Raw genomic sequence first — 57,479 nt, forward strand, 5'->3', positions numbered from 1 at the left:
GCACGCCCCGGGCCGGATGCAGGGCCACGCGGGGGCCGGCGCATGACCGCTGTCGACCACCAGTTGGTCAAGCGGTTCCGTCAGGACGCCGGCGACCGCATAGCCGAGCAGCGCCGACAGGACCAGGTCGCGGGCGTCACCCCGATGTCCCCGGAGGACGAACGGCAGTACGCCCGTGCCGTCATAGCCCAGATTCTGGAGGAGTACGCCCGCGCCGAGATCAACGCGGGCCGTACGCCGCTGGACGCCGAGACCGAGGAGCAGTACGCGGCCGCCGTGCACGCCGCGCTGTTCGGCGTCGGCCGGCTCCAGCCGCTGCTGGACAACCCCGAAGTCGAGAACATCGACATCAACGGCTGTGACCAGGTGTTCGTCGGGTATGCCGACGGGCGCGAGGAGAAGGTCGACCCCGTAGCCGAGACCGACGAGGAGCTCATCGAGCTCATCCAGGTGCTGGGCGCGTACTCGGGTCTGTCCTCGCGGCCCTTCGACTCGGCCAACCCCCAGCTCGACCTGCGGCTCCCCGACGGTTCGCGTCTGTCGGCCGTCATGGACGTCACCCGGCGCCCCGCGCTGTCCATCCGCCGCGCGCGCATGGGCAAGGTGTTCATCTCCGACCTCGTCGGCAACGGCACCCTGTCGCCCGAGGTCGCCCACTTCATGGCCTGCGCGGTCCGCGCCCGCAAGAACATCATGATCGCCGGCGCGACCAACGCCGGCAAGACCACGCTCCTTCGGGCCCTCGCCAACGAGATCCCGCCGCACGAGCGCCTCATCACCGTCGAACGGGCCCTGGAGCTCGGCCTCGACACCTTCCCCGACCTGCACCCCAACGTCGTCGCCTTCGAGGAGCGCCTGCCCAACTCCGAGGGCCAGGGCACCATCTCGATGGCGGAACTGGTGCGACGCTCGCTGCGTATGAACCCCTCCCGCGTCATCGTCGGTGAGGTCCTCGGCGACGAGATCGTCACCATGCTCAACGCGATGTCCCAGGGCAACGACGGCTCACTGTCCACGATCCACGCCAACAGCTCCCACGAGGTCTTCAACCGTATTTCCACCTACGCGTTGCAGGCCACGGAACGGCTGCCCATCGAGGCCAGCCAGATGCTGATCGCGGGCGCGGTCAACTTCGTCGTCTTCATCCAGCGGCGCAACAACTACGGCAACGGCGGCCGCCTCCAGCGCATGGTCACCTCCGTCCGCGAGGTCAACGGCGTCGACGGACGGGTGCTGTCCAGCGAGGTGTTCGCGGAGGCTCCCGACGGCCGGATCGTGCCGCACGCCCCCATAGCCTGCCTGGAGGAACTGATGGCACACGGCTACCGGCCGACCGGGACCTGGGGGTGAGCCGCGGATGAACACGACATACGCGGCACTCGGCTCGCTCGGCTCCATGGGCGGCCTGTTCTCCACCACCGTCCTGTACTCGATAGGGAGCGGCGTCGCCGTCGGCGGCGGCCTCGCCCTCCTCCTCATCGCCGTACGCGGGCTGCCCGCCAAGCCCGACCACGAGAAGCAGAAAGCCGCCGAGCGGGCGAGCGAACTCATCCGCTTCGCCGGCCGGCGCGGCTCCCTCGCCGCCATCGTCGGCCTGGTCGTCCTCGTCCTCACCCGCTGGGCCGTCGCGGGCATCGCGGCCGGCGTCCTCGTCTTCTTCTGGGACCGTCTGTTCGGCGGAGCCGGCGAGGAACGGGCCGCCATGCGCCGTGTGGAGGCCCTGGCCTCCTGGACGGAGTCCCTGCGCGACACCATCGCCGGCGCCGTCGGCCTGGAGCAGGCCATCCCGGCCTCCGCCCGCGCCGCGGCTCCCGTCCTGCGGCCCCACCTCGACGCCCTCGTCGACCGGCTGCGCGCCCGCACCCCGCTGCCCGAGGCGCTCCAGCAGCTCGCCGACGAGATCGACGACGCCTCCGCCGACATCATCGTCGCGGCCCTCATCCTCAACGCCCGCCTGCGCGGCCCGGGTCTGCGCCAAGTCCTCGGCGCCCTGGCCAAGTCGGCCCGCGAGGAGGTCGACATGCGCCAGCGGGTCATGGCCCAGCGCGCGTCGACCCGCCGCTCGGTGCAGATCGTCGTCGCGGTCTCCGTCGCCTTCGTCCTCGGCCTGTCCGTCTTCAACCGCGACTTCGTGGAGCCGTACGGAACGGCCGTCGGCCAGCTCGTCCTGGCGTGCGTCTGCGGCCTGTTCGCGCTCGGCTTCTGGTGGCTGCGCAAGCTGTCCACCATCGAGACACCCGAGCGCTTCCTGGTCCGCGACGAGGCCTCCGTCCAGTTCGTCCGTCCGAGGACGCCGTCGCAGCCCTCCCAGCAGCGGCTGCCGCAGGAAGAGGGGGCTCGCTGATGGACCTCACGATGCCGCTCGTCGTCGGTGCCGTCATCGGCCTGGGCCTCTACGCCCTCGTCCGCGCCCTCATGCCCAGCAAGCGCAGCGCGATCTCACAGGTCGCGCGGATCGACGCGATGCGGGCCCGCGGCTCGGCCTACGAGTCGGCCCGCGTCGAGCGGGAGAAGGGACGCCTGGGCGCGCTGCGGGCTGAAGTCGGCCTGCGCGTCTCGGAGTTCTACCTCCAGCAGGGCTGGGAGCAGCGCTCGCTGCGCGCGGACCTGGCGGTGCTGGACCGCAGCTGGGAGAAGTTCCTGGCGACGAAGGTGCTGCTCGGCGTGGCCGGCCTGTTCTTCGGCCCGTTCCTCTTCGCCATCGTCTACACGCTGGGCTTCGGCAGGAGCCCGATCATCCCGGTCTGGCTGGCCCTGCTCTTCGCGGCGATCTTCTTCTTCCTGCCCGACCTGGAGGTACGGCGGGACGCGGCCGACAAGCGGCGTGACCTGCGGCGCGTGATCGGCGCGTACCTCGACCTGGTGTCGATGAGCCTCGCCGGCGGACGCGGTCTGCCCGAGGCCCTGATGGCGGCCGCCGAGATCTCCGACGGCTGGGCCAACCAGCGCATCCGCAACGCCCTGTCCGACGCCCGCATCACCGGCGTCAGCCAGTGGCAGGCGCTCGGCGCGCTCGGCGAGGAGATCGGCGTCGAGGAACTCAAGGACCTCTCCGCCTCCCTGGCCCTGGTCGCCGACGACGGTGCCAAGGTCCGCGAGTCCCTCGCCTCCCGCGCCGAGACCATGCGGCACCGCGAGCTCGCCGAGATCGAGGGCAGCGCGGGCGAGAAGTCCCAGTCGATGCTCGTGGCGCAGCTGCTGCTGTGCGCAGGGTTCCTGGTGTTCCTGATCTTTCCGGCGGCGATGCGGGTGTTCCAGGTGCAGTGAGCCGTGCATGAGCCTTGCAGCGACCTTCACAACTCCAGAACTTCCGTGAACCGATTTCGAAAGGACAAGACGTCATGAACGGACGCAACTTCCACACCGGTATCCCCGCCGTGGACTTCCTCGTCACCTTCCTCCAGGCCCGCACCGAGCGTGCCCGCTCCGGCGAGCTGGACCGCGGTGCCTCCGCGGTCGAGTGGGTCATCATCAGCGCGGTCGTCGTGGCGATCGTCGGTGTCGTGGCCGCCATCATCAACGCCGCACTGAGCGAGGGCGCCAACAAGGTCGGCGACTGCATCAAGGGCGCGGACGCGGGCAAGACCTGCTGATCGTCTCAGGAGCGACGGGGTTCACGGGGATGCCGGCAGACGTGGGCAGACGGGTACGCCGCTGGGTGCGGGCCGTACGGAAACGGGCGGCCACCCGCGGCGACTCAGGCATGACCGCGATCGAGTTCGTGCTGCTCACCCCGGTCCTCTTCTTCATGATCTTCGCGACCGTGCAGTTCGCCCTGTACTTCTTCGCGGACCACGTGGCCCAGGCGGCGGCCCAGGCCGGAGCCCGCAAGGCCCGCGCCACGGCCGACGAACAGCCGGGCGCGTGGCGGGGCGATGCGCGGGACGTGGTGGACAGCTACATCCGGCAGCTCGGCCCCCAACTGGTCCTGTCCCCGGACGTGACGATGGTGCAGCCGGAGCAGAACACGGTGGGCGTGGAGATCACGGCGAAGGTGCCGACGGTGTTTCCCGGGCTGGATCTGACGGTGCACGCGCAGTCGGCCGGGCCGGTGGAACGGTTCGTACAGGACGACGGGAAATGAATGTCTGTCCCTTCCCTTCCGAAGGGCCGCCGGTCGCAGGACGACCGAGGCCTGTCCACCGTCGAGGTCGTGATCCTCGCACCGGTGATGATCCTGTTCATCCTGGTCCTGGTGGCCTTCGGCCAGCTCGTGGACGGCCGCGGAGCGCTCGACGGCGCGGCCCGGGACGCGGCCCGCGCGGGTTCGATCCAGAAGGACCACGCGACGGCCATGGCCGAGGCGAGGAAGGCCGCGGAGGCGAACCTGACGGACGTCTGCTCGGGCCCGGTGTCCGTCGTGCAGACGAGCCAGGGCTTCGAGCCGGACACCATCTTCACGGTCGAGGTGAGCTGTCAGGTGCGGGGTCTCGCCATGCTCGGCCTCGACGTCCCGACGACGCTGACGGCGAGCTTCAGCTCCCCGCTCGACCCGTTCAGGAGGTCGGCATGAGTCGGCTCCGGCTGTACCTGCGGTCGTGCCGGGCGGCCCGTCGCGCCCATCTGGACGACCGGGGCTCCGGCGCCGGCGCGGTCATCATCTTCACGCTCGTCTTCCTCTCCCTCTCCGCGTTCGTCATCGACGGCGGCCTGTCCATCTCCAAGCGGGAACGCGCCGCCGACATCGCCGAACAGGCGGCCCGTTACGCCGCCCAGGACATCGACCGCGACGCCCTCTACGAGAACGAGGGCGGCCCCGCCCCGATCAACTTCGAGAACTGCGACGCCCGCGTGAAGGCCTTCGCCCGCGAGATGGACATGACGGGCGCGGACATCGGAGCGACCCACTGCGTGGCGGCGAACGCCGAGCAGGTCGAGGTCGAGGTGCAGCTCACCTACTCCCCGGTCTTCACCGGGATGTTCTACGGCGGCGACGTGGTGGTGCACGGGCAGGCGGTGGCGCAGAACGAGGTCGGCTGAGCCGATCCGGAACCTTCGGCGAATCTGCACACCGTTCACTGTGAGGATGGGACGGGATGGGGCAGGTCCTGAGCCCGGGCCATTTCCCGCGCTGTGGACCATATTCCCGTACCGCGAAGTGGCTGAAGGTGTGAAGGCCACGAGGTTTCCGGTGACCGAATGGTCACAGTCATGAATTCGCCCTCCGAAATCCGGCTCCCGTCCGTAATCACTGACTGGCCGTGCCTTCTTCCGACGTGCTTTGATCGGTCGCACTCGAGCACTTCGAATTCTTGAACGAAGGGAACCGCCCTCCATGGCCTTCACCCCGCAGATCCAGACCGCCCAGATGTCCGACGCCGAGCTGGACACGATCGCAGGCGGTCAGGCGGGTGGCGCCACCGCGGGTGCCGGCGCCGCGGCCGGTCTCTACGTCGAGACCACGGCCGCGGGCCTCACCGCCGGCGTCGGCGGCGGCGTGGGCCTCGCCCTCTCGCCGCAGGGCATCGCGGCGGACCTGCACCTCAACGCCGCTGTCGCCTCCTGACAGAACGCGCGCGAAAAGGCCCCGGATCCTCGGATCCGGGGCCTTTTCGCGTCTCTCGGGCAGCGGTCTGCCCGCCCTCGCAATTCGTTGACCGTCAGGTGCCGCCTCAGCGGTTGATCGACTGGATCTCCTGGACGTTCATGTCCTGCGTGGTCTCGAACGTGCCGTCCGGAAGGTCGCCGCCGGAGCCGTCGGAGCCCTCCCAGGTGATCTGCCAGGTGACGCTGGCCGAGAGCTGGTACGGGGCACCGTCGGTCGCGCGGAGGTAACGGATGCCGCACGGCGGGATCTTGTCGGCGGCACCCTTGGTGTACGGCGTCCCGATGGAACCGTCGTCGTTGATCTCGCAGTCGCCGGAGGCCGGGAAGACCTCGGCGTCCTTGGTGCCAGGGTTCAGGTGCAGGGCGACCGGCTTGGCGGTGGTCTCCGCCCACAGGCCCGTACCGGGGAGCTCCGCGCGCACCTTGACGTCCTGGAAGGTGCCCTTGTCCAGCCAGACCCAGGTCGGCAGGTTCACCGTCGACCTGGCCGCCGGCTTCAGCTCCACCTCCGTCTCGGGGACCTTCACCTTGTCGTAGGCGTAGTCGGCGAGGGTCTCGGCCGTGGGAGCGTTGGGGTCGTCGGGGATCTGGCCCGCGTCCTGCCAGAACATGAGCCGACTGCACAGCGAGGTGTCGTCGATCTCGGTGACGTCCGGAGCCACTCCGCGCCAGAAGTAGCCCTTCTTGCCGAGGTTGTAGTTCTTGTACCCCTTCACGGTGGCCGGCTTGGTGAAGATGGTGTTGGCGTCCTTCTCGTCCCGGAAGTGGTCGGTCCAGAGTTCCGAGCCGTACCAGCCGTCACGCAGACCGACATCGCCACTGCCGTCGTTCTCCGAGAAGTTCTTCAGCTGCTCGGGGGTGAACACGGGCTCGTACCAGCACGGCGGCGGCTTCCAGTTCACGTCCGTCGACGCGACGGTGCCCTGCTTGCCGCCGGTGGGTCCGCTGGTCTGCGTGACCTTGATCCGGGACTGTGAGGCGGAGGCGGAGAGTTCACCGCTGTCGTTGGTGCCACCTCGCACATCGCTGCCGGGACCTCCGAAGGCGCCGGCCGGTGACGAGCTCAGCAGTGTCACGACCAGGGACGTCGTGATCAGGGGTATCGCTCGGTGCGGCGCCTTCACCGGGAGCACTTCCCTCGTTCACCGCGCACCGACGAGTTCTGCCACACGCCCTGCTCGTTCTTCGTCAGGGAGAGCGAGTACAGGACGTAGGGGTTCGTGCCCTCCGGGTTCCCCTCGACCTTGCCGGTCTTGCGGTTCCTGGTCTTCGCCTCGGTCTCGTCCGTACAGTAAGTCAGCGCCGCTCCCTTGCCGTTCTCCGCCAGGGTGACCTTGGGGTTGAAGACGGGCAGCTTGCCGATGACGGTGAAACCCTTGTCCGTATAGGACTTGATCCACTGCTTGGTCTGTCCGCGGACGCCTTCGGTGTCGTAGAAGGTGACGGCTTCACTGTCGGGGTCGTTCGCGATGACCGCCGCGTATCCGGCCCGGAGCTCCTCCTTGCCGTCGTTCAACACCGCCTGCTCGACCGGATCGCTGCTCGTCCAGTTCTCGAAGGTCAGCTGGAAGCTGCTGGGGAGCTTGATCACCGGGCGCTTGACGCCGGGCGCCGAGGACGACGGCGAGGCCGACGGGCTGCCCGAGCTGTTGCCCGCGCCCTTGATGTCGTCCGACGGCGAATCGTCACCCCCGCCGCAGGCGGTCAGAAGCAGCGCTGCCGCCGTGGCAAACGCGGCGGCAGTCGTGGGCAGTGCGCGGCGGGCCACAGTTGATCTCCCCCGTAGTTTCGGTGTACGCGACAGGAAACGAAGCTATCAGGGGTGGATCACGACGCCATGAGAGGCCGTGGGGGATTGTGTGGGGAAGGTGAGGAGTGTGACGTGGCGGTTGCGAACGGTGCTGCTCATGCCCTTCCCTCACCGCCACTCCGCTTGCGTCGCTCAGCGGTTGATCGACTGGATCCCCTGGACGTTCATGTCCCGGGTCGTCTCGAGCTGCCGTTCGTGACGTCCGGGCGGTCGGTGCCGGCGGGGCCGGACGCGGACGACGATGGGTGCCGGGCCACGGCTTCTCCCCCGAGGTTCGACATGTGCAACTGAGAACGAAGCCGCCAGGGGCGGGAGTTGGGTGCCTGGTCGGCCATGGGTGATTGTGTGGGGAGTGTGAGGGGTGTACGTAGCGCTCGCGAAGGAGCGTGATCGTCAAGTCCGGCCGCAGGGGCCGGGGCCCGTAGCCACAAGGGCAAAACGGACGGCGGTGAGGTTCCTTGCCTCGGCCCTTCGACGACCCCACTAAAGGTCAATAAGATCTCTGTAGGCTCAGCACACCCCTTACCCCACAGCTCGGCCTCATCTCACTCCGCACACGACCCCAGGACACCCGCCATGCCGCGACGCCGCACCTCAAGCTCGTCAAGCTCGACGGGAAGTACGACGGGAGCGACGGGAACCACGGCCGCCCCCAGGAACCGGACGCCGCAGCCGGTGCGGATGCGGCGCAGGTCGTTCGGGGACTTCGTCAAGGCGTTCCTCGCCTTCGCCGCCCTGGCCGTTCTGCTCGTCGGCGTGCCGGGCGCGCTGGCCACGCAGATCGGGTGGCCGCTGCCGAACGGGGTGCCGAGTTTCGACTGGCTGCAGCAAGAGATCACCGTTCACACGTTCCTGAACATCCTCACCGTCATCGTGTGGCTGGCCTGGGCGCAGTTCACGGCGTGCGTGCTCGTGGAGATGAAGGCCGCGCTGTCGGGTGTGGGCGTGCCGGGGCGGGTGCCCGGCGCCGGGCCGAGTCAGCTGCTCGCGCGCCAGCTCGTCGCCGCGCTGCTGCTCGTCGGCGCCACCGCCGCCAGCCTCACGCCCGGCCTGTCGCAGCTCGGGCACAGCTACGACGGCAACCAGAAGCCGACCGTCGCGGCCGCCCAGGCGACCCCGGGGCTCTTCGCCCAGCAGCAGGACCAGGCCGCCGGCGCCGCGGCCGCCCTCGCCGAGCAGGCCTCGCACGCCGCCGCCCACGCCGACGCCGGTGGCAGCACCGCCCAGCAGGGCGACACGAAGTACTACCGGATCCAGCCGCCCGAGGGGCGTCACCACGACTCCCTCTGGGAGATAGCCCAGCGGCACCTCGGCGACGGGCGCCGCTACAAGGAGATCTTCGAGCTCAACAAGGACCGCGTGCAGCCGGACGGGTCCAAGCTCTCCGAGGCCAGTCTCATCCGGCCCGGCTGGATCATGGAGATGCCGGGCGACGCCCGCGGCGGCGAGCTCGTCGAGTTGCCCGACGAGGCGCCCAACGTGTCGTCCGACGTGCAGCAGCAGATCGGCGACTACGCGCAGACCGGGGACCACGCCCAGGGCGGAGGGGGCTCCGGCGCCCAGGGCGGTGGGCACGAGCACGCCGGTGGCGGCGCCACCCAGGTGTCCGTCCCCGAGCAGCAGCGGCCCGCCCACGACACCGGGCACCAGCAGGCCACGGGCGTCGGCGCCGAGTCCGACAGTGCCTTCGGCCTTCCCGAAGCCCTCCTCACCGCGCCCCTCCTCGCCGCCGGTCTCCTCGGCGCCCTGGGGCGGCGGCGCCGGCAGGCGCTGTGGCAGTCGGCGTTCGGGGCCGTCGGCGGGCGGCGCGGCATGGAGCCGCCCACGCCGAGCGGTGACGCGCAGGACGTCCATGACGCGCTGCTCGTCGGCGCCGACCCCGAGGGCGTGCGGCTGCTCGACCTGAGCCTGCGCGGTCTCGCCGCCTCCCTCGCCGAGGAGTCGCGCGCGCTGCCGGTCGTGTACGCGGCCTGGCTCAGCAACGGCGACCTGCACCTCCAGCTCGCCCAGCCCGCCGGGAAGCCCCCGGCTCCCTGGCAGCAGGGGCAGGACCAGACCTTCTGGATGCTGGCCCGGACCGACGCCGAGCGCTACGAGGACATCGACACGGCCGCGCCCTACCCGGGGCTCGTCAGCCTCGGCACCATGGACGACTCGCGACTGCTGCTCAACCTGGAGGCCGTGCCCGGCATCGTCTCGCTGAGCGGCCGGGAGGCCGACCGGGCCGCCGTCTTCGCGTCCGTCGCCGCCGAGTTGGCGACCAACGGGTGGTCCGACCGCATGACCATCACGCTCGTCGGCTTCGGGGAGGACCTCACCCCCCTCGCCCCGAACCGGATCCGGCACCTCGAGGACATCGAGGCCCTCGTGGAGACCATGGAGGCCGAGACGCGGCAGCGGCGCGGAGCGCTGGGCGCCGCCGGGCACGACTCGGTCCTCACCGGGCGCACCGGGCCCGCCCAGCACACCCGCTGGGCCCCGCACCTCGTCCTGCTCGCCGCCCAGCCGTCCGCCGACGACGCCGTCAAGCTCGCCGAACTCGCCGCTGACGCGAGCCGGCTCGGCATCGGCTACCTCGTCGGCACCGAGACCGGCCATCTGCCGGGCGCCGCCTGGGAGATGGAGATCACCGGCCAGGGCAAGCTGCTCGCGCCGCTCCTCGGGCTCGAACTCGACGCGCAGTTGCTGCCGGCGGCCCAGCAGCGGGCCGTGGTCGAGCTGTTCGTCGAGGCCGACCCGGATGGCGACACGGACGGGCCCGCGACCACCCCGCCGTTCCTCGTCGACATCAGCGAGCAGGGCCGGCCGTCCGTCTACGCCCGGCTCGTCGGGCCGTACGAGATCATCGGCCTGGACAACCCGGACGGGGAGCGCAGCGCGCTGCTGCACGAGGCGCTCGCCCTGCTGCTCCTGCACCGCGAGGGGGTGCACCCGCGGGTGCTGTCCTCCGCGCTGTGGCCGCGCGGCGTCACCGACGACGTACGCAACGCGCTGCTGGACCGGCTGCGCGAGTGGCTCGGCACCGAGCCCGACGGCTCACCTCGCCTCGCCACCGACGGCTCCGGCCGGCTCACGCTCGCCAAGACGGTCGTCTCGGACCTGGACGTGCTGCGCTCCCTCTACCACGAGGCCACGCAGGGCAAGGGTGCCGACAGCCGGGCCGTGCGCGGGCGGCTGCTCACCGACGCGCTGGTGCTGGTGCGCGGGCCGCTGCTCGCCGACCGGCCCGAGGGGCGCTACCGGTGGCTCACCCACGAGATCGTGGACGCCCAGCTGCCGCTGCTCGTCGCGGACACGGGCCTCGCGCTGTGCGAGTTCCACATGGAGAAGAACCGCGCGGAGAAGGCCATCGAGGCGCTGAACGCGGCCCTGCGCACCGCTCCGGCCGACGAGCGCCTGTGGCACGAGCTGCTGCGCGCCACCCACGCCACCGGCGACACGGACCGGCTGACCGCCCTCGCCACCGACCTCATCGGCCGCAGCGGGGCCCGTGGGCTGCCGCCGCGCACCGAGGCACTGCTCGACGAGCTGCTGCCGGCATGGCGTGACGCGATCGCCGCGGTGGGATGAGCACCGGGCTGCTGGTCCTCGCCGCCGCGCTGTGGGGCGCGGTGGCGGGAGCGCTGCTGCCGCGGGCGGCCTACCGGTTCTCGGCGCCCTCGGGGGAGGCGTGGCGGGAGGAGTGCCCCGGCGGGCACGCCGTCAAGGGCTGGCTGGGGCGGGCGGCGTGCCCGGAGTGCGCGGAGCCCCGGTACGGGCCGCGCAGGATCCCGCCGGCGATCGCCACCGCCTTGGTCTGCGCCGTCCTGGCCGCCGCGACCGGAACCCGTCCCGAGCTCGGGGTCTGGCTGCTGCTCGCCCCGGTCGGCGTCCTGCTCACGGTCGTCGACTTCCGCGTACGGCGGCTGCCCGACCCGCTCACCCTCCCCTTCGCCGGTGCCGCCCTGGCCCTGCTCGGCCTCACCGCTGTCGTCCCCGAGCACGCGGGGGAGTGGACGACCGCCCTGCTCGGCTCCCTCGCCCTGGGCGGCGGCTACTTCGTCCTGTTCCTCATCAACCCCGCGGGAATGGGCTTCGGCGACGTCAAACTCGCCCTGGGCGCCGGCGCCGCCCTCGGCTGGTACGGCTGGCCGACGGTCATGCTCGGCACCTTCGCCGGCTTCCTCCTGGGAGCGCTCTACGGCACCGCCCTGGTCATCACCCGCCGAGCCGACCGCAAAACGGCCATCCCCTTCGGACCGTTCCTGATCGCGGGGGCCTTCCTGGGGCTTTTGGTGGGTTCCTACACGGCGTGAGACAGGGCCCCGGCATCCTTGTGATCATGACAACAGCCTCCCCGTACCCGACCGGCCCGTCCCCGTACCCGACCGGCCCGTCCCCCCGCGCCACCGGCCACCCCTACCACCGCCTGGACCACGGCACAGGGCGTCACCGCTGGTGGCGGGCGTGGGTCGGGACTTCGCTGCTGGCCGTCGCCTACGTCGTGATCCTCCTCGTGCTGTTCGGCGTCACCTACGGTCTCGGAACGGCGCTCGGGGCGCCGGAACTGCCCGACGGCGGTGTCGACTTAGGGCCGCTCGGGAACACGGCGATGGATCTCGTGTCCATCGTGATAGCCCTGCCCCTGGTGCTGCTGGCCACGCTGTGGCCGGCGAGACGGCCCGCAGGCACCGTCTCGTCGGTGACCGGACGGCTGCGGATCAGCTGGCTGGGGTGGTGTCTGCTGGCCGGGCTGCCGCCCCTGCTCCTGCTCACGGTGACGGCCTTCCTCCTGCCGGGCGAGCCGGGCGAGTCCGACACCTGGGTGGGCTGGCGCTCCTTCCTCGCGGCCCTGGCCGTGCTGGCCGTCCTCGTCCCGTTGCAGGCCGCGGCCGAGGAGTACGTCTTCCGCGGCTGGCTGACCCAGGCGGTCGGGGCGTTCGTGCGTTCTCCGTGGTTCGCGGTGATCCCGCAGGCCGTGCTGTTCGCCGCGGCCCACGGCTGGGGCACCCGGTGGGGCTTCCTCGGTCTGCTGGTGAACGGTCTGGTGGCGGGGCTCCTCACGATCCGCACCGGCGGCCTGGAAGCGGCCATCGCCCTGCACGTCCTGAACAACCTGCTGGCCTTCGGCGCCTCCGCGGCGGTCGTCGGCGGACTGTCGTCGGACGAGACCGCGGCCGACGCGCCCTGGTCGCTGGCCCTCGCCGCCATGGTCACCGACCTGCTCTACGCGGCGATCGTGCTGTGGCTCGCCCGGCGGCGCAGGCCACAGCGCCTCTCGGTCCCGGCGGCGCCGCCCGCCCCGTACCCCGACTCCGCCCGCACGGCCTGACGTCCAGCCCACCGAACCCCTGGCGTACGCTGGGCTGGTCCGTCCACAACCCTTACGAAAGGGACGCCCGGTGACCGAGAAGGCCGACCTTCAGCCCATCCTCGACCGTGCAGCCGCCGGTGGGCGGATCACCCCGGACGAGGCGCTCGTGCTGTACCGGGACGCCCCGCTGCACGCGCTGGGAGCCGCCGCCGACGCCGTGCGCCGACGCCGGTACGCCGGGACCGAGCACATCGCGACGTACATCATCGAGCGCAACATCAACTACACGAACGTCTGCGTGACGGCGTGCCGGTTCTGCGCGTTCTACGCCGCTCCCAAGGACACCGCCAAGGGCTGGACGCGTGACCTGGACGACATCCTGCGCAGGTGCGCGGAGACCGTCGAGCTCGGCGGTACGCAGATCATGTTCCAGGGCGGGCACCACCCGGACTACGGCGTCGAGTACTACGAGAAGCACTTCGCCGCGATCAAGAAGGAATTTCCGCAGCTGGTCATCCACAGCCTGGGGGCGTCCGAGGTCGAGCACATGGCCCGGATCTCCAAGGTGAGCGTCGAGGAGGCGATCCAGCGCATCCACGCCGCCGGGCTCGACTCCTTCGCCGGCGCCGGTGCCGAGCTGCTCCCCGAGCGGCCCCGCAAGGCCATCGCCCCGCTGAAGGAGTCGGGCGAGCGCTGGCTGGAGATCATGGAGATCGCGCACAACCTGGGCGTGGAGTCCACCTCCACCATGCTCATGGGCACCGGCGAGACCAACGCCGAGCGCATCGAGCACCTGCGGATGATCCGGGAGGTCCAGGACCGTACGGGCGGCTTCCGCGCCTTCATCCCGTACACCTACCAGCCCGAGAACAACCACCTGAAGGGCCGTACGCAGGCGACCCTCTTCGAGTACCTGCGGATGATCGCCATCGCGCGGCTGTTCATGGACAACATCGCCCACATCCAGGGCTCCTGGCTGACCACGGGCAAGGAGGTCGGGCAGCTCTCCCTGCACTACGGCGCCGACGACCTCGGCTCGATCATGCTGGAGGAGAACGTGGTGTCGTCGGCCGGTGCCAAGCACCGGTCCAACCGGATGGAGATCATCGATCTGATCCGGAAGGCGGGCCGGGTGCCCGCCCAGCGAGCGACCACGTACGAGCATCTCGTCGTCCACGACGACCCGGCGAACGACCCGGTCGACGACCGCGTGGTCTCGCACATCTCCTCGACGGCGATCGAGGGTGGCACGGCTCACCCCGAGCTGAAGCTGCTGGCGCCCAACTGACCCGACCGTGCTGACGATCCATGCCGCACCGCTGGTCCTGCCGGCGGGCGCGGCCCCCGGTACGGACGGAGCCGTCGTGGACGGGGCCGTCGTGGTCGACGGCGACCGGATCACGGCCGTCGGGCCGTACGAGGACGCCGTCGACGGTGCGCCGGGCGCGCGGGTGCGGCGCTGGCCGGGCGTGCTCACCCCGGGTCTGCGCCAGTGGCACCCGCTGTGGCTGCTGCGTCACTGCTACCACCCCGACCCGCGCGAAGCCGACGAACTGGGCGAACAGCCCCTGTGGGGCGAGCGGCTGGCCGCCCTGGGTGACCTCACCGAGACCCGCTGGTCGGGCAGCGTACGCCGCGGCGTGCAGCGGATGCTGCGGTACGGCACGACGGCGGTCGCCTCGCCCGGCGCCCGCTTCCGCGACCCGCTGGTGGCCATGGCCGTCGCCCGGTCCGGTCTGATGGTCGTGGGGACCACACAGGCGCCCGGCTCGCTGCTCGGCGAGCGGCCCGACCTCGACCCGTTCGCGGAGGGGTACGACCTCCGGGGCACGGTCCACGCCCCGCTGACCATCGGCGGCCGGGCCGACCTGGCCGTGTTCGACGTACCCGACGAGACGGCCCTGCGGGAGCGCGGCGCGGCCACCTGTGTGGCGACCGTGCTGGCCGGCCGGCTGGTGTACCGGGCCCGCTGACCCCGGTTTCAGCCCGCGAACGCCTTCCCGAAGGCCCCCGGCCCCTGCGTCACCCCGCTGCAATCGGTCGCCGCCTCGGCCGAGTCGGAGCCGTCCGCGCAACTCCGGTCCCGGGCCGTCGACCACATCGACACCCAGGCGATGCCCTTCTCCTCGGCGAACGCGCGGACCTCGGCGGCGTCCGCGAGCGTGAACGTCTCGCCGGCGACGTCGTTGACGCCGATCATCGAGGTGAGCGCCATGCCCTGCCAGGCGGTCGCGTCCGAGGTGCCGAAGGTCTTCTTCAGCTGGGTGTGCGCGGCCTCGGCGGCCGCGAGGGCGTAGCCGCCCATGTCACCGTCGTACGACGAGCCGTAGTTCATCGTCATGAGGTTGACGGTGGAGACCTGTACGCCGTTGTCGTTGGCGGAGGCGAGCAGGGCGAGACCGTCCTTGTCCAGGCCCTCGGGCATGACCGGCAGGGTGAACGAGACCTCCAGGTCCGTCCGTTCCTCCTGCAACCGGGCGATCGCCTTCGAACGCAGGGCGACGGAAGCGGAGTCGGAGAGTTCGTCGCCCTCGATGTCGAAGTCGGCCAGGGTGGCGCCGGCCGCGTCGAGGGCCTTGCCGTACGCCGCCGCCAGCTCCGAGGCGCTGTCGCAGTTCACCGCGAGTTCCTTGCCGGAGGCGCCGCCGAAGGAGACCCGGACCCGGACGCCGTCCTTCTTGAGCTCGGCGATACGGGATGCGACGCCCGAGTCGCCGATGGCGTGCGTGCCGTTCCAGCGCGGAGTGCAGTCGTCGCCGTCGGCTATCACGAACGCCAGGTTGTACGTCGTGGGGGAGCCGGCCGAGTCGGTGCCGGCGGCCTCGGTGGCGCTGACGTACGGGGCGTACGACGTGCCGGTCGCGGCGGGGGACGACGTGCCGGCCCCGGCCGTCGCCGTGGGGGACGCGGGGGACGTGTCGCCCTGCCCGGAGCATCCCGCGGTGGCGAGGGCGAACAGACAGCCCAGCCCGGCCGCCACCGGTGTGCGGTAACTCCTCATGACGTGCGCTCCCGTTCTCGTGAGGTCTGGGCGTCGGACAGGAAGTACGTTTCCCGGCGGCAAACGTCTCACGAGGCCGGCTGCGCGCGGCACGTTCCGCGGGCATTCCCGGGAACTCTCAGAGAAAGGACAGATTCCGTCGTCTCTCACGGGTCTCTCACAAGAAAACCCGAGTTTATCGCACATAAAGGCGCCCTACTGGCCGGGGATTGCATTCCGAGCCCGCCATCGAAAATCGCGCCCCTCGCGGTCGCCGCCGCAAACGCGGCAACGAATCCGCGGAAGGCCCCGTGTTCGTCGCGCGGGCGGTGACGATCTACCTCTGCACGAGATCGTGGTGTTCGTGCTGCTGTGCGCCTGAGTGGAGGACGTGGCGGCACGGAAGCAGCCGCGGCTCCTGCCCGGAGGTGGTGCTGCAAGAATGGGCCCGTGACCCGCGCATCCCTGGACAAGCAGCCGCACGAAGTCGCCTCGATGTTCGACGACGTGGCGGAACGGTACGACCTGACCAACGACGTGCTGTCCCTCGGCCAGGACCGGCGATGGCGCAAGGAGGTCGCCAAGGCGGTCGACGCGCGCCCCGCGCAGAAGATCCTCGACCTTGCGGCGGGCACGGGCACCTCCTCGCTGCCCTTCGCCCGCACCGGTGCCTACGTCGTCCCGTGCGACTTCTCCCAGGGCATGCTCCAGGTCGGCAAGCAGCGGCAGCCCTGGCTGCCGTACACCGCCGGTGACGCGACGCGGCTCCCCTTCAAGGACGACACCTTCGACGCCGTCACCATCTCCTTCGGGCTGCGCAACGTGCAGGACACGGACGCCGCCCTGCGCGAGATGCACCGGGTGACCCGGCCCGGCGGGCGGATCGTGATCTGCGAGTTCTCACACCCGACATGGGCGCCGTTCCGCACCGTCTACACCGAGTACCTGATGCGCGCCCTGCCGCCGGTCGCCCGGGCGGTGTCCTCCAGCCCCGACGCCTACGTCTACCTCGCCGAGTCCATCCGCGCCTGGCCCGATCAGCCCGCGCTGGCCGGGCGGCTGGGCGAGGCCGGCTGGTCCCGGGTGGCCTGGCGGAACCTGAGCGGCGGGATCGTCGCCCTGCACCGCGGGTTCAAGGCGAGCTGACCCCGGACCCCAGGGCGGGCCGAGGGCCATGCAAGGGTCGCCCGGCTCGTCCAGCTCGCGCTGGAGACCGCCCCGGGGCGGGCGCGGGATCCGCGGTTCGTGCACGCCCCCGCCGCCCTCACCGGGGCCGAAGTCGAACCACACGCAGACCATCGAGTCCCGCGGCACCTCGGCACCGGCCTGCGGGTACTGGCGTACGACGTAGTCGACGACGGCCAGGTGCACATCGGGCCGGTCCGGCGCGTTCAGGAGGAGACCCCGCACCCGGGCGGTCTCCCGCGCGTCCACGGCCATCAGGCCGACGAGGTGCGGTACGCGCACTTCGGGTGTCTTGCGGGATATGTGCTCAGTTGTCACCCCCAGCGGTACGGGAAGGGTAACTCCCGCCTCGCACCGGCCGGAAGCGACAGGTGTCTTTCTGTGACAGTCGGCTACTCTCCGTCAGAAGCATCGAGGTCGAGCCGGTAGCAGTGCCCCGCCCGCTGCGAGGCCGGTGTCGTGAACGTCTCGGCGAGGCGCATCCCCAGGCGCTGTGTCACCGCGATGGAGCGGCTGTTGCGGGCGTCGACCATCGCGACGACGCCCGGTACGCCGTTCGCCCGCATCCGCTCCAGCGTCTGCTGCGCCGCCGCGGTGACGTAGCCCCTGCCCCAGTGCGCCCGGGCCAGCCGCCAGCCGATCTCGATCTCGCCCGCCGGTCCCCAGTTCCGCTCCCACGGCTGGGCGCCGGTGAAGCCGATGACCTGCCCCGACTCGTCGAGCACACTCCACAGGCAGAAGCCGAGTTCGGCGTCGTGCCGGCGCTGGCGGGCGGTGAGCTCCTCGTAGACCGAGAGCTCCGCGGCCCTGCCGCCCTGGAACTCCATGACGTCCGGGTCGTCGAAGATCCGGTGCCAGACGACCGCGTCCTCGTGGGTGGGGACGCGAAGCCGCACAGCGGGGAGAGCTCGGTTCACGGAGGCAGCCCTTCAGCCGGGTGATGAATGCTGCTGCATAGACTGCCCATGTCCAGTGCCGGTCGGCACGCAAGATTCCGAACTTGGGGAGATCCCGCCGTGACCGTCGTGACCGAGCCCCTCTCCGAGAACACCGCCGATGTGATCGTCGTGGGCGCGGGGCCGGCCGGCTCCACCACCGCCTACCACCTCGCCAAGGCCGGACTCGACGTCCTCCTGCTGGAGAAGACCGAGTTCCCGCGCGAGAAGGTGTGCGGCGACGGCCTCACCCCGCGTGCCGTCAAGCAGCTGGTGGCGATGGGCATCGACATCTCCGAAGAGGCCGGCTGGCTGCGCAACAAGGGCCTGCGCATCATCGGCGGCGGGGTGCGGCTCCAGCTCGACTGGCCGGATCTCGCCTCCTTCCCCGACTACGGACTCGTCCGCAAGCGGGACGACTTCGACGAGCAGCTCGCCCGGCAGGCCCAGAAGGCCGGCGCCCGGCTGTTCGAGCGGTGCAACGTGGGCGCGCCGATCCTGGACGAGCGCACGGGCCGCATCACCGGTGTGCACGCCAAGCTCGGTGAGGAGAAGCGCGAGGTCACCTTCCGCGCGCCGCTCGTCGTGGCCGCCGACGGCAACTCCACCCGGCTGTCCCTGGCGATGGGCCTGCACCGCCGCGAGGACCGCCCGATGGGCGTCGCGGTGCGCACGTACTTCACCAGCCCGCGCCACGAGGACGACTACCTGGAGTCCTGGCTGGAACTGTGGGACCGCCGCGGCGCCGAGGACCGCCTCCTGCCCGGCTACGGCTGGATCTTCGGCATGGGCGACGGCACGTCCAACGTCGGTCTGGGCGTCCTCAACACCTCCGACTCCTTCAAGGAACTGGACTGGCGCGAGGTCCTGAAGGCCTGGTGCGCGTCGATGCCGGAGGACTGGGGCTACACCCCCGGCAACATGACCGGCCCCATCCGCGGTGCCGCCCTGCCGATGGCCTTCAACCGCCAGCCGCACTACACCAAGGGCCTGCTGCTCGTCGGCGACGCCGGCGGCCTGGTGAACCCCTTCAACGGCGAGGGCATCGCCTACGCCATGGAGTCCGGCCAGATCGCCGCCGACGTCATCGTCCAGGCCCACGCCCGGCCGACCCCCGCGAGCCGCGAACTGGCCCTCCAGCGCTACCCGCGCGTCCTGAAGGACACCTACGGCGGCTACTACACGCTCGGCCGCGCCTTCGTGAAGCTCATCGGCAACCCGAAGGTCATGCAGATCGCGGCCCAGCGCGGCCTCACGCACCCGCTGCTGATGAAGTTCACCCTGAAGCTCCTCGCGAACCTCACCGACCCGACGGGCGGCGACGCGATGGACCGCATCATCAACGGGCTCAGCAGGGTGGCACCGAAGGCCTGACCGGGTTGCCGGCCCGGGGCGGCCGGGCGGCCGGTGGCTTGAGCGGTGAGTCGCCCCGGGTTGCCGGCCTGCGGGCCCGGCGGGCCGCTCAGGCCTCCAGCGCCGCGACGTTGGCGGCCCGGCGCGCGTACACCGCCTCCCGCCGGTCCGCCATCTGCCGCAGCGCGTCCTTCCGCTCCCGCGCGGAGAGCCGGTCCAGATAGAGCTGCCCGTCGCAGTGATCGGCCTCGTGCGCGAGGCACCGGGCGAAGTAGCCGGTGCCCTCGATCACGAGCGGCTCGCCGTCCCGGTCGAACCCGCGCACCACGGCCCGGTCCGGACGTGGCACATCCTTCGTGGCGCCCGGCACCGAGAGGCAGCCCTCCGCTTCGTCGAGGAGCCTCCTGCGCGAGGCGTCGAGCGGTTCCAGGACCGGATTGACGATGTGCCCGACGTGCCGCACTCCGTCGTCGTCGGGGCAGTCGTACACGAACACCCGCAAACCGACCCCCACCTGGTTCGCCGCGAGTCCGGCCCCGTCCGCGATGTACATGGTCAGGAACATGTCGTCGATGAGCGCGGCGAGGTCCGGACCGAACTCGGTGACGTCCCGGCACGGCTTGTGCAGGACCTCCTCGCCGGCCTCGGTGATCCGCCGGACCCTCCCCTGACGTGCCCCGGGCGCGAGCCGCGGGTACGAGTCGACGGGCCGTCCCTGCACGAAGACGCTCGGCATCTGTTGTCTCCCTGTCGATGGTGGCGGGAGAGCGGGCTTCCGGCAGCGGGAGCCTCCCCGCCCTTCGGGACTCATCACAACAGAACACCCGGGCCGGTCCCAGGAGCAGTCCGGCCACGCGGGGCCGTCGACGTCAACGCCCGGCCAGGCCGGGACAATTCGGGCACAAGATGCCGGAGTGACGGGAGCGCACGGTCGGGCCGCGGTGCGAGTGGCCCCCAGAAAGGCCCTGACGGCCCCTGGAGCGGCCCGGAGCCGGGCCGACGGGCGGCGGGGCCCGAACGGCCCCGGACAGGCCGGGAGGGCCGATGCCTCACAGCGGCAACGACCCTCGAGCCCGAACGTACGGATGCGTCAGACGACGCGTGGCGTCACAGGACGCGCAGGACGCGTGGCGTCAGAGGACGCGCACCGCGCCCGACGCCGGGTAGCCCGACAGGTCCTGGATGACGACGCCCTTGGACGGGTTGGCCGCGTCCAGGTACTGACCGTCCCCGATGTAGACACCCACGTGGTACGCGGAGCCCTTGCCGCCCCAGTACAGGATGTCGCCGACCTGGACGCTGGACAGCGGCACGTCGGTGCCGGCCATCGACTGGTCCTGCGAGACGCGCGGCAGGTCCACACCCACCTGCTTGTACGCGGCCTGCACGAGGGAGGAGCAGTCCCAGGCGTTGGGACCGGTGGCGCCCATGACGTAGGCGTCGCCCACCTGGGCCTTGAGGAACGCGATGACCGTCGCGACGCTGCCGCTGGCAGGGGCCGACACGGACGTCGAGGCGGAAGCGGACGCGGAGGCGGAGAGGGTGGCGCGCTCGGCGCTGCGCGTGGCCCGCTCGGCGGCGGCCTTGCGGGCGGCCTCGGCGGCCTTCTTCTTGGCCTCCGCCTTCTTCTTCGCCTCGGCGAGGTCCTTCTTGGCCTCCGCGGCGGCCTTGGCGGCGGCGGCGTCACGCTCGGCGCGCAGCTCGTAGTTCGCGGCGGCCTGCTGGGTGGCGGCCGCGGACTGGGCGACCTGAGCGGACATATCGGCCGTCAGGGTGGGCAGTTCGATGGTCTGCGTCACCGGCTCGGCGGCGTTCGCCGAAGCCGACGCACCCGCCGCTGCCATGCTGAGGACGCCACCGGCAACTCCGGCACGCATGGCGATCGAGGAGGTCGCGCTGCGGCGGGGTTTCCGGTGGCTGCGTATGTGAGCGGTGTGGGACATGGGAATAACCGGTACCAGGGGCTCCTTCATATCTTCAAGAAACGTGTGCTGCGCCACAGTTACTCAATCGGGCCCTCAAAACCCCCGAACGAGGCCCTTTATTGACGCCCTAACGGACATTGCGGGCGCCTCGTGACCGGCCTGTGATCACGGTCTTTGATCAATACGCCCGAATTGCCCCGCGCCTACCACCGGTTGGGTTGATTGGCCAAGCCCCGTTCTCATGGACCTCTCATCCATGTGACGGAGGTCACGCAACGGTTGCCTCGCCGGTCGCGTCCCGGCGCGTAGATCACGGCCGGATCACGAGCTCGCGAAGATCGTGAACGCATGCACGCGTCCACACCTCGCCCCACACGCCCTCTGACGTGTGAACGCGCCTCTATCAAGAGATCAAGTCCATCACCAATTTGCATGCAAGAGAACCCTCTTGATATTGAGACGACCCATCCCACCTGCGGTGACGAGCCAAAATGTCACCTCTCGTGATCACTCGGACGCTTCGCGTGTGAAGATCACCGCTCATCCGACTTCATGATCGATCGTCAGGTGGTGGAGATCACAAAGCTTGTGCAATACCCCGTGTCGCAGATCACAGAGCGTCGGGCATAAGATGCACGCGATTGGGCTTGTGACCTGCTTCACATGTTCTCGATCTTCGCCGGGGCGGGCGGGGTTCGAGGGACAGGTGGGGCGGATGTGAGCCCGACGTAATCCGCCAGCAGTCAGTGCCGACTGAGAGGAGCGAGGAGCGGTGAACGCTTATGCGCCCATCCTCGTACTGGGAGCCCTCGGGGCAGGCTTTGCGATCTTCTCCGTGGTCATGGCCACGTTGATCGGGCCCAAGCGGTACAACCGCGCCAAGCTCGAGGCCTACGAGTGCGGCATCGAGCCGACCCCCACGCCGGCCGGCGGCGGGCGCTTCCCGATCAAGTACTACCTGACGGCGATGCTCTTCATCATCTTCGATATCGAGATCGTCTTCCTCTACCCCTGGGCCGTCACCTTCGACGCCCTGGGGATCTTCGGGCTCGTGGAGATGCTGCTCTTCGTGCTCACCGTCTTCGTCGCGTACGCGTACGTATGGCGGCGCGGCGGCCTGGAATGGGACTGAGGGGCCACAAGTCATGGGACTCGAAGAAAAGCTGCCGAGCGGCTTCCTGCTGACCACCGTCGAGCAGGCCGCGGGCTGGGTGCGCAAGTCGTCGGTCTTCCCGGCCACGTTCGGCCTCGCCTGCTGCGCCATCGAGATGATGACCACCGGCGCCGGGCGCTACGACCTGGCGCGCTTCGGCATGGAGGTCTTCCGGGGTTCGCCCCGCCAGGCGGACCTGATGATCGTCGCCGGCCGGGTGAGCCAGAAGATGGCGCCGGTGCTGCGGCAGGTCTACGACCAGATGCCGAACCCCAAGTGGGTGATCTCCATGGGGGTCTGCGCCTCCTCCGGCGGCATGTTCAACAACTACGCCATCGTCCAGGGCGTCGACCACATCGTGCCGGTCGACATCTACCTCCCCGGCTGCCCGCCCCGGCCGGAGATGCTGCTGGACGCGATCCTCAAGCTCCACCAGAAGATCCAGAGCTCCAAGCTCGGCGTGAACGCCGAGGAGGCGGCCCGCGAGGCGGAGGAAGCGGCGCTCAAGGCGCTGCCCACCATCGAGATGAAGGGGCTGCTGCGGTGAGCGACGCGAACGGCAACGCCGGCGGTGCCAACCCGGAGAAGGACCTCAGCGCGTCCAACCTCCCCGGGCAGCGCGGCCAGGGCGGCGAGGAGATCCGCGTCCAGCGCGGCATGTTCGGCGCCGGCGACGGCGGCGACACCACCGGCTACGGCGGCCTGGTCCGCTCGGTCCGGCTCCCGGGACCGGCGACCCGCCCCTACGGCGGCTGGTTCGACGAGGTCGCCGACGAACTCGAGGGGGCGCTGGAGGAGCAGGGACTGGTCCCCGGCAACGCCATCGAGAGGACGGTCGTCGACCGCGACGAGCTGACCTTCCACATCGAGCGCGAGCACCTGGTCCGCGTCGCCCGCACCCTGCGCGACGACCCGGCGCTGCGCTTCGAGCTGTGCACCGGCGTCAGCGGCGTGCACTACCCGAACGACAAGGGCCGCGAGCTGCACGCCGTCTACCACCTGCGCTCGATCACCCACAACCGGGTGATCCGCCTGGAGGTCAGCGCCCCCGACAGCGACCCGCACATCCCGTCGCTGTTCTCGGTCTACCCGACGAACGACTGGCACGAGCGCGAGACGTACGACTTCTTCGGAATCGTCTTCGACGGCCACCCCGCCCTGACGCGGATCATGATGCCGGACGACTGGCAGGGCTTTCCGCAGCGCAAGGACTACCCCCTCGGCGGCATCCCCGTCGAGTACAAGGGCGCCCAGATCCCGGCTCCGGACCAGCGGAGGTCGTACTCATGAGCACTTCGCACGCCTCCCCTCGGGAGACCACAGAGGGCACCGTCTACACGGTCACCGGCGGCGACTGGGACGAGGTCGTCCAGTCCGCCGCCCGCGCCGACGACGAGCGCATCGTCGTCAACATGGGCCCGCAGCACCCCTCCACGCACGGTGTGCTCCGGCTGATCCTGGAGATCGAGGGCGAGACCGTCACCGAGGCCCGCTGCGGAATCGGTTATCTGCACACCGGCATCGAGAAGAACCTCGAGTACCGGACGTGGACCCAGGGCACCACGTTCGTGACGCGCATGGACTACCTGACGCCGTTCTTCAACGAGACGGCGTACTGCCTCGGCGTCGAGAAGCTCCTCGGCATCGAGGACCAGATCCCGGACCGGGCCTCGATCATCCGCGTGCTCCTGATGGAGCTCAACCGGCTCTCCTCGCATCTGGTGTGCATCGCCACCGGCGGCATGGAGCTCGGCGCGACCACGATCATGATCTACGGATTCCGTGATCGTGAACTCATTCTCGATATCTACGAGCTGATCACCGGCCTGCGGATGAACCACGCGTACATCCGCCCCGGCGGACTCGCCCAGGACCTGCCGCCCGGCGCGGTGGACCAGATCCGCGAGTTCGTGAAGAAGATGAGGAAGAACCTCCCGGAGTACGACAAGCTCGCCACCGGGAACCCCATCTTCAAGGCCCGTATGCAGGACGTCGGCTATCTCGACCTGGCCGGCTGCATGGCCCTCGGCGCGACGGGCCCGGTCCTGCGCTCCACCGGCCTGCCGCACGACCTGCGCAAGGCCCAGCCGTACTGCGGCTACGAGACGTACGACTTCGAGATCCCGACCGCCGACACCTGCGACTCCTACGGCCGGTTCCTCATCCGGCTGGAGGAGATGCGCCAGTCCCTCCGGATCGTCGAGCAGTGCCTGGACCGGCTCCAGCCCGGCCCGGTCATGGTCGCCGACAAGAAGATCGCCTGGCCGGCCCAGCTCGCCCTGGGCCCCGACGGACTCGGCAACTCCCTCGACCACATCAAGAAGATCATGGGCACGTCCATGGAGGCCCTGATCCACCACTTCAAGCTGGTCACCGAGGGCTTCCGCGTCCCGCCGGGACAGGCGTACGCGGCGGTCGAGTCGCCCAAGGGCGAGCTCGGGGTGCACGTCGTGTCCGACGGCGGCACCCGCCCCTACCGGGTCCACTTCCGCGACCCGTCCTTCACCAACCTGCAGGCCATGGCGGCGATGTGCGAGGGCGGCCAGGTCGCCGACGTCATCGTCGCCGTCGCGTCCATCGACCCCGTGATGGGAGGCGTCGACCGGTGACCACATCGTCTTCCGAGCGGGGCGTCAGCCTGGGCATGCCCGAACTGCCCGCCCCCGCCTACCCGGACGACGTCCGGGCCCGTCTGGAGACGGACGCGCGCGAGATCATCGCCCGCTACCCGGACTCCCGGTCCGCCCTCCTGCCGCTGCTGCACCTCGTGCAGGCCGAAGAAGGGCACGTGACCCGCACCGGCATGCGGTTCTGCGCGGACGTGCTCGGCCTGACCACCGCCGAGGTCACCGCGGTCGCCACCTTCTACACCATGTACCGCCGCCGGCCGAGCGGCGACTACCAGGTGGGGGTGTGCACCAACACTCTGTGCGCCGTGATGGGCGGCGACGCGATCTTCGAGGAGCTCCAGGAGCACCTCGGCGTCGGCAACGGCGAGACCACCGGCGACGGCAAGGTCACCCTGGAGCACATCGAGTGCAACGCGGCCTGCGACTTCGCGCCGGTCGTGATGGTCAACTGGGAGTTCTTCGACAACCAGACCCCGGCCACCGCCAAGCGCCTCGTCGACGACCTGCGCGCCGGACGCCCGGTCACACCCACGCGTGGGGCGCCCGTCTGCACCTTCAAAGAGACCGCCCGGATCCTGGCCGGCTTCCCCGACGAGCGGGACGGGGCCGTCGAGTCCGGGGGAAGCGCGGGACCCGCCTCCCTGATCGGCCTGAAGCTCGCCAAGGGGGAGACCTCCCCCGCGCGCGTGGTGCACCCGCGCGGTGAGGCGGCCCGCACCGGGGCACCGCACGAGCCGTCACCGACGGAGCACCTGAGCTCGCACGACGCGCCGCAGGACACGTCGGCCTCCGACCCGGCCCACCCGGCCGGGCCCACCGCCGAGGAGGGGGAGTGATGACCTTGGCACCCGAGCTGAAAGACACGAGCCCCGAGAAGCTGCTCGCACCGGTGCTGTCGGCCTTCTGGGACGAGGACAGGTCCTGGACGCTGGACGTCTACCGGCGGCACGACGGGTACGAAGGGCTGCGCAAGGCGCTCGCCATGTCTCCGGACGACCTGATCGCGTACGTCAAGGACTCCGGTCTGCGCGGGCGCGGCGGCGCGGGATTCCCCACGGGCATGAAGTGGCAGTTCATTCCGCAAGGGGATGGAAAGCCGCACTATCTCGTTGTCAACGCCGACGAGTCGGAGCCGGGGACGTGCAAGGACATCCCGCTCCTCTTCGCGAACCCGCACAGCCTCATCGAGGGCATGATCATCGCGTGCTACGCCATCAGGTCGTCGCATGCCTTCATCTATCTGCGTGGTGAAGTCGTCCCGGTGCTGCGGCGGTTGCACTCGGCCGTGCGCGAGGCGTACGAGGCCGGCTTCCTCGGCGAGAACATCCAGGGCAGCGGACTGAACCTCGACATCACCGTGCACGCGGGCGCGGGCGCGTACATCTGCGGTGAGGAGACCGCACTGCTGGACTCGCTCGAAGGCCGCCGGGGGCAGCCGCGGCTTCGTCCCCCCTTCCCTGCCGTCGCGGGCCTCTACGCGTGCCCGACTGTGGTGAACAACGTCGAATCGATCGCGTCGGTTCCCGCGATCCTTCAGCGGGGCAAGGAGTGGTTCCGGTCGATGGGGAGTGAGAAGTCGCCCGGCTTCACGCTCTACTCCCTCTCCGGTCACGTCGCCAGTCCCGGCCAGTACGAGGCGCCGCTCGGGATCACGCTCCGCCAGCTCCTCGACATGAGCGGCGGGATGCGCCCCGGGCACCGCCTCAAGTTCTGGACGCCGGGCGGCTCCTCGACCCCGATGTTCACCGACGAGCATCTCGACGTCCCTCTTGATTACGAAGGAGTGGGCGCCGCGGGTTCCATGCTCGGCACCAAAGCTCTCCAGTGCTTCGACGAGACGACCTGCGTGGTCCGTGCCGTCACGCGCTGGACCGAGTTCTACGCCCACGAGTCCTGCGGCAAGTGCACACCCTGCCGCGAAGGCACCTACTGGCTCGTGCAGTTGCTGCGCGACATCGAGGCCGGGAAGGGACAGATGTCCGACCTCGACAAGCTGAACGACATCGCCGACAACATCAACGGCAAGTCCTTCTGCGCCCTCGGCGACGGCGCCGCCTCGCCGATCTTCTCCTCGCTGAAGTACTTCCGCGAGGAGTACGAGCAGCACATCACGGGCCGGGGCTGTCCCTTCGACCCGGCCAAGTCGACGGCCTGGGCCGACCGCACGGAGGTGAACGCATGACCGTGACCACCAGCTCTCCCTCCGGCGGGGGAGAGGCGGCGGTCCCGCCGGAGGACCTCGTGTCGCTGACGATCGACGGCGCGGAGATCAGCGTGCCCAAGGGCACCCTGGTCATCCGGGCCGCCGAGCAGCTCGGCATCGAGATCCCTCGGTTCTGCGACCACCCCCTGCTCGACCCGGCCGGCGCCTGCCGCCAGTGCATCGTCGAGGTCGAGGGCCAGCGCAAGCCCATGGCGTCCTGCACCATCACCTGCACCGACGGCATGGTGGTCAAGACCCATCTCACCTCCCCGGTCGCGGAGAAGGCCCAGAAGGGTGTGATGGAGCTCCTGCTCATCAACCACCCGCTGGACTGCCCGGTCTGCGACAAGGGCGGCGAGTGCCCGCTGCAGAACCAGGCCATGTCGCACGGCGACGCCGACTCCCGCTTCGAGGGCCGCAAGCGGACCTACGAGAAGCCCGTCCCGATCTCCACGCAGGTGCTGCTCGACCGCGAGCGGTGCGTGCTGTGCGCCCGCTGCACCCGGTTCTCCAACCAGGTCGCGGGCGACCCGATGATCGAGCTGATCGAGCGGGGCGCGCTCCAGCAGGTCGGCACCGGCGAGGGCGACCCGTTCGAGTCGTATTTCTCCGGCAACACCATCCAGATCTGCCCGGTCGGCGCGCTGACCTCGGCGGCGTACCGATTCCGCTCCCGTCCCTTCGACCTGGTCTCCTCCCCGTCGGTGTGCGAGCACTGCTCGGGCGGCTGCGCCACGCGCACCGACCACCGGCGCGGCAAGGTCATGCGGCGGCTCGCCGCCGAGGACCCCGAGGTCAACGAGGAGTGGATCTGCGACAAGGGGCGCTTCGGGTTCCGGTACGCGCAGCAGCGCGACCGGCTCGAGACGCCGATGGTGCGCAACGCCGAGGGCGAGCTGGAACCGGCCTCCTGGCCGGAGGCGCTGCAGATCGCGGCCCAGGGGCTGCTGGCCTCCCGGGGCCGCACCGGGGTCCTGACCGGCGGCCGCCTCACCATCGAGGACGCCTACGCCTACAGCAAGTTCGCGCGCGTGGCGCTCGACACCAACGACATCGACTTCCGCGCGCGCGTGCACAGCGGTGAGGAGGCCGACTTCCTCGCCGCCCGGATCGCCGGACGCGGCCGGGACCTCGACGGCACGGGCGTCACCTACACCGCGCTGGAGAAGGCACCGGCCGTCCTGCTGGTCGGGTTCGAGGCGGAGGAGGAGGCGCCCGGCGTCTTCCTGCGGCTGCGCAAGGCCTGGCGCAAGCACGGGCAGCGGACCTTCTCGCTGGCCACACACACCACCCGGGGCCTGGAGAAGGCCGGCGGCACGCTGCTGTCGGCCGCTCCCGGCACCGAGACCGAGTGGCTGGACGCGCTCGCGGACGGTGCCGGCCTGGAGGGCGACGGTGCGCTCGCCGCCGAGGCGCTGCGCGCCGAGGGTGCGGTGATCGTCGTCGGAGAGCGGCTGGCCGCTGTGGCCGGCGGGCTCACCGCCGCCGCACGCACCGCCTCCGCGACCGGTGCCCGGCTGGTGTGGATGCCGCGCCGGGCCGGGGAACGCGGCGCGATCGAGGCGGGCGCGCTGCCGTCGCTGCTGCCGGGCGGACGCCCGGCCACCGATCCGCGCGCGCGTGACGAGGTCGCCGGCGTCTGGGGCGTGGCCGGTCTCCCGCACCGCTACGGCCGTGACACCGACCAGATCGTGGAGGCCGCCGCGACCGGAGAGCTCCAGGCCCTCCTGGTGGCGGGCGTGGAGATCGCCGACCTGCCCGACCCGGCACGCGCGCGTGCGGCGCTCGACGAGGTGGGCTTCCTGGTCTCCCTGGAACTGCGGCCGAGCGAGGTCAGCCGCAAGGCCGACGTGGTCCTGCCCGTCGCCGCGGTCGCCGAGAAGGCCGGCACCTTCCTCAACTGGGAAGGCCGGATCCGCTTCTTCGAGGCCGCGCTCAAACCCGACCAGATGACTCGCCGCCCCGCGCCCACCGACGCGCGCGTGCTGCAGATGCTGGCCGACGCCATGGACGTCCACCTCGGACTGCCGGACCTGCGCACCGTACGCGGCGAGATCGACCGGCTCGGCGCCTGGGACGGCCCGCGGGCCACCGAACCCCTGGAGACCGCGGCCGCGCTGCCGCGGCCGGCCGCCGGGGAAGCCGTACTGGCCGGGCACCGGCTGCTGCTGGACCAGGGCCTCCTCCAGCAGGGTGACGAGGCACTCGCCGGCACCCGGCACGCCGCCCGCGCGCGGGTGTCGTCCGCGACGGCCGCCGAAGCGGGCGTCAAGGACGGCGACCTGCTCGCGGTCACCGGCCCCCGGGGAGTCGTGGAACTCCCGCTCCAGATCGGTGACATGCCCGACCGGGTGGTGTGGCTGCCGCTCAACTCCACCGGCGGCGGCGTCGCCTCCGACACCGGGGCGCGGCCCGGCTCCCTCGTCCGCATCGGCCCGGCGACGCTCGCCGGCGAGGCCCCCAAGGAGGTGGAGGCATGAGCCCGTACCTCGCCGCAGAAGACCTCTCGATGTTCGGCACCGACCCCTGGTGGCTGGTCGTCATCAAGGCGGTGTTCTGCTTCGCCTTCCTGATGGTGACCGTGCTGGTCTCCATCGTGATGGAGCGCAAGGTCGTCGCCTGGATGCAGCTGCGCATCGGCCCCAACCGGCACGGTCCCTGGGGCATGCTCCAGTCGCTCGCCGACGGCATCAAACTGATGCTGAAGGAGGACGTGATCGTCAAGCGCGCGGACAAGGTGGTGTACGTCCTCGCGCCGGTCATCGCGGCGATCCCGGCCTTCATGGCGATCGCGGTGATCCCCTTCGGCCCGGCCGGCAACGAGATCTCGATCTTCGGCCAGCGCACCACGATGCAGCTCACCGACCTGCCGATCGCGATGCTCTACATCCTCGCGGTCGCCTCGGTCGGCATCTACGGCATCGTGCTGGCGGGCTGGAGCTCCGGCTCGACGTACCCGCTGCTGGGCGGCCTGCGCTCCTGCGCGCAGATGATCTCCTACGAGATCGCGATGGGCGCCGCCTTCGCCTCCGTGTTCCTCTACTCGGGGTCGATGTCGACGTCGACGATCGTCGAGCAGCAGGCCGACCGCTGGTACATCGTGCTGCTGCCCGTCTCCTTCATCATCTACATCGTGACGATGGTCGGTGAGACCAACCGCGCCCCCTTCGACATGCCGGAGTCCGAGGGCGACCTGGTAGGCGGCTTCAACACCGAGTACTCGTCGATCAAGTTCGCGATGTTCATGCTCGCCGAGTACGTCAACATGGTGACCGTCTCGGCCGTCGCCACCACGCTGTTCCTCGGCGGCTGGCGGGCCCCCTGGCCGATCAGCACCTTCTGGGAGGGCGCCAACCACGGCTGGTGGCCGCTGCTCTGGTTCACGGTCAAGGTCCAGCTGCTGCTGTTCATGTTCATCTGGATCCGCGGCACCCTCCCGCGTGTCCGCTACGACCAGCTGATGAAGCTCGGCTGGAAGGTCCTCATCCCGGTCTCACTGGTGTGGCTGATGCTCGTCGCGAGCGTCCGGGCCTTCCGCAACGAGGGCTACGACTTCGCCGACATCGCCCTCTACGTGGGGGGCGGCGTCCTCGCCCTGCTGCTGCTCTCCTTCGTCGCCGACATGTTCCGCGAGAAGGCCCAGAAGGCCGAACAGCCGGCCGAGGCCCCGGCCGCCTTCGACCCGATGGCGGGCGGGTTCCCCGTACCGCCCCTGCCCGGACAGGAACTTCCACCGGTCCCGCGCCGCCGCTCGCGCCGCGAGCGGGAGCTGATTGTCAGTGGTGGGCCCGATACTCAGAGTGACGGATCTCTGGGCGGAACTACGGATGGAAAGGAGGCGTCCGATGACTGAGGAACCCAAGGACACCAAGCCCGGTTTCCAGAACCCCGTGGCCGGCTTCGGCGTGACCTTCAAGGCCATGTTCAAGAAGCGTCTGACCGAGCAGTACCCGGAGCAGCAGAAGACCACGGCTCCGCGCTTCCACGGACGGCACCAGCTCAACCGCCATCCGGACGGCCTGGAGAAGTGCGTCGGCTGCGAGCTGTGCGCCTGGGCCTGCCCCGCCGACGCGATCTACGTGGAGGGCGCGGACAACACCGACGAGGAGCGCTACTCGCCGGGCGAGCGCTACGGCCGCGTTTACCAGATCAACTACGCCCGCTGCATCCTGTGCGGCCTGTGCATCGAGGCCTGCCCCACCCGCGCGCTCACGATGACCAACGAGTTCGAACTGGCCGACTCCAGCCGGGCCAACCTCATCTACACCAAGGAGCAGCTGCTCGCCGGTCTCGAGGAGGGCATGGTCGACTCGCCCCACGCCATCTACCCCGGGACGGACGAACAGGACTACTACCGGGGCCTGGTGACGGAGGCCGCGCCCGGCACCGAGCAGCAGGCCACCCACTCCGAGGGCGAGGTCGTGCAGGAGGCCGACTCGACCTTCGGCGGGACGGAACCGGCGTCGGGGAAGGTGGCCGGCCGATGACCACCCAGCTCGCCGCCTACTCCACCTCCACCGGAGAGGCCGTCCAGTTCTGGATCCTCGGCACCGTCGCGGTGATCGGCGCCCTGTGCACCATCCTCATGAAGAGGGCCGTGCACAGCGCGCTCTGCCTCGCCGGCACCATGATCATCCTGGCGGTGTTCTACCTCGCCAACGGCGCCTACTTCCTGGGCGTCGTGCAGATCGTCGTCTACACCGGCGCGATCATGATGCTGTTCCTGTTCGTCGTGATGCTCGTCGGCGTCACCGCCGCGGACTCCCTGAAGGAGACCATCAAGGGCCAGCGCTGGCTGGCCCTGGTGTGCGGACTCGGCTTCGGCGTCCTGCTGACGGCCGGGATCGGCAACGCGTCCCTGAAGGAGTTCAACGGCATCGGCCAGGCGAACGCCGGGGGCAACGTGGAGGGCCTGGCAGCCCTCCTCTTCACCAAGTACGTCTTCGCGTTCGAGATCACCGGCGCCCTGCTCATCACGGCCGCCGTCGGCGCCATGGTGCTCACCCACCGCGAGCGCACCGAGCGCGCCAAGACGCAGCGGGAGCTCTCCGAGGAGCGCGTCCGCGAGGGCAAGCAGCTGCCGCCGCTGCCGGCGCCCGGTGTGTACGCCCGTCACAACGCGGTCGACATCGCGGGCCTGCTGCCCGACGGCACACCGTCCGACCTCACCGTCAGCAAGACCCTGCGCGAGCGCGGCCAGATCCGTGACGTCTCACAGGAGGCGATCAACGACCTCAAGGCCCTGGAGCAGCGGTCCGAGGAGAGGCTGGAGCGCCGGGCGGTCGGGCCGGCGAAGTTCCAGCGGTCCGAGGAGGCGTCGAAGTGAACCCCGTCAACTACCTCTATCTCGCGGCCCTGTTGTTCACGATCGGCGCCACCGGCGTGCTGATCAGGCGCAACGCGATCGTCGTGTTCATGTGCATCGAGCTCATGCTCAACGCCTGCAACCTCGCGTTCGTCGCCTTCTCCCGGATGCACGGCAACCTCGACGGCCAGGTCATCGCCTTCTTCACGATGGTGGTCGCCGCCGCCGAGGTCGTGGTCGGGCTCGCGATCATCGTGTCCCTGTTCCGTGCCCGCCACTCGGCCTCGGTCGACGACGCCAGCCTGATGAAGCTGTAAGGGGTCGGAAGAATCGTGGAGAACCTCATTGCGCTGCTGGTGGCGGCGCCCTTGCTCGGAGCGGCGGTCCTGCTGTGCGGCGGGCGGCGGCTGGACGCCGTCGGCCACTGGATCGGCACCCTGCTCGCGGCCGTCTCCTTCGTGCTCGGCCTGGTGCTGTTCACCGACATGCTGGGGAAGAGCGCCGACCACCGGGAGATGGGCCAGCACCTGTTCAGCTGGATCCCGGTCGAGGGCTTCCAGGCGGACGTCGCCTTCCAGCTCGACCAGCTGTCCATGACGTTCGTGCTGCTGATCACGGGCGTCGGATCACTGATCCACCTGTACTCGATCGGGTACATGGAGCACGACGAGCGGCGCCGCCGCTTCTTCGGCTATCTGAACCTGTTCCTCGCGGCGATGCTGATCCTCGTCCTCGCCGACAACTACCTGCTGCTGTACGTCGGCTGGGAGGGCGTCGGTCTCGCCTCCTACCTGCTGATCGGCTTCTGGCAGCACAAGCCCAGCGCCGCCACGGCCGCGAAGAAGGCCTTCCTGGTCAACCGCGTCGGCGACATGGGCCTGTCCATCGCGATCATGCTGATGTTCCTGTGGTTCGGCACCTTCGCGTTCGGCCCGGTGCTCGGCAGCCACGCGGAGGCGGGGCTCGCCGGTGCCGCCGGTGAGGACAAGCTCACCGCCATCGCCCTGATGCTGCTGCTCGCCGCCTGCGGCAAGTCCGCCCAGGTGCCGCTGCAGTCCTGGCTCGGGGACGCGATGGAGGGCCCCACCCCGGTGTCGGCCCTCATCCACGCCGCGACCATGGTGACCGCGGGCGTCTACCTGATCGTCCGCTCCGCGGCCGTCTTCAACGGTGCTCCGGACGCGCAGCTGGTCGTCACCATCGTCGGCGCGGTCACGCTCCTGTTCGGTGCGATCGTCGGTTGCGCGAAGGACGACATCAAGAAGGCGCTGGCCGGCTCGACCATGTCGCAGATCGGCTACATGATCCTCGCCGCCGGCCTCGGCCCCATCGGCTACGTCTTCGCGATCATGCACCTGGTGACGCACGGCTTCTTCAAGGCCGGCCTGTTCCTCGGCGCCGGCTCGGTCATGCACGGCATGAACGACGAGGTCGACATGCGCCGCTACGGCGGACTGCGGAAGTACATGCCGGTCACCTTCGTCACCTTCGGCCTCGGCTACCTGGCCATCATCGGCTTCCCGGGCCTGTCCGGGTTCTTCTCCAAGGACAAGATCATCGAGGCGGCGTTCGCCAAGGGCGGCACCGAGGGCTGGATCCTCGGCGCCTGCGCTCTGCTCGGCGCGGCCATCACCGCGTTCTACATGACGCGCGTGATGCTGATGACGTTCTTCGGCGAGGAGCGCTGGCGCAACGCCCCGACGCCGTCCCCGGCCCGGCCGGACGTGGAGCCCGCCGCCGAGACGCGCGGCGAGTACACCCCTCCCCACCCGCACGAGTCGCCCAAGGTGATGACGATCCCGATGATCGTGCTGGCCGTCGGGTCGGTCGCGGGCGGCGCGTTCTTCAGCATCGGCGACCGGTTCATGCACTGGCTGGAGCCGATCACCGGGCACAGCCACGGCAACCCGCCGATCAGCGCGGGCGTGGTCACCGGCGCGACCGTCGCGTGCATGATCATCGGCGTCGCCCTCGCCTGGGCCCAGTACGGCCGCCGTCCGGTCCCGGCCGTCGCCCCGCGCGGCTCGCTGCTCACCCGGGCCGCCCGGCGCGACCTGCTCCAGGACGACTTCAACCACGTCGTCCTCGTCCGCGGCGGCGAGCACCTCACGCGGTCCCTGGTCTACGTCGACCACACCCTGGTCGACGGCGTCGTCAACGGCACGGCGGCCTCGGTCGGCGGCCTGTCCGGGCGGATGCGCAGGCTGCAGAACGGCTTCGCCCGCTCCTACGCGGTCTCGATGTTCGGGGGTGCGGCGGTCATCGTCGCCGCGACCCTGCTGATGAGGGCGGTCTGATACCGATGTCCTTTCCTCTGCTGACAGTGACAGCGGCGCTCCCGGCCATCGGAGCGATCGCCACGGCCGCCGTACCGGCCGCGAAGCGCACCGCGGCCAAGTGGCTGGCGCTGCTCTTCTCGCTCGCCACGCTCGTCCTGGCGATCACCGTCCTGGTCCGCTTCGACCCGGACGGCGACCGCTACCAGCTCACCGAGTCCCACGCCTGGATCGCCGACTTCGGCGTCCGTTACGAACTGGGTGTGGACGGCATCGGGGTGGCGCTGATCGCCCTGACCGCCCTGCTGATCCCGTTCATCATCCTCGCGGGCTGGCACGACGCCGACCCTCTGGAGACCGGCAGCAGCCGCTGGCGGCCGACGCAGGGCTTCTTCGCCCTGATCCTCGCCGTCGAGGCGATGGTGATCCTCTCCTTCGAGGCCACCGACGTCTTCCTCTTCTACATCTTCTTCGAAGCCATGCTGATCCCGATGTACTTCCTCATCGGCGGCTTCGGGGACCGTGCCCACGAGCACGGCGAGAAGGCGGCGGCGACGCAACGGTCGTACGCGGCGGTGAAGTTCCTCCTCTACAACCTGGCCGGCGGTCTGATCATGCTGGCCGCGGTGATCGGCCTGTACGTGGTCGCCGGGAACTTCTCGCTCCAGGAGATCGCCGAGGCCCGCGCCAACGGCACGCTCGACATGGCGACCAGCACCGAACGGTGGCTGTTCCTCGGCTTCTTCTTCGCCTTCGCGGTGAAGGCGCCGCTGTGGCCGCTGCACACCTGGCTGCCCAACGCCATGCAGGAGTCCACCGCCCCGGTCGCCGTGCTCATCACGGCGGTCGTCGACAAGGTCGGCACCTTCGCGATGCTCCGCTTCTGCCTCCAGCTCTTCCCGGAAGCCAGCAAGTGGGCCACACCCGTGATCCTCGTCCTCGCCCTGATCAGCATCATCTACGGGGCGCTGCTCGCGGTCGGCCAGCGGGACATCAAGCGCCTGATCGCCTACGCGTCCATCTCCCACTTCGGCTTCATCATCATGGGCATCTTCGCGATGACCAGCCAGGGCCAGTCCGGCGCGACGCTCTACATGATCAACCACGGCATCTCGACGGCCGCGCTGATGCTGGTGGCGGGCTTCCTGATCTCCCGGCGCGGCTCGCGGCTCATCGCCGACTACGGCGGAGTGCAGAAGGTCGCCCCGGTGCTCGCCGGCACGTTCCTGATCGGCAGCCTGGCGACGCTGTCGCTGCCGGGGCTGGCACCGTTCGTCAGTGAGTTCCTGGTCCTGGTCGGCACGTTCACGCGCTACCCGGTGATCGGCATCATCGCCACCTTCGGCATCGTCCTCGCCGCGCTCTACACCCTCGTCCTCTACCAGCGGACGATGACCGGCCCGGTGAAACCGGAGGTCTCCGCGATGCCGGACCTCAGGATGCGGGAGCTCGTGGTCGTCACCCCGCTGGTCGTCCTGCTGATCTTCCTGGGCGTCTACCCGAAGCCCCTCACGCAGATCATCGATCCGGCGGTCAAGCAGACCATGTCCGACGTACAGAAGAAGGACCCCCAGCCCGAGGTGGAGGCGGCCAAGTGAGCGCAACAGCCGTCCACAGCCTGTGGACAACCGCGGCCGACCCGATCACCAAGATCGACGCGCCGAAGTTCGAGTACGGACAGTTGTCGCCGACCCTGATCGTCGTCGGCGCGGCGATCATCGGGATCCTGATCGAGGCGTTCGTCCCGCGAAAGTCGCGTTACTACGCCCAGATGTTCGTGTCCGTCGTCGCGCTCGCCGCCGCCTTCGCCGCGGTCGTGGCGCTCGCGGCCGACGGGTACGGCACGACCAAGGCGCGCATCGCGGCGATGGGCGCGATCGCCGTCGACGGTCCCGCCCTGTTCCTGCAGGGCACGATCCTGCTGACGGCGATGGTGGGCCTGTTCACCTTCGCCGAGCGGCGCCTCGACCCGGTGGTGCACGGCAACCGCGTCGACTCCTTCGCCGCGCAGGCCGCGTCCGTGCCGGGCAGCGAGAGCGAGAAGGCCGCGGTCAAGGCCGGGTTCACCACCACCGAGGTGTTCCCGCTGCTGCTGTTCGCCGTCGCCGGCATGCTGATCTTCCCGGCGGCCAACGACCTGCTGACGCTGTTCGTCGCGCTGGAGGTCCTCTCCCTGCCGCTGTACCTGCTGTGTGCGCTGGCCCGCCGCAAGCGGCTCATGTCGCAGGAGGCGGCGGTCAAGTACTTCCTGCTCGGCGCCTTCGCCTCCGCGTTCACCCTGTTCGGCATCGCCCTGCTCTACGGCTACGCGGGCTCGATGTCGTACGCGACGATCGCGCAGGTCGTCGAGGGCACCGTGCAGGACGTCAACCCGGCGCTCGCCGACACCATGGGCAACGACGCGCTGCTGCTGATCGGCGCCGCGCTGCTGGTGATGGGCCTGCTGTTCAAGGTGGGCGCGGTGCCCTTCCACATGTGGACGCCGGACGTGTACCAGGGCGCGCCGACGCCGGTGACCGGGTTCATGGCGGCGGCGACGAAGGTGGCGGCGTTCGGCGCGCTGCTGCGGCTGCTGTACGTCGTGCTGCCCGGTCTGCGCTGGGACTGGCGGCCGGTCATGTGGGCCGTGGCCATCGTCACCATGCTGGGCGGTGCGATCGTCGCGATCACGCAGACGGACATCAAGCGGCTGCTGGCGTACTCGTCGATCGCGCACGCCGGGTTCATCCTCGCGGGTGTCATCGCGACCACGCCCGACGGCGTCTCGTCGGTGCTGTTCTACCTGGCGGCGTACTCGTTCGTGACGATCGGCGCCTTCGCGGTGGTCACCCTGGTCCGCGACGCGGGCGGTGAGGCGACGCACCTGTCCAAGTGGGCGGGACTCGGCCGGCGCTCGCCGCTGGTGGCCGCCGTGTTCGCGGTGTTCCTGCTGGCCTTCGCGGGCATTCCGCTGACGTCCGGCTTCTCCGGGAAGTTCGCCGTGTTCAAGGCGGCGGCGGAGGGCGGGGCCGCCCCGCTCGTCGTCATCGGTGTGATCTCGTCGGCGATCGCGGCGTTCTTCTACATCCGCGTCATCGTGCTGATGTTCTTCAGCGAGCCGCGGCCGGAGGGCCCGACGGTGGCCGTGCCGTCGCCGCTGACGATGACGGCGATCGGGGTGGGCGTGGCGGTCACGCTGGTGCTCGGTGTGGCACCGCAGTACTTCCTGGATCTGGCGGGACAGGCGGGCGTGTTCGTGCGCTGACGTCTCCGTACGCCTCGGTGGGACCCGGCCTCCTTCGGGAGCCGGGTCTCACGGCGTTCCGGGTCAGGGGCAGGCCACCTCGCCCGGCCGGTGGGGGCGTGACAGGCGAGCCGTCCACGGGGCTGAGCCGCCCATGGGGCTGAGTCGAACGCGAGTGTGGGCAGGTCGCCTCGACCGGGCGGGACCTGTGGATAACTCCGGGGCTGTCGGTGCGGGCGCCTATGGTGGACGCAGTGGTCGAGGAGCGACGCACGGGGGACGCAACGATGGGCGCTACGGGCGGGACAAGTGTGATGACGGAACTGGACGCGGTCACCGGGACCGGGGCCGGGATCGGCGCGGGCAGCCCCGCCGGGCCCCTCGGCGCCGACGCGAGCGAGGCGCTGGCCGCGCTGCACCGGGTCTTCGGCTACGACGCCTTCCGCGGCGAGCAGGAAGCCGTCATCGACCATGTCGTGGCGGGCGGCGACGCCGTCGTGCTCATGCCGACCGGCGGCGGCAAGTCGCTGTGCTACCAGATCCCGTCCCTGGTCAGGCCGGGTACGGGTGTCGTCGTCTCCCCGCTCATCGCCCTGATGCAGGACCAGGTGGACGCGCTGCGGGCGCTGGGCGTGCGGGCCGGGTTCATGAACTCCACGCAGGACTTCGACGAGCGGCGGATGGTGGAGGCCGAGTTCCTCGCCGGTGAGCTGGACCTGCTGTACCTGGCGCCGGAGCGGCTGCGGCTGGAAGGCACGCTCGATCTGCTCTCCCGCGGGAAGATCTCCGTCTTCGCGATCGACGAGGCGCACTGCGTCTCCCAGTGGGGCCACGACTTCCGGCCCGACTACCTGGCGCTGTCCCTGCTCGGCGAGCGCTGGCCGGACGTGCCGCGGATCGCCCTCACGGCGACGGCCACGCATGCGACGCACCAGGAGATCACCCAGCGGCTGAACATGCCGACGGCCCGCCACTTCGTGGCGAGCTTCGACCGGCCCAACATCCAGTACCGGATCGTGCCCAAGGCCGACCCGAAGAAGCAGCTGCTGAGTTTTCTGCGCGAGGAGCACGCGGGCGACGCGGGCATCGTCTACTGCCTGTCCCGCAACTCGGTGGACAAGACCGCCGAGTTCCTCAGCCGCAACGGCGTCGAGGCGGTGCCCTACCACGCGGGCCTGGACGCGGGCACGCGCGCGGCCCACCAGTCCCGCTTCCTGCGGGAGGACGGCCTGGTCGTGGTGGCGACCATCGCCTTCGGCATGGGCATCGACAAGCCGGACGTCCGCTTCGTCGCCCACCTCGACCTGCCCAAGTCGGTCGAGGGCTACTACCAGGAGACGGGCCGGGCCGGCCGCGACGGGCTGCCCTCGACGGCCTGGATGGCTTACGGGCTGAACGACGTCATACAGCAGCGCAAGCTGATCCAGTCCGGCGAGGGCGACGAGGCCTTCCGGCGCCGGGCCCAGGCCCACCTGGACTCGATGCTGGCGCTGTGCGAGACGGCCCAGTGCCGCCGGGGCCAGCTCCTCGCCTACTTCGGTCAGGACCCGGACGCCTCCGGCTGCGGCAACTGCGACACCTGCCTGACCCCGCCGGAGACCTGGGACGGCACGGTCGCGGCGCAGAAGGCGCTGTCGACGGTGGTCAGGTTGCAGCGGGAGCGCGGGCAGAAGTTCGGCGCGGTGCAGATCGTCGACATCCTGCTGGGGAAGCGGACCGCCAAGGTCATCCAGTTCGACCACGATCAGCTGTCCGTGTTCGGCATCGGCGAGGAGCTCACCGAGGGCGAATGGCGTGGCGTCATCCGGCAGTTGCTCGCCCAGGGGCTGCTCGCGGTGGAGGGCGAGTACGGCACGCTGGTGCTGACCGAGGCCAGCGGGGCGGTGCTGCGGCGGGAGCGGGACGTGCCGCTGCGCAAGGAGCCGAAGAAGCCGGTGACCTCCCGGTCGGGGTCCTCGTCCGCGGGCGCCGGGCGGGGCGAGCGCAAGGGCAAGGCGGTCGCCGCCGAGCTGCCCGAGGAACTGCTGCCGGCCTTCGAGGCACTGCGCGCCTGGCGCGCCGAGCAGGCCCGTGAACAGGGCGTCCCGGCGTACGTGATCTTCCACGACGCCACACTGCGGGAGATCGCCCTGGCGTGGCCGACATCGGTCGGGCAGCTCGGCGGGATCAGCGGGGTCGGCGAGAAGAAGCTCGCCACCTACGGGGACGGTGTGCTGGAGGTTCTCGCGACCCTGGACGGGCCGGCTCCGGCAGGGAGCTCGGCCCCGGCCCAGGAGTCCGGCGGGGCTCCGGCTCACACCCCCGGTCAGGACGCGGGTGAGCCGGACGACTGGCCGGAGATGGACGCGGAGCCGGAGCCCGACGACTGGATATAGGGCCGGGCCCCGGCCGGGTGGATGGGCAGAGGAGCCGGACCGGTCACAACGCCCGTCCCGCGTACGCCCTGACATCCGCGTCGGAGTCCGTCGTCGCCGTGGCGAGGGCCGCCCGGGCCTCCTCCGTGCTGCGGTGCCGGGTCAGGGCCAGGACGGCGGCTTTGCGGACGTCGGCGTTGGGGTCCGCCAGGGCCTTGGCCAGAGCCGGGACGGCCACGTCGGGGTCGGCGACGGACAGGGCCGTAGCGGCTCCGGCCCGGACCTGCCAGGCCGGCTCGGACAGGGCGGTCACGGCGCGTGCGGTGAGAGGCGCCGGGCAGCCGGTGGTCCCGAGTGCTCCGTAGGCCGCTGCCCGTACCAGGGCGTCGGGGTCGTCGAGGAGGCCGGTGAGGGCGGCTTCGATCGCACCGGCGGTGGGGCCGCCGCCGGCCTGGGCGTGATCCGCCGGCCGCTCGGCACTCACCGTGGCCAGGCCCTTGGCGAGCGCGACCCGGACCTCGCGGGAGGGGTCGGTGCCCGCCGCACGGGCCAGTTCGCCGGCGGCGTCGACCGACACCAGGGCATGTACGGCCTCGATGCGGACGGCGATGTCGGAGTCGGCGAGGGAACCCGCGAAGAGGGCGGCGTCTCCGAGGCGCAGGGCGCGCAGGACATCCAGGGCCGCGGCGCGGACCACCGGGTCCGGTTCTGCCAGGGCGGCGGCGAGGCCGTCGCGCAGGTCGGGCTCGGCCGGGAGCGTCTCGACCAGCTCGCGCAGTGACGCGGCCGCGGCGGCACGCACTTCCGCAGCGGTGTCGCGCAGAGCGGAGGCGAGGGCGGTGCCCGTACCCGGCGGGAGCGTCTCGGTGAGCACGGCGACGGCCTCGCGGCGGACGGCGGGCGCGGTGTCGGTCAAGTACGGCTGAAGCGCGGCGAGTTCGGGCTCCTCCTCGGCGAGGGCGACGAGTTCGAGCAGTCGGGCGGAGGACCGCTCGCCGGAAGGCACGGAGGCCGAGGCCGGCGATACCGGAGTCCGCTCCGGCTCCGCCACTCCCGCTGCCGCCCCCACCGGGGACGCGACCGGAGCCACATCCCGCGAGCCCGCCATGGCCACATCCTCGGCATGGACCTCGCCGAGGGCACGAGACGCGCCACCGACAGGGTCGAAGCCGTCGACCGGCACGAGATAGGGAGCCACGGGACGGGCCGTGAACTCCATCGCGCCAGAGGGGGACTTGTGCAGATCGAGGTGATGGAACCAGGACACGTCATCGCGCCGGGGGTGGTCGAGGCGTTCGTGGTACAGGCCCCAGCGGGACTCCGTACGGGCCAGGGAGGACCGCGCGGCCATCTCCGCGCAGTCCCGGATGAAGGTGACCTCGGCGCAGCGCATCAGCTCGTGCGCGGTGCGGGCACCCATCTCGGCGATGTCGGTGTGCATCCGCTCGAAGGCCTCCAGGGCCAGCGACAGCCGGGCGCCGGACTTGGGCGGGGCCACGTAGTCGTTCACGAAGCGGCGCAGCTTGTACTCGACCTGGGGCTGCGGCGGGCCGTCGGGGTTGCGCAGCGGGCGGTAGATCAGCTCGTGCGCCTCCCGGAGCTGCTCCGTGGGCAACTCGCCCGCGTAGGCCTGGTACCGGGACGCGTCCGCTCCCGCGAGGTCGCCGAAGACGAACGCTCCGATCATGTAGTTGTGCGGCACGCAGGCCAGGTCACCGGCCGCGTACAGCCGGGGCACGGTCGTGCGGGCGTGGTCGTCGACGCGGACGCCGGAGGCGGAGTGGCCGCCGCACAGGCCGATCTCGGAGATGTGCATCTCGATGTCGTTTGTGCGGTAGTCGTGCCCGCGGCCGGAGTGGAACGTGCCGCGGGTGGGGCGCTCGGTGGAGTGCAGGATCGTCTCCAGGGCCGAGACCGACTCCTCGGGGAGATGGCTCAGCTTCAGGTAGACGGGGCCCCGGTCGGAGGCGACCTCGGCCGCGAACTCGGCCATCATCTGGCCCGACCAGTAGTCGGAGTCCACGAAGCGTTCGCCGTGCCGGTTGACCTGGTAGCCGCCGAAGGGGTTGGCGACGTAGGCGCAGGCCGGGCCGTTGTAGTCCTTGATCAGCGGGTTGATCTGGAAGCACTCGATGCCGGTGAGCTCGGCGCCCGCGTGGTAGGCCATGGCGTAGCCGTCGCCCGCGTTGGTGGGGTTCTCGTAGGTGCCGTAGAGGTAGCCGGAGGCGGGCAGGCCGAGGCGGCCGCAGGCGCCGGTGGCGAGGATGACCGCACCCGCGCGGACCTGGACGAACTGTCCGGTGCGGGTGTTGAAGCCGGCCGCCCCGACAGCGCGCCCCTCCGCCGTGAGGACGCGCACCGGCATGACCCGGTTCTCGATGCGGATCCGCTCCCGCATCTCGCGCCGCCGCAGCTGCCGGTAGAGGACCTTCTTGACGTCCTTGCCCTCCGGCATCGGCAGTACGTAGGAGCCGGAGCGGTGCACCTGGCGGACGGAGTAGTCGCCGTGCTCGTCCTTCTCGAACTTCACACCGTAGGACTCCAGCCGCTGCACCATGTCGAAGCCGCGGGTCGCGGTCTGGCGGACGGTGGACTGGTCGACGATGCCGTCGTTGGCGCGGGTGATCTCGGCGACGTAGTCGTCGGGTTCGGCCCGGCCCGGGATGACCGCGTTGTTGACGCCGTCCATGCCCATGGCGAGCGCGCCGGAGTGACGGACGTGCGCCTTCTCCAGCAGCAGCACGTTCGCGCCGTGCTCGGCGGCGGTCAGGGCGGCCATGGTGCCGGCGGTGCCGCCGCCGATGACGAGGACGTCGCAGGTCAGTTCCTCGGCGTCGGAGAGCGACGGGACGGCCAGGGGGGCGTCCGCAGGGGGGTTCACGGAGGTGGTCACCGGGGTGCCTTTCACGTACCGAGCAAGGTGAGGACGTCGCGCCGCAGGGCCACGCGCGCCGGGTCGTCGTGTGCGCCGCGCTCGCGCGGGCGGGGGATGTCCCGGACGGCGAGGAGGCCGCCCGTGCCGAGCAGGGCCACGCGGTCGCCGAGGAACAGGGCCTCGTCCACGTCGTGGGTGACGAAGACGACGGTGGCGCCCGTTCCCCGGAGCACCTCCACCAGCAGGTCCTGCATGCCTGCGCGGGTCTGCGCGTCGAGCGCGCCGAACGGCTCGTCCATCAGGACGGCGCGCGGGCGTCCGGCCAGGGCGCGGGCCAGCTGGACGCGCTGGCGCTGCCCGCCTGAGACCCGGTGCGGCAACTGCCGTGCCTGCGCTCCGAGTCCGACCCGCTCCAGCCACGCCTGGGCCTGCGCCCGGCGCTCGGCACGGGGCACGCCGCGGATGGCGAGGGGAAGTTCGACGTTGGCGCGCAGGGTGCGCCAGGGGAGCAGGGCGTCCTCCTGGAAGACCAGGGCGCGGTCGGCCGAGGGGCCGGTCAGCGGGTGCCCGTCCTGGGTGATCTCGCCGGTGAGCGGCGCCAGCAGGCCGGCCAGCGTGCGCAGCAGGGTGGACTTGCCGCAGCCCGAGGGGCCGACGACGGTGAGGATCTCGCCGGGGGCGATGTCCAGGTCGACCGAGTCCAGGGCCGGTGCGCCGGGTCGGCCGAGGGAGGCTCCGGCGAGGGTGAGCCGGGTGCCGCGCCCCGGGGTGGCGGGGGCGGCCTCGGACGGGGTGACCCGGGCGGCCTCGGACGAGGTGTTCGGGGCGGCCCCGGGCGGGGTGTTCGAGACGGTCTCAGACGAGGTGCTCATCGCGTGCCTCCTCGGATCGGGCCCCGCCGGGGACGGCGGCGGGGGCGGCCGGTGCCGGCTTCAGGGACCGGTCCGGCCGGGGCGACCGGGCATCGGGCACGTACGCGGTGCGCGGCAGCCAGCGGGTGAGGCGGCGGCCCAGCAGTTCCACGGCCGTGGAGGTGAACCAGCCGAGTACGCCGATGGTGACCATGCCGACGAACACACCGGGGTAGTCGACGACGGTGTAGTCCTGCCAGGTGCGGTAACCGACGCCGTACTGGCCGGAGATCATCTCGGCGGAGATCACACAGATCCACGAGACGCCGATGCCGACGGACAGCCCGCCGAACACCCCGGGCAGCGCGCCCGGCAGGACGACCGAGCCGAGGATCCGCCACCGGCCGCCTCCCATGGTGCGCACCGCCTCCTCCCACATGGGGGTCAGGGCGCGCACAGCGTGCCGGGTGGAGACCAGGACCGGGAAGAAGGCGGCGGTGCACGTGATGAAGACGATGCCCTGCTCGTTGGAGGGGAACAGCAGGATCGCGACGGGAACCAGGGCGATGGCCGGGACCGGGCGGATCACCTCCAGCACCGGACCGAGCAGGTCCTCGGCGAGACGCGAGCGCGCCACGAGCACGCCCGTGGCCACGCCGAGGACGGCGGCCAGCAGGAAGCCGGTGAGAATCCGGGTGAGGCTGTCGGTGAGGTCCGTCCAGTAGTCCGGTCCGGACACCCGGGCGGCGAAGGTCCGGGCGACGTCGGTGACCGTCGGGAACTGCGAGAAGCGCAGCCACAGGTCGACGTTCAAACTGGTCAGCGCCTGCCACAGACCCAGCGCGGCGGCCAGCGACACCACGCGGAGCGCGTACCGCTTCACGAGGCCCGCTCCAGAGCGTCGGCGTACGGCACGACGCGCGCTCCGCCGTGCCCGGCGATGTACGCCTGCGCGGTGTCGGGGGCGACGAAGGGCAGCAGCTTGTCGCCGTCGGCCACCCATACGGCCCGGTCGGCGAACCAGAGGGTGCCGGTGGTGGTGTCGGGGACGTAGGCGGCCCGCAGGGCGTTCCGGTGCCCGGCCACGTAACGCAGCAGTCCGGAGGGGGAGCTGAACGTGACGGTCTTCGTGGCGCCCTTGGGCCAGGCCTCACTCGCGGCCGGTGCGGGCTTCGTGGCGAGATGCCCGGCGTACGCCGCCGGTCCGAGGGCCTTCTTCACGTACTGGTCGTCGACGAAGGAGTCGACGTCCACGTCGCCGGTGAGCTTCGCCGACTTCAGGATCGACACGTCCTGCTTCAGCGCGGACACGAGCTGAGGCTTGATGGCCGGGTCGAAGGTGGCGATGCCGTGAGCGCCGTTGTAGAGGTAGACGACCTCGGCGGGCAGGCCGGTCGCCTTCGCGACCTTCTCGGCGGCGTCCACCGGGTGGTCGTTCAGGTAGCCGGTGGCCTCCGCCTGGGCCTTCAAAAACGCCTCCAGGACGGCCGGGCGCTGCTTCGCGAAGTCCTCACGGGCGGTGACGCCGTGGAAGGTCGGCAGGTTCAGCCGGGCACCGTCGTAGATCGCCTTCGCCTTGCCCTGGAAGGCGAGCAGGCCCGGCCAGGCGACGAACTGGGACAGTGCGTCCGTGCTGCCCGCCGCGAGGGCGGAGGCGCCGACGGAGGGCTGCTGGTTGAGCTTCTCGATCCCGCTGTTCGGGTCGATGCCGGCCCGCTGCAGGGCCCGTACGAGGGTGCCGTCGGCGGCCGACCCGACGCTCGTGGAGACCTTCCTGCCCTTCAGGTCCTTCAGGGAGGTGAGCTCCGAACGGGGTGCGGTGACGATGGTGTTGAGGCCGCCGCGCAGGTTGTAGCCGGTGACCGACACCAGGCGGGTGGGGCTGTTCAGCTGCTTGCCGCGGGCCGCGTTGATGAGCAGGGGGAAGTCGCCCATCGAACCGATGTCGATCTTCCCGGCGGTCATCTGGGCGGTGATGGGGGCGCCGGTGGCGTAGTCCTGCCAGTCCACCTTGTAGCGGATGCCGTCGTGCAGGGAGTTCAGCTGCTTCTCGAAGGCGCCGAGGGAGCGGAGCAGGGTGCCGGCCGTGACGGTGTTGATCGTCCTGGACTGGTAGCCGACGGTGACGGTGACCGTGGATCCGCTGCCCGCCTCGGCGTCACCGCCGCAGGCGCTGAGCGGGAGCAGGAGAACGACGGCGGACATCGCGACTGCTGTGCGTTTCGTGGTGGTTCGGGACATGACGGTTCGGGCCTCTCACCGGAGCAGATAGGGCATGTTGACCGTGACGGCTCCGGTGGGGCAGCGGGCCGCGCACGGGCCGCAGTACCAGCACTCGTCGACATGCATGTAGGCCTTGCCGTTGCGCTCGTCGATGGCGAGGGAGTCCAGCGGGCACATGTCCACGCAGAGCGTGCAGCCGTCGATGCACTTCGACTCGTCGATGGTCACGGGCACGTCGGCCCGCTGGGGCGCCAAGGGCATGGCTGTCTCCAGGGATGTGCGCGAGCGGGTGGGCTACCGGGTCCGGTGCAGCAGGCCGCTCATGGTGATGCGGTCGCCGCGGAAGCGGATGAACTCCAGGTCGACCGGGCGGCCGTCCGCGAGGTGGGTGAGGCGTTCCAGCATGAGGACGGCGGTGCCGCGCGGGGCCTCGAGCACGGCGGCCGAGTGGGTGTCCGCGCTGACCGCTTCCAGGGTGATCTCGGCGTGGCCGAGGCGCCGGCCGGTGACGGCTTCCAGGAGGCGGAAGACGTCGGTGTTCTCCAGGTCGGCGCCGAGCAGTTCGGCGCCGATGTCGAGGGGGATGTAGGTGAGGTCGAGGGACAGGGGCAGACCGCCCAGCCTGCGCAGGCGTTCGATGTAGAGGACGTCGGTGCCGGGCGTGAGCCGGAGGCGGTCGGCGACCGGTGCGGGTGCCGGGGCGGGGCCCATGGTGCGGACCTCGTTGGTGACCTGCCCGTGTTCGCGGAGGGTTTCCGCGAGGCCCATCAGACGGTCGAGGCCATGCGGGTACTTGCGGCCCACGACCACGGTGCCGACGCCGGGCTGGCGTTCCACCAGGCCCTCGGACCGCAGCAGGTCGAGAGCCTCACGGACCGTGTTGCGGCTGGCGCCGTACTCGGTGGCGAGGGTCGACTCGTGGGGGAGGACGCGGTCGGGGAAGGCGCCGGTGAGCAGCAGCCGGCGGAGCAGGTCGGCCAGTTGCCGTGCCCGGTCGGCGCGCAGCCGTCGCCGCGCGCGGTGGGCGGCGACGGTGGTCGCGGCTCCCTGTCCGGCGTGGTCTCGGATGCGGTCACTGGGCATGACTCGGACCATACCTATCCGATAGGAAAAGTGGTGTTGCGGGAATGTTGCGCCACCGGGAGTGTGACCGAGTCGACGGGTGAGCTGGCATGTCTGCCGACCCGCGAGGAGATCCGCCACCGGCCGCCGGGCCGGTACGCCTGCGAGAGCCGTCGGCTGCCGGGCCGGTACGCCCAGGACAGCCGCCGCCCGCCGGGGCGGTATGCCTGCGACAGGCCCCGCCCGCCGGAGCGGTACGCCCACCCCGACAGCCGCTGCCCGCCGGGCCGGTACGCCCACGGGAGCCCTCGCCCGCCGGGCCGGCTCGGTTACGACAGTGCCGTCAGGCCCGGGGCGAAGGCGATCAGCAGGGGCAGCAGCGGTACGAGCGCGGCCGTCGTGGTGGTCAGGGCCCGGTGCCGGCGGCCCAGCCGGGGCGGCGGTTCCAGGAGCCGGTCGACCCGCTCGCCCAGCAGGCGGTGGCTGGAGGCACAGGACAGGACGCCGCGGTGCTGGTTGAGCTCGATCAGGGCCAGGGCCGTGGTCAGGTGGCCGCAGCGACGGGAGGCCGTGTCGTCGGCGGCCAGTTCGACCAGGCGGTGGGTCTGGTCGCAGAAGTGGGCGAACAGCGGGATGCGCGGGAAGCCGGTGGCCAGGGCGGTGGACAGGTGCAGCAGCCAGTCGTGGCGGGCCCGGGCGTGGCCCCGTTCATGGGTGAGGACCGCGTCGAGCTGGTGGTCGGTGAGGCGGTGCAGGGCGCCCGTGGTGACGATCAACTGGGGCGGGCTGCCGGGCATCCACCAGGCGTCCGGGTACTCGTCCTCCAGGACCAGCAGCGGACCCCGCGCCGCGGGCAGGCCGGCCGGCAGGTCCGGGGCGCGCTCGCGCAGGTGGGCGCGGGCCTGGGCACGACGCCGGCGCGCCTCGACGAGTTCCCGCGCGAGCATCGCGGTCGTCCAGGCGGCACCGCAGGCGAGCAGCAGGGTGAGCGCGGCGGCCCACGGCGGGGCGGTGGACAGGTCGTACGCCGCGGTCACAGCGGGAGGTGCCGGGGCGAAGAGCTGGGCGCGCACGGTACCGAAGACGGCCGCCGCGCCCAGCGAGAGCGCCGTCACGCAAGCCAGCAGGACGGTGGCCACCAGGCACTGCCAGACCCACAGCGCGACCACCGGTTCCCGTTCCGGCCACGCCGCCCGGGTCAGGCCACGGGGAACGGGGACGGCGGCCGTCACGGCGACGACGCTCAGCAGGAGCAGGCAGACGGTCATGGCCACGGGCTCCGGTTCCTCGTCGGAAGAAGGGCGGCTACGGGGCGTGCGGGTGAGGGCGGCCGCCGTGCGCACCGGTGGCCACCTGGAGAGTGACGGACGTGCGGGCGCACCGCCCCGCGTCCAGTATGACGGGCCGGGCGGTGCGTCAGGGGCCGAACGGCGACAGAAGAGCCGGGAGGGGCACGGTCGGCCGGCTCCCGGCCGGCCGGCGTCAGCCCTGGACCACGCGCCCCGTCACCTGGCCCAGCCCCACCCGCACGCCGTGCGGTCCGGGGGCCCAGGCCGAGAGGGTGACCTCGTCGCCGTCCTCCAGGAACGTCCGTTTGCCGTCGGGGAGTTCGAGCGGCTCGCGGCCGTTCCAGGTCAGTTCCAGCAGGGAGCCGCGCTCCCGTTCCGCCGGGCCGCTGACCGTGCCGGAGCCGTACAGGTCGCCGGTGCGCAGGGAGGCGCCGTTGACGGTCATGTGGGCCAGCTGCTGGGCGGCCGTCCAGTACATGGTGGAGAAGGGGGGCTCGGAGACGACGTGGCCGTTGACGGCGACGCTGATCCGCAGGTCGTAGCCGCCGGGCTCCTCGTCGCTGTCGTCCAGGTACGGCAGCAGCTCGTGCGTCCGGGCCGGGGGCGCCACGAGGGCCTCCTCCAGGGCGTCCAGCGGGGTGATCCAGGCCGACACCGACGTGGCGAAGGACTTGCCGAGGAACGGGCCGAGGGGCACGTACTCCCAGGCCTGGATGTCGCGGGCGGACCAGTCGTTGAGGAGGCACAGCCCGAACACGTGCTCGCGGAAGTCGCCGAGGGCCACCGGCGCGCCCATCCGGGAGGGCACGCCGACGACGAAGCCGACCTCGGCCTCGATGTCCAGACGGACGGACGGGCCGAAGACAGGAGCGGCGTCGGTGGGCGCCTTGCGCTGGCCGGACGGGCGTGCGATCTCCGTGCCGGAGACGACGACCGTGCCGGAGCGGCCGTGGTAGCCGATCGGCAGGTGCTTCCAGTTGGGGGTGAGGGAGTCCTCGGCGTCGGGGCGGAAGATCTGCCCGACGTTCCGGGCGTGGTTCTCGGAGGCGTAGAAGTCGACGTAGTCCGCGACCTCGAACGGGAGGTGCAGGGTCACCGACGACAGGGGGTGGAACAGGGGTGCGACGGTTTCGCGGTGGGACGGCACGGTCACCCAGGCGGTCAGCGCCCGGCGCACGTCGGACCAGGCCGTGCGGCCCGCGGCCAGCAGCGGGTTGAGGGTCGGCCGTGCGAGCAGGGAGGCGTAGGGAGAGCCGAGTGCGTGGGCCGCCGCGCCCGCGTCCAGCACGTGGTCGCCGAGCCGGACGCCCACGGTCCGGTGGGGCGAGCCGGGGAGGGAGAACACGCCGTACGGCAGGTTGTGCGGGCCGAAGGGGTCGCCCTCGGGGACATCGAAGGGGGGCATCGGGTGCTGCCTCGCTTTCGGGTGTGCCATGTCGTCGCCACGTGTTCGTGGTCGTGCCACACGTTACGGGTGACGCGCCGGTCCTGGGCAGAGTCCGAGGAGGCGCAGAGGGGCGAACGGGGCAGGTGGGCCCGGGTGGGACCGGACGGGGCGGCTCCGGCGTACCGGACGGGACGGCACATTCGTACGTGCCGGAAGTTATCCACAGGACGCGACGCAATCTTGACGGAGCGGTGCGAACGGGGCGACTCTGGGCGGGTGCCGGAAGGCCTCGGGGAGGGGGCTTTCCCACGGCACATCTGGGGGGCGGATGGCCATAGGGGAGGCCGGTCCGGGTTCGGTGCGGCATGGTGCACAGCCGAAGCGGCTGGAAGAGACCATGCGTGTCCGGCTCGGCCGGGAATGCGTGTACGTGCCGTCGTGCCGTTTCGGGCTGTACGTGGCGCTGCGCCACTGGTGCCCGCCCGGCGGACGGGTGCTGATGTCGCCGGTCAACGACGACGTGATCTTCTTCGTCGTGCTCGCGGCCGGACTGCGGCCGGTTCAGGCGCCGTTGAACCCGCTCGACGCTTCCATCGACGTCGATGCCGTGCCGGACGAGACGTGGGGCTCGGTGTCGGCCGTGCTCACGACGAACCTGTACGGCAACCCGGACCCGGCGCCGCGCCTGAGACAGAAGTGCGACGCGCTGGGGATCCCGCTGTTCGAGGACGCGGCGCACGCGATCGGCAGCCGGGTGGGGGACCGGCCGGTCGGGGCGTGGGGCGAGGCCTCCGTGTTCAGCCTGTCCAAACACGTCGGGGCCCAGGCCGGAGGCATGCTCTCGCTCGCCGACCCGGGGCTGCGGGAGGCGGTCGCGAAGACCTGCGCCGGACTGCTCGCGCCGCGCCGGACGAGCGCCGAACTCACCTACCTGGTCCGCCCGTACGCGGAGGCGACGGTGCGCGGGCTGCGGCTGCGGCGCGCCGCCTGGGCCACGATCCGGCTGCTGGGGCTGGCGGACCGCGAGGAGATCCGGATGCCGCTGCGCCCGGACGAACTCGCTCTCGCCGCCCGCGAGACACCCGGGCTCGACGCCCATCACCCGTGGGTGCGGGTCGACATGCACGACTACCGTCTGGAGGCGGGCCGGCTGCGGCTGCGGCGCATCGGGCACAAGCTCGACCGGCTGGACGACGTGCTGGACGCCTGCCGGGCGGGCACGGAGCTGCTGCTGTCCACGCCCTGGGCCAAGCCGCGGGACGCCCACGGCACGCAGCCGTTGTTCCGTGTGCCGCTGTTCGTGGCCGACCGGGACGCGGCCGTCGCCGCCCTGGCGCGACAGGGCGTCGTCGTCGGCTACCTCTACGACCCGCCTCTGGACGACTACGCCGGTGCGGAGTTCACCGACCCCTCGCCGGCCCCCGAGGCGGCCCGCTGGTTCGCGCGGCACGCGCTGCCCGTGGACCCGCTGCGGGCGCGGACGGTCGTCGAGGTGCTGGAGCGGTCCGGGGCGCGCCCGGTCCGGGCGCCGGGAGAGCTGCCCGGGAGCAGGCCGATGCCGGGAGGGCTGGGACCGTCCCGTGAGTGAGATCCAGGTGCACGAGCCCGCCGCCGCGCGCACCGACGGCGGCGGACCGAAACCTGCCGACAGCGGCCACACCCACGACTCTCTGTTCAAGAACGCCTACTTCCTCATGCTCAGCACCGGCGTCTCCGCGGTACTGGGCCTGGGGTTCTGGCTGGTGGCCGCCCGCTACTACACGGAGGAGGCCGTCGGCCAGGGCTCGGCCGCGATCGCCGCGATGCGGCTGCTCGCCAGCATCACGGCGACGACGATGATCGGCGCGGTCGTCCGTTTCGTCCCGCGGGCGGGACGGGAGACCGGGCGTCTGGTGTGGGGCACGTACGTGGCCAGTTCGCTGATCGTGGCGCTCGCCGCCGCCGTCTTCCTGCTCACGCTCGACGCGTGGGGAGCGTCGTACGCGCCGCTGGGCACGCCCATGGCGGGGGCGGTGTTCGTCGCGGCGTGCGTGGCCTGGGCGCTGCTCACTCTCCAGGACGGGGTGCTCACCGGACTGCGCAAGGCGGAGTGGGTGCCCGCCGGGAACGCGGTGTTCTCGGGCGGGAAACTGATCCTCCTGGTCGTCTTCGCCGGCACGCTGCCCGTCCTGGGCATCTTCGTCTCCTGGGCGGTGGCGATCGCCTTCTCCACCCTGCCGCTGGGCTGGCTGATCTTCCGCCGGCTCATCCCGCGCCAGGTGGAGGCCGACGGCGACAAAGAGCCCCCGAAAGTCAAGGACATGCGCCGCTTCCTGGCCGGGGACTCGCTGGGCGCCCTCTTCAGCCTGGCGATGATCAACCTGCTGCCGGTGATGGTCGCGGTCCGCTTCAGCGCCGCCGAGAACGGCTACTTCTACGTGGCCTACACCGTCGGCGGCACGATGGAGTTCATGGCCATCAACATGGCCTCGTCGCTCACCGCGCACGCCTCGCACGACCCCCGCCAGCTCGCCGACGGTGTCCGGGGCGCCCTGCGGCGCATGACGCTGCTGCTGGTCCCGGTCGTGCTGGTGCTGGTCGTCTTCGCCCCGCAGATCCTCACGCCCTTCAGTCCGGACTACGCCGAGCACGGCTCGACCGTGCTGCGGCTGCTCGCCCTCGGCGCACTGCCGCGGGTCGTGGTGGAGCTCTACATCGGCGTGCTGCGCGTCCAGGGGCGCACAGGTGTGCTGGCCGCGCTCCAAGGGGCCATGTGCGCCCTGGTGCTGGGCAGCGCGGCGGTGCTGTTCACCCCGTCCGGGATCGCGGGCGCCGGCTGGGCGGTGCTGCTGAGCATGACGCTGATCTCCGTCGTCTCCATGGCCGGGCTGCGCGCGGCGCTGCGCCACGACGACGGCGCGCCCGCCGCCCGGACGCCCGCCGCCCCCTCCTACGGCACCCGCTGGGCGAAACTCAACGCCACCGCCGGATACGGCACGACATGGGCCCGCCGGGCCGCCTACCAGCCCAAGGACGGCGACCAGGACACGGTCACGCTGTTCATAGGGCGCCCCGGCTACGAGCGCGAGGCGCTGCAGGCGGACACGCTGGCGCTGATCGTGCGGCCGGAGGGGCCGACCAGGAAACCACCGCCGCCCCATGAGCCCGGGGAGCCGGGCCGGGAGCCGCAGGAGCGGCGGCTGAGAGGCGCCCTGTGGAGCCTGCTCGGGGTCGCCGTCGTGTTCTTCTGGGCGCCGCTGCGGGACCTGCCGTGGCTCGACGGCGCCTCCGCGGCGGGCCTGACCGGGCGCCGGCTGCTGGAGGGCCTGCCCCTGCCGTCGCTCACCGCGGGCTGCCTGATGCTCGTGGTGTTCGCCGCCGCCGTCACGCTGAGCACCCGGCGTGACCCGTGGCTGCCCGGCACGGCGCTGGGCGCCGCCCTGCTCGCGCTGTACGCCGCACCGGTGGCCCTCGGGCGGGAACCGCGGCCGGTGGACGGGGCGTTGTATGAGAAGACGGCCGGCTTCCTGGCGGACGCGGTGGGGCTCGACGGGCCCGAGCCGCTGCTGCGCTGGGCACCGCCGGTCTGCCTGCTGCTGTGCCTCGTACCGCTGGGGCTGCTGCTCGCGAGCGCGGGCGGCCGGCCGGCGTGGGCAGGCCGCTGGGGGGTTCTGTATCTCGTCGCGGTCGGCGGCTGGGTGTGGCGCGATGTGCTCGCCCCGGTCGCACCGCCCCTGCTCGTCGCCCTGACGCTGCTCCTGCTGCTCCACCGCGCCGCGTCGGCGTGGGCGCGCTCCCGCTCCACCGCTTTCACAGCCTCCACAGCCGACCCAACGGCCGACCCAACGGCCGACGAACCACCGGGCGGCCCGTCCCGCGACTGATCAGACCCGAAGCCGAGACCGATCCGAGTTCAGGGCCGAACAGAGCCGAACAGAGCCGAAGAGAGCAACCGCCAGGGGGGAACCACCGTGCGTCCGCCAGTCACACCGAAGGAGAGATCCACGCCAGAACCCACACCCGCACGGGACGGCGCGAACACCCCCGGCGGCGGCCCCGAGACGGCCAGCCAGTCCTCCAGCCCCTCCTCCTCGGAGTCGTCGAGCCCCGCCCATGAGCCCGTGACGGATCCGTCCGCCCCGCCCCCCGCCCGGTCCGGGCGCGGCGTGCTCGCCTGGCCCGGTGTTCCCCTGCTCGTCGCGCTCGCGCTCTGGGCGTACGCCATGCGGCACACCGACGTCTCGCGGCTCGACGACTACGGGCTGGTCAGCGCGCTGCACCCGGCCTTCTGGGCCGGGCTCGCGGTGCTCACCACCGGCTTCTGGTTCACGGTCCGCGACGCACGCCGGCCGGCCGCCTGGTCGGCGGCGTACGTGCTCGGTCTGCTGGTGATGGAGCGGGCCACGCAGGCCGTGCTCTACCCGACGCCGCTGTACGCCTGGGCGTGGAAGCACGAGGCGGTCATCGACCATCTGCTGACGGCCGGCGGCCTGCAGACGGCCGATCAGGTCGGCGACATGGCGGTGTACGACCAGTGGCCGGGCTTCTTCGCCGCACAGGCCGCCCTGCAGCGGCTGCTGGGCGTGGACTCGGCGGCGATGTTCATGGCCTGGTGGCCCCTGGTCTCCAGCCTGATGCTGCTGCTCCCGCTGCTGCTGATCTACCGCACCTTCACCGAGGACCGGCGGCTGATCTGGACCGCGGTCTGGCTCTTCTACGTCGCCAACTGGGTCGGGCAGGACTACTTCTCGCCCCAGTCCGTGGCCTACGCGCTGCATGTCGGCGTCCTGGCCGTCGTCCTGCGCCGCTTCGGCCGGTCCGCCGTGCGGCGCGGGCGACCCCGGCAGGCCGTGTGGACGGTGGTGATCACCGTCATGACCGTGGCGATCGTCATCTCCCACCAGCTCACCCCCGGCATGCTGGCCGTCTGCCTGATCGCCCTGTGCCTGAGCCGCCGCTACCGCGACTGGGTCCCGGTGGTCACGACCGTCGTGATCTTCCTGGCCTGGTGCCTCACGGCCGCGCTGCCCTTCCTGTCCGCGGCGATGCCGGACATGATCCGTTCCATCGGTGACGTCGGTGCCAACGTCGAGACGGGCTACGGCGCCACCCCGACCGGCACCGGGGCCATCGCGACCTCCTGGGCAGCCCGGCTGCTGTCCGGGTCCGTCCTGCTGCTCGCGGCCGTCGGCGTGCTGCGCCAGCGGGTGCTGCGTCACCGTGCCCGGCCCCTGCTGCTGGTCGCGGCCGCTCCGCTGCCGATGTTCGCGGCGAGCAGCTACGGCAGCGAGATGATCTTCCGGGTGCTGTTGTTCATGCTGCCCGGCGCCGCGTTCTTCGCCGCCGCCGCGATCCTGCCCAAGGTCCGCACGCTGGCCGCCGGCGCCGCCGCGCAGGAGGCCGGCAACCGGCAGGCCACCGGTCTCGCCAAGGCCCGCCGGTGGGGCCTCGGCACCTGGGTGCCGCTGGCCGCGCTGCTCGGCGGGACCCTGGCGTTCGTCCCCGCCTACTCCGGCAAGGACCGGATCAACTACTTCCCGCCGCAGGAAGTGGCCCTCGTACGGCAGCTCTTCGACCAGGCGCCCGACGGCTCGCTGGTCGTGGCCGCCAACCGCAACTACCCGGACGCGTACGCCTCCTACTGGAGCGTCGACCACTACTGGTTCCTCGACGACGCCCGCAGCCACGTCGACCGGATCGTCAGCAGGCCCGCCGCCACCCTCGCCAGTGACATGGCCGGAGTGCAGCGACCGGCCCGTGCCTACTTCCTGCTCACCCAGGGGCAGCTGGCCAACTCGGAGATGAACGGACAGCTCACGCGGGCGCAACTGGACCGCATCCAGCGGTCCGTCGCCGCCTCACCGCGGTTCGAACTCGTGGCGGAGAACGGCGCCGGATGGCTCTACGTACTGAAGCAGTCAGAGGGAGCGGAGCGATGACACCGCAGGAACTCGTGGTCAGGATGCTGCCCCCGTTCGGCGGCTGGCTGGCCCTGGCCGCGCTCGCCCTGCCCGGTGGATCGCCGCTGCGGGGCGCCGCGGTCGTGCTCTTCCTGGCGGCGGGCCCGGGCGCGGCCGTGGTCAGAGTCTGCGCGCCCGCCCTGGGGGCGCGGCCCGCCGAAGGGCCCGTGGAGCGCCGGGATCCGGACTTCGCCCGCCACTCCGACCTGCTGGAGCGGCTGATGCTCACGCTGTTCCTGAGCATCGGCGCCGTGATGCTCGTCGCGACCGTGCTGATCGCCACGCACACCTTCAGCGCGCAGCGGGTGCTGCTGGCGCTGACGCTGCTGACCACACTCACCGCGTTCTGTCCGCCGCTGCGCGCCTCCCCGCCGGCGAGGACGACGCCGAGGACACCGAAGGGTTCCGCTCAGTGAGGTTCAACCGCCCCCACCGTCCCTTTCGCCGCGGCCCCGACCCGGCCGGACAGCACCGCAAACCCCCCGGAGGACAGCCGGCCTCCGGCCCGTTCGCGTCGAGCCGGCGCCGGCTGCTGATCACGTCCGCCACGGTGGTCAGCGCGGTCCTGGTCGCCGTACTCGCCCTCCGGGACGCCTCCGGGCCGGGTTCGGGAGCCGCCGGTTCCGACGCCGACTGCCGTCCCACGGCTCTCCTGGAACCGCCCTGCGGCGCCTGGTTCGGGGCGTTCGTGCCGCACGAGCGGGACGACCTGCCGGAGAAGGTGCGCGCCTACGAGAAGCGCGTGGGCCGCAAACTCGACATCGTGTACACGTACCACGACATGTCCCTGCCCGAGGGAACCCGCCGCGAAGGCCGGCTGCTCACCCCGGAGGAGCAGCGCGTCGGCGAGGACCGCCTGCTGCTGCTCTCCTGGGAGAGCAAGTGGTGGGGCGGCACGAAGAAGCAGCAGCCGACCTGGAAGCAGATCGCGGCCGGTGAACTGGACGACAGGGTCATCGACGTCCAGGCCCGGCGCATCAAGGACTACGGCAAGAAGGTGTTCCTCTCCTTCGACCTGGAGATGGACACCCGCACCCCGGCCAACGGCACGCCGGCCGACTTCGTGAAGGCCTACCGGCACATCCACGACCGGTTCCGCGAACTGGGCGTGGACAACGTGGTGTGGACGTGGATCACCACCGGGTACCTCGACCACGCCGACGAGATCAAGAAGATGTACCCGGGCGACGCCTACGTCGACTGGATCGGCTACAACCAGTACAACTACTACCGCTGTCACGACGCGGGCTGGCTGACCTTCGCGCAGACCCAGAACGCCACGCACGACTGGATCCGCGCGAACATCTCCGATGACAAGCCGCTGATGCTCTCCGAGTTCGGCACCGCCGTGGACACGGCCCGCCCGCAGCGGCAGGCCGAGTGGTACGCGCAGGTGCCCGGGGTGCTGAAGGGCCTGGAAGGCGTCAAGGCCGCCCTCCAGTGGAACTACCGCGACCCCGGACCGCACTGCGACCTGGCGCTGGCCAACGACGCGGCCTGGGACAGTCTGCGCGAGGCGGCCGCCGACCCGTACCTCAACCAGCCGCTGAAGTAGCTCAGGCAGGAACCGGCCCGCTCCAGCCGGGGTCAGAGGTCGTTTTCATCTGTACTGCTTGTTCTTGGGGTGATTCTCGGAGTGCGGGATTGCGGTGCGGAAAAGATGGCAGGTGTGGTTGGGAGC

At 71.1% G+C, this 57,479-nt stretch carries 50 protein-coding genes and 1 pseudogene (1 of these 51 only partly in view); 36 read left to right on the plus strand and 15 right to left on the minus strand.

Going from position 1 to position 57,479, the window contains the following annotated elements; translation table 11 throughout:
• From IO24_RS0130050 to IO24_RS0130090, 9 genes are all read left to right on the plus strand, one after another.
• Positions 1-46, plus strand: partial view of a hypothetical protein gene (locus tag IO24_RS0130050; RefSeq protein WP_031141065.1) — the 3' portion only. It extends 845 nt beyond the left edge of the window; 46 of the gene's 891 nt are visible here — the last part of the coding sequence; the start codon falls outside the window, past its left edge; the stop codon is at positions 44-46.
• Positions 43-1,350, plus strand: coding sequence for a TadA family conjugal transfer-associated ATPase (locus tag IO24_RS0130055; RefSeq protein WP_031141067.1), 1,308 nt, complete (start codon positions 43-45; stop codon positions 1,348-1,350). The genes IO24_RS0130050 and IO24_RS0130055 overlap by 4 nt, the downstream gene beginning before the upstream one ends.
• Positions 1,351-1,396: 46 nt before the next feature.
• A complete protein-coding gene (locus tag IO24_RS0130060; RefSeq protein ID WP_037668812.1) occupies positions 1,397-2,344 on the plus strand; it encodes a type II secretion system F family protein in 948 nt (315 codons plus the stop codon).
• Positions 2,344-3,267 carry a type II secretion system F family protein gene (locus IO24_RS0130065; RefSeq protein ID WP_031141070.1) on the plus strand — a complete coding sequence of 308 codons (924 nt, stop codon included), beginning with the start codon at positions 2,344-2,346 and terminating at the stop codon, positions 3,265-3,267. Before IO24_RS0130060 ends, IO24_RS0130065 begins: the two co-directional genes overlap by 1 nt.
• A gap of 74 nt (positions 3,268-3,341) precedes the next feature.
• A complete protein-coding gene (locus IO24_RS0130070; RefSeq protein ID WP_010041603.1) occupies positions 3,342-3,593 on the plus strand; it encodes a hypothetical protein in 252 nt (83 codons plus the stop codon).
• A 29-nt stretch (positions 3,594-3,622) separates the two neighbouring features.
• On the plus strand, positions 3,623-4,084 hold the full coding sequence (locus IO24_RS0130075) for a TadE family protein (RefSeq protein ID WP_031141073.1): 462 nt from the start codon (positions 3,623-3,625) through the stop codon (positions 4,082-4,084).
• Positions 4,085-4,513, plus strand: coding sequence for a TadE/TadG family type IV pilus assembly protein (locus tag IO24_RS0130080; protein WP_031141075.1), 429 nt, complete (start codon positions 4,085-4,087; stop codon positions 4,511-4,513).
• Positions 4,510-4,980, plus strand: a complete 471-nt coding sequence (locus IO24_RS0130085; RefSeq protein WP_031141077.1) for a pilus assembly protein TadG-related protein — start codon at positions 4,510-4,512, stop codon at positions 4,978-4,980. Before IO24_RS0130080 ends, IO24_RS0130085 begins: the two co-directional genes overlap by 4 nt.
• A gap of 295 nt (positions 4,981-5,275) precedes the next feature.
• Positions 5,276-5,506 carry a hypothetical protein gene (locus IO24_RS0130090; protein ID WP_031141079.1) on the plus strand — a complete coding sequence of 77 codons (231 nt, stop codon included), beginning with the start codon at positions 5,276-5,278 and terminating at the stop codon, positions 5,504-5,506.
• A 106-nt stretch (positions 5,507-5,612) separates the two neighbouring features.
• Here the strand turns inward: IO24_RS0130090 and IO24_RS0130095 are convergent, their stop codons facing one another.
• Both IO24_RS0130095 and IO24_RS0130100 read right to left on the minus strand, forming a co-directional pair.
• Positions 5,613-6,671: a hypothetical protein gene (locus IO24_RS0130095; protein WP_037668814.1), complete on the minus strand. Its 1,059-nt coding sequence runs from the start codon at positions 6,669-6,671 to the stop codon at positions 5,613-5,615.
• Positions 6,668-7,315 (minus strand): hypothetical protein, encoded by a 648-nt coding sequence (locus tag IO24_RS0130100; RefSeq protein WP_031141083.1) that lies wholly within the window; start codon positions 7,313-7,315, stop codon positions 6,668-6,670. Before IO24_RS0130100 ends, IO24_RS0130095 begins: the two co-directional genes overlap by 4 nt.
• Positions 7,316-7,933: 618 nt before the next feature.
• Between IO24_RS0130100 and IO24_RS0130110 the strand changes: the two genes are divergently transcribed.
• The 5 genes from IO24_RS0130110 (at position 7,934) to IO24_RS0130130 (ending at position 14,623) form a co-directional block, all read left to right on the plus strand.
• Positions 7,934-10,927 (plus strand): BTAD domain-containing putative transcriptional regulator, encoded by a 2,994-nt coding sequence (locus IO24_RS0130110; RefSeq protein WP_031141085.1) that lies wholly within the window; start codon positions 7,934-7,936, stop codon positions 10,925-10,927.
• Positions 10,924-11,652 (plus strand): prepilin peptidase, encoded by a 729-nt coding sequence (locus IO24_RS0130115; RefSeq protein WP_031141088.1) that lies wholly within the window; start codon positions 10,924-10,926, stop codon positions 11,650-11,652. The genes IO24_RS0130110 and IO24_RS0130115 overlap by 4 nt, the downstream gene beginning before the upstream one ends.
• Before the next feature lie 26 nt (positions 11,653-11,678).
• Entirely contained in the window at positions 11,679-12,668 is a 990-nt protein-coding gene (locus IO24_RS0130120) for a CPBP family intramembrane glutamic endopeptidase (protein WP_234335298.1), read from the plus strand.
• A 70-nt stretch (positions 12,669-12,738) separates the two neighbouring features.
• The gene (mqnC, locus tag IO24_RS0130125; protein ID WP_031141092.1) at positions 12,739-13,938 is read left to right on the plus strand and encodes a cyclic dehypoxanthinyl futalosine synthase; all 1,200 of its coding nucleotides are present in this window, start codon (positions 12,739-12,741) and stop codon (positions 13,936-13,938) included.
• A 7-nt stretch (positions 13,939-13,945) separates the two neighbouring features.
• A complete protein-coding gene (locus IO24_RS0130130; RefSeq protein ID WP_031141094.1) occupies positions 13,946-14,623 on the plus strand; it encodes an amidohydrolase family protein in 678 nt (225 codons plus the stop codon).
• An 8-nt stretch (positions 14,624-14,631) separates the two neighbouring features.
• On the opposite strand, the gene IO24_RS0130135 is transcribed toward IO24_RS0130130, so the two are convergent.
• The gene (locus IO24_RS0130135) at positions 14,632-15,651 is read right to left on the minus strand and encodes a chitinase (RefSeq protein WP_031141096.1); all 1,020 of its coding nucleotides are present in this window, start codon (positions 15,649-15,651) and stop codon (positions 14,632-14,634) included.
• A gap of 429 nt (positions 15,652-16,080) precedes the next feature.
• On the opposite strand from IO24_RS0130135, the gene IO24_RS0130140 reads away from it, so the two are divergent.
• The gene (locus tag IO24_RS0130140; protein WP_031141098.1) at positions 16,081-16,776 is read left to right on the plus strand and encodes a demethylmenaquinone methyltransferase; all 696 of its coding nucleotides are present in this window, start codon (positions 16,081-16,083) and stop codon (positions 16,774-16,776) included.
• A 24-nt stretch (positions 16,777-16,800) separates the two neighbouring features.
• Here the strand turns inward: IO24_RS0130140 and IO24_RS43540 are convergent.
• Both IO24_RS43540 and IO24_RS0130145 read right to left on the minus strand, forming a co-directional pair.
• Positions 16,801-17,070, minus strand: a pseudogene (locus IO24_RS43540) (PASTA domain-containing protein); the annotation flags it as partial.
• A 137-nt stretch (positions 17,071-17,207) separates the two neighbouring features.
• Positions 17,208-17,732 (minus strand): GNAT family N-acetyltransferase, encoded by a 525-nt coding sequence (locus IO24_RS0130145; protein WP_031141100.1) that lies wholly within the window; start codon positions 17,730-17,732, stop codon positions 17,208-17,210.
• 99 nt (positions 17,733-17,831) lie between these two features.
• Here IO24_RS0130145 and IO24_RS0130150 point away from each other — a divergent pair, with 99 nt between their 5' ends.
• Positions 17,832-19,124, plus strand: a complete 1,293-nt coding sequence (locus IO24_RS0130150; RefSeq protein ID WP_031141102.1) for a geranylgeranyl reductase family protein — start codon at positions 17,832-17,834, stop codon at positions 19,122-19,124.
• An 88-nt stretch (positions 19,125-19,212) separates the two neighbouring features.
• Here the strand turns inward: IO24_RS0130150 and def are convergent, their stop codons facing one another.
• Together def and IO24_RS0130160 are read right to left on the minus strand one after the other, a co-directional pair.
• Complete coding sequence (gene def / locus IO24_RS0130155) at positions 19,213-19,839, minus strand: peptide deformylase (protein WP_031141105.1); 627 nt, start codon at positions 19,837-19,839, stop codon at positions 19,213-19,215.
• Positions 19,840-20,236: 397 nt separating this feature from the next.
• Positions 20,237-21,076 carry a C40 family peptidase gene (locus IO24_RS0130160; RefSeq protein WP_031141106.1) on the minus strand — a complete coding sequence of 280 codons (840 nt, stop codon included), beginning with the start codon at positions 21,074-21,076 and terminating at the stop codon, positions 20,237-20,239.
• 724 nt (positions 21,077-21,800) lie between these two features.
• Here IO24_RS0130160 and IO24_RS0130165 point away from each other — a divergent pair.
• From IO24_RS0130165 to recQ, 15 genes are all read left to right on the plus strand, one after another.
• Positions 21,801-22,160, plus strand: a complete 360-nt coding sequence (locus IO24_RS0130165) for an NADH-quinone oxidoreductase subunit A (RefSeq protein ID WP_003974383.1) — start codon at positions 21,801-21,803, stop codon at positions 22,158-22,160.
• A 13-nt stretch (positions 22,161-22,173) separates the two neighbouring features.
• Positions 22,174-22,728 carry a NuoB/complex I 20 kDa subunit family protein gene (locus IO24_RS0130170; protein ID WP_031141109.1) on the plus strand — a complete coding sequence of 185 codons (555 nt, stop codon included), beginning with the start codon at positions 22,174-22,176 and terminating at the stop codon, positions 22,726-22,728.
• Positions 22,725-23,471: an NADH-quinone oxidoreductase subunit C gene (locus IO24_RS0130175; protein ID WP_031141111.1), complete on the plus strand. Its 747-nt coding sequence runs from the start codon at positions 22,725-22,727 to the stop codon at positions 23,469-23,471. Before IO24_RS0130170 ends, IO24_RS0130175 begins: the two co-directional genes overlap by 4 nt.
• Positions 23,468-24,790 carry an NADH-quinone oxidoreductase subunit D gene (locus IO24_RS0130180; protein ID WP_031141113.1) on the plus strand — a complete coding sequence of 441 codons (1,323 nt, stop codon included), beginning with the start codon at positions 23,468-23,470 and terminating at the stop codon, positions 24,788-24,790. Before IO24_RS0130175 ends, IO24_RS0130180 begins: the two co-directional genes overlap by 4 nt.
• Entirely contained in the window at positions 24,787-25,647 is an 861-nt protein-coding gene (gene nuoE, locus IO24_RS0130185; RefSeq protein WP_031141115.1) for an NADH-quinone oxidoreductase subunit NuoE, read from the plus strand. Before IO24_RS0130180 ends, nuoE begins: the two co-directional genes overlap by 4 nt.
• Positions 25,647-26,993, plus strand: coding sequence for an NADH-quinone oxidoreductase subunit NuoF (nuoF, locus tag IO24_RS0130190; RefSeq protein ID WP_031141117.1), 1,347 nt, complete (start codon positions 25,647-25,649; stop codon positions 26,991-26,993). Before nuoE ends, nuoF begins: the two co-directional genes overlap by 1 nt.
• Positions 26,990-29,494, plus strand: a complete 2,505-nt coding sequence (locus IO24_RS0130195) for an NADH-quinone oxidoreductase subunit G (RefSeq protein WP_031141119.1) — start codon at positions 26,990-26,992, stop codon at positions 29,492-29,494. Before nuoF ends, IO24_RS0130195 begins: the two co-directional genes overlap by 4 nt.
• Positions 29,491-30,867 (plus strand): NADH-quinone oxidoreductase subunit NuoH, encoded by a 1,377-nt coding sequence (nuoH, locus tag IO24_RS0130200; RefSeq protein ID WP_031141121.1) that lies wholly within the window; start codon positions 29,491-29,493, stop codon positions 30,865-30,867. Before IO24_RS0130195 ends, nuoH begins: the two co-directional genes overlap by 4 nt.
• Positions 30,860-31,501, plus strand: coding sequence for an NADH-quinone oxidoreductase subunit NuoI (nuoI, locus tag IO24_RS0130205; RefSeq protein ID WP_031141123.1), 642 nt, complete (start codon positions 30,860-30,862; stop codon positions 31,499-31,501). The genes nuoH and nuoI overlap by 8 nt, the downstream gene beginning before the upstream one ends.
• Positions 31,498-32,340 carry an NADH-quinone oxidoreductase subunit J gene (locus tag IO24_RS0130210; RefSeq protein ID WP_031141124.1) on the plus strand — a complete coding sequence of 281 codons (843 nt, stop codon included), beginning with the start codon at positions 31,498-31,500 and terminating at the stop codon, positions 32,338-32,340. The genes nuoI and IO24_RS0130210 overlap by 4 nt, the downstream gene beginning before the upstream one ends.
• Positions 32,337-32,636, plus strand: coding sequence for an NADH-quinone oxidoreductase subunit NuoK (gene nuoK, locus IO24_RS0130215; protein WP_031141126.1), 300 nt, complete (start codon positions 32,337-32,339; stop codon positions 32,634-32,636). Before IO24_RS0130210 ends, nuoK begins: the two co-directional genes overlap by 4 nt.
• Before the next feature lie 15 nt (positions 32,637-32,651).
• The gene (gene nuoL, locus IO24_RS0130220; protein ID WP_031141128.1) at positions 32,652-34,616 is read left to right on the plus strand and encodes an NADH-quinone oxidoreductase subunit L; all 1,965 of its coding nucleotides are present in this window, start codon (positions 32,652-32,654) and stop codon (positions 34,614-34,616) included.
• Positions 34,617-34,621: 5 nt separating this feature from the next.
• A complete protein-coding gene (locus IO24_RS0130225) occupies positions 34,622-36,193 on the plus strand; it encodes an NADH-quinone oxidoreductase subunit M (protein ID WP_031141131.1) in 1,572 nt (523 codons plus the stop codon).
• Positions 36,190-37,839, plus strand: coding sequence for an NADH-quinone oxidoreductase subunit NuoN (gene nuoN / locus IO24_RS0130230; RefSeq protein ID WP_031141133.1), 1,650 nt, complete (start codon positions 36,190-36,192; stop codon positions 37,837-37,839). The genes IO24_RS0130225 and nuoN overlap by 4 nt, the downstream gene beginning before the upstream one ends.
• A 293-nt stretch (positions 37,840-38,132) precedes the next feature.
• A complete protein-coding gene (recQ, locus tag IO24_RS0130235) occupies positions 38,133-40,193 on the plus strand; it encodes a DNA helicase RecQ (protein ID WP_420823230.1) in 2,061 nt (686 codons plus the stop codon).
• Positions 40,194-40,236: 43 nt separating this feature from the next.
• Here recQ and IO24_RS0130240 read toward each other — a convergent pair whose 3' ends face one another.
• The 8 genes from IO24_RS0130240 to fahA all read right to left on the minus strand — a co-directional run bounded on the left by IO24_RS0130240 (position 40,237) and on the right by fahA (position 49,877).
• Entirely contained in the window at positions 40,237-43,065 is a 2,829-nt protein-coding gene (locus IO24_RS0130240) for a fumarate reductase/succinate dehydrogenase flavoprotein subunit (protein ID WP_045296703.1), read from the minus strand.
• An 11-nt stretch (positions 43,066-43,076) separates the two neighbouring features.
• On the minus strand, positions 43,077-43,919 hold the full coding sequence (locus IO24_RS0130245; protein WP_031141140.1) for an ABC transporter ATP-binding protein: 843 nt from the start codon (positions 43,917-43,919) through the stop codon (positions 43,077-43,079).
• The gene (locus IO24_RS0130250; protein WP_031141142.1) at positions 43,903-44,781 is read right to left on the minus strand and encodes an ABC transporter permease; all 879 of its coding nucleotides are present in this window, start codon (positions 44,779-44,781) and stop codon (positions 43,903-43,905) included. The genes IO24_RS0130245 and IO24_RS0130250 overlap by 17 nt, the downstream gene beginning before the upstream one ends.
• Positions 44,778-46,139 (minus strand): ABC transporter substrate-binding protein, encoded by a 1,362-nt coding sequence (locus tag IO24_RS0130255; protein WP_031141144.1) that lies wholly within the window; start codon positions 46,137-46,139, stop codon positions 44,778-44,780. The genes IO24_RS0130250 and IO24_RS0130255 overlap by 4 nt, the downstream gene beginning before the upstream one ends.
• 15 nt (positions 46,140-46,154) lie before the next feature.
• Positions 46,155-46,382: a 4Fe-4S dicluster domain-containing protein gene (locus IO24_RS0130260; protein WP_003992261.1), complete on the minus strand. Its 228-nt coding sequence runs from the start codon at positions 46,380-46,382 to the stop codon at positions 46,155-46,157.
• A 33-nt stretch (positions 46,383-46,415) separates the two neighbouring features.
• Positions 46,416-47,204 (minus strand): GntR family transcriptional regulator, encoded by a 789-nt coding sequence (locus IO24_RS0130265; protein WP_031141146.1) that lies wholly within the window; start codon positions 47,202-47,204, stop codon positions 46,416-46,418.
• Positions 47,205-47,512: 308 nt separating this feature from the next.
• On the minus strand, positions 47,513-48,451 hold the full coding sequence (locus IO24_RS0130270) for a M56 family metallopeptidase (protein WP_031141149.1): 939 nt from the start codon (positions 48,449-48,451) through the stop codon (positions 47,513-47,515).
• A 214-nt stretch (positions 48,452-48,665) separates the two neighbouring features.
• Positions 48,666-49,877, minus strand: coding sequence for a fumarylacetoacetase (gene fahA, locus IO24_RS0130275; protein WP_031141152.1), 1,212 nt, complete (start codon positions 49,875-49,877; stop codon positions 48,666-48,668).
• A gap of 310 nt (positions 49,878-50,187) precedes the next feature.
• On the opposite strand from fahA, the gene IO24_RS0130280 reads away from it, so the two are divergent.
• From IO24_RS0130280 to IO24_RS0130300, 5 genes are all read left to right on the plus strand, one after another.
• Positions 50,188-51,447, plus strand: a complete 1,260-nt coding sequence (locus IO24_RS0130280; protein WP_031141318.1) for a DegT/DnrJ/EryC1/StrS family aminotransferase — start codon at positions 50,188-50,190, stop codon at positions 51,445-51,447.
• Positions 51,448-51,454: 7 nt separating this feature from the next.
• Positions 51,455-53,722: a lipopolysaccharide biosynthesis protein gene (locus IO24_RS0130285; protein ID WP_420823232.1), complete on the plus strand. Its 2,268-nt coding sequence runs from the start codon at positions 51,455-51,457 to the stop codon at positions 53,720-53,722.
• 237 nt (positions 53,723-53,959) lie between these two features.
• On the plus strand, positions 53,960-55,777 hold the full coding sequence (locus tag IO24_RS0130290; protein ID WP_037668788.1) for a hypothetical protein: 1,818 nt from the start codon (positions 53,960-53,962) through the stop codon (positions 55,775-55,777).
• On the plus strand, positions 55,774-56,214 hold the full coding sequence (locus IO24_RS0130295; protein ID WP_031141158.1) for a hypothetical protein: 441 nt from the start codon (positions 55,774-55,776) through the stop codon (positions 56,212-56,214). The genes IO24_RS0130290 and IO24_RS0130295 overlap by 4 nt, the downstream gene beginning before the upstream one ends.
• Positions 56,211-57,353, plus strand: a complete 1,143-nt coding sequence (locus IO24_RS0130300) for a glycosyl hydrolase (protein ID WP_031141160.1) — start codon at positions 56,211-56,213, stop codon at positions 57,351-57,353. The genes IO24_RS0130295 and IO24_RS0130300 overlap by 4 nt, the downstream gene beginning before the upstream one ends.
• Positions 57,354-57,479: the final 126 nt, after the last annotated feature.

It is taken from the genome of Streptomyces flavovariabilis (assembly GCF_000725785.1).
GTDB lineage: Bacteria > Actinomycetota > Actinomycetes > Streptomycetales > Streptomycetaceae > Streptomyces > Streptomyces hawaiiensis.

What these genes read in the sequence shown, in the direction of transcription:
- IO24_RS0130055 (WP_031141067.1), top strand. Translation starts at nt 43, where the DNA reads ATGACCGCTGTCGACCACCAGTTGGTCAAGCGGTTCCGTCAGGACGCC.
- IO24_RS0130060 (WP_037668812.1), top strand. Translation starts at nt 1,397, where the DNA reads ATGGGCGGCCTGTTCTCCACCACCGTCCTGTACTCGATAGGGAGCGGC.
- IO24_RS0130065 (WP_031141070.1), top strand. Translation starts at nt 2,344, where the DNA reads ATGGACCTCACGATGCCGCTCGTCGTCGGTGCCGTCATCGGCCTGGGC.
- IO24_RS0130070 (WP_010041603.1), top strand. Translation starts at nt 3,342, where the DNA reads ATGAACGGACGCAACTTCCACACCGGTATCCCCGCCGTGGACTTCCTC.
- IO24_RS0130075 (WP_031141073.1), top strand. Translation starts at nt 3,623, where the DNA reads ATGCCGGCAGACGTGGGCAGACGGGTACGCCGCTGGGTGCGGGCCGTA.
- IO24_RS0130080 (WP_031141075.1), top strand. Translation starts at nt 4,085, where the DNA reads ATGTCTGTCCCTTCCCTTCCGAAGGGCCGCCGGTCGCAGGACGACCGA.
- IO24_RS0130085 (WP_031141077.1), top strand. Translation starts at nt 4,510, where the DNA reads ATGAGTCGGCTCCGGCTGTACCTGCGGTCGTGCCGGGCGGCCCGTCGC.
- IO24_RS0130090 (WP_031141079.1), top strand. Translation starts at nt 5,276, where the DNA reads ATGGCCTTCACCCCGCAGATCCAGACCGCCCAGATGTCCGACGCCGAG.
- IO24_RS0130110 (WP_031141085.1), top strand. Translation starts at nt 7,934, where the DNA reads ATGCCGCGACGCCGCACCTCAAGCTCGTCAAGCTCGACGGGAAGTACG.
- IO24_RS0130115 (WP_031141088.1), top strand. Translation starts at nt 10,924, where the DNA reads ATGAGCACCGGGCTGCTGGTCCTCGCCGCCGCGCTGTGGGGCGCGGTG.
- IO24_RS0130120 (WP_234335298.1), top strand. Translation starts at nt 11,679, where the DNA reads ATGACAACAGCCTCCCCGTACCCGACCGGCCCGTCCCCGTACCCGACC.
- IO24_RS0130135 (WP_031141096.1), bottom strand. Translation starts at nt 15,651, where the DNA reads ATGAGGAGTTACCGCACACCGGTGGCGGCCGGGCTGGGCTGTCTGTTC.
- def (WP_031141105.1), bottom strand. Translation starts at nt 19,839, where the DNA reads ATGCCGAGCGTCTTCGTGCAGGGACGGCCCGTCGACTCGTACCCGCGG.
- IO24_RS0130160 (WP_031141106.1), bottom strand. Translation starts at nt 21,076, where the DNA reads ATGAAGGAGCCCCTGGTACCGGTTATTCCCATGTCCCACACCGCTCAC.
- IO24_RS0130170 (WP_031141109.1), top strand. Translation starts at nt 22,174, where the DNA reads ATGGGACTCGAAGAAAAGCTGCCGAGCGGCTTCCTGCTGACCACCGTC.
- IO24_RS0130180 (WP_031141113.1), top strand. Translation starts at nt 23,468, where the DNA reads ATGAGCACTTCGCACGCCTCCCCTCGGGAGACCACAGAGGGCACCGTC.
- nuoF (WP_031141117.1), top strand. Translation starts at nt 25,647, where the DNA reads ATGACCTTGGCACCCGAGCTGAAAGACACGAGCCCCGAGAAGCTGCTC.
- IO24_RS0130195 (WP_031141119.1), top strand. Translation starts at nt 26,990, where the DNA reads ATGACCGTGACCACCAGCTCTCCCTCCGGCGGGGGAGAGGCGGCGGTC.
- nuoH (WP_031141121.1), top strand. Translation starts at nt 29,491, where the DNA reads ATGAGCCCGTACCTCGCCGCAGAAGACCTCTCGATGTTCGGCACCGAC.
- nuoI (WP_031141123.1), top strand. Translation starts at nt 30,860, where the DNA reads ATGACTGAGGAACCCAAGGACACCAAGCCCGGTTTCCAGAACCCCGTG.
- IO24_RS0130210 (WP_031141124.1), top strand. Translation starts at nt 31,498, where the DNA reads ATGACCACCCAGCTCGCCGCCTACTCCACCTCCACCGGAGAGGCCGTC.
- IO24_RS0130225 (WP_031141131.1), top strand. Translation starts at nt 34,622, where the DNA reads ATGTCCTTTCCTCTGCTGACAGTGACAGCGGCGCTCCCGGCCATCGGA.
- recQ (WP_420823230.1), top strand. Translation starts at nt 38,133, where the DNA reads ATGACGGAACTGGACGCGGTCACCGGGACCGGGGCCGGGATCGGCGCG.
- IO24_RS0130245 (WP_031141140.1), bottom strand. Translation starts at nt 43,919, where the DNA reads ATGAGCACCTCGTCTGAGACCGTCTCGAACACCCCGCCCGGGGCCGCC.
- IO24_RS0130255 (WP_031141144.1), bottom strand. Translation starts at nt 46,139, where the DNA reads ATGTCCCGAACCACCACGAAACGCACAGCAGTCGCGATGTCCGCCGTC.
- IO24_RS0130260 (WP_003992261.1), bottom strand. Translation starts at nt 46,382, where the DNA reads ATGCCCTTGGCGCCCCAGCGGGCCGACGTGCCCGTGACCATCGACGAG.
- IO24_RS0130265 (WP_031141146.1), bottom strand. Translation starts at nt 47,204, where the DNA reads ATGCCCAGTGACCGCATCCGAGACCACGCCGGACAGGGAGCCGCGACC.
- IO24_RS0130270 (WP_031141149.1), bottom strand. Translation starts at nt 48,451, where the DNA reads ATGACCGTCTGCCTGCTCCTGCTGAGCGTCGTCGCCGTGACGGCCGCC.
- fahA (WP_031141152.1), bottom strand. Translation starts at nt 49,877, where the DNA reads ATGCCCCCCTTCGATGTCCCCGAGGGCGACCCCTTCGGCCCGCACAAC.
- IO24_RS0130280 (WP_031141318.1), top strand. Translation starts at nt 50,188, where the DNA reads ATGGCCATAGGGGAGGCCGGTCCGGGTTCGGTGCGGCATGGTGCACAG.
- IO24_RS0130295 (WP_031141158.1), top strand. Translation starts at nt 55,774, where the DNA reads ATGACACCGCAGGAACTCGTGGTCAGGATGCTGCCCCCGTTCGGCGGC.